General features: G+C 68.5%; 41 protein-coding genes. 25 read left to right on the top strand and 16 right to left on the bottom strand.

Going from position 1 to position 43,929, the window contains the following annotated elements:
• A partial coding sequence (locus HWY37_RS33980) for a DNA mismatch repair MutL family protein (protein ID WP_484456030.1) occupies positions 1 to 925 on the top strand: 925 nt, incomplete at its 5' end.
• Between the two features lie 2 nt (positions 926 to 927).
• Entirely contained in the window at positions 928 to 1,902 is a 975-nt protein-coding gene (gene miaA, locus HWY37_RS33975; protein ID WP_175210497.1) for a tRNA (adenosine(37)-N6)-dimethylallyltransferase MiaA, read from the top strand.
• A gap of 157 nt (positions 1,903 to 2,059) precedes the next feature.
• Here the strand turns inward: miaA and purM are convergent, their stop codons facing one another.
• Positions 2,060 to 3,109 carry a phosphoribosylformylglycinamidine cyclo-ligase gene (gene purM, locus HWY37_RS33970; protein ID WP_175210495.1) on the bottom strand — a complete coding sequence of 350 codons (1,050 nt, stop codon included), beginning with the start codon at positions 3,107 to 3,109 and terminating at the stop codon, positions 2,060 to 2,062.
• Positions 3,110 to 3,489: 380 nt separating this feature from the next.
• Between purM and hda the strand changes: the two genes are divergently transcribed.
• Genes hda through HWY37_RS33950 form a run of 4 tightly spaced genes read left to right on the top strand, consistent with a single transcriptional unit; the run spans position 3,490 to position 6,740 of the window.
• A complete protein-coding gene (gene hda, locus HWY37_RS33965) occupies positions 3,490 to 4,191 on the top strand; it encodes a DnaA regulatory inactivator Hda (protein WP_175210493.1) in 702 nt (233 codons plus the stop codon).
• Entirely contained in the window at positions 4,188 to 4,886 is a 699-nt protein-coding gene (locus tag HWY37_RS33960; RefSeq protein WP_175210491.1) for an HAD family hydrolase, read from the top strand. Before hda ends, HWY37_RS33960 begins: the two co-directional genes overlap by 4 nt.
• Positions 4,887 to 6,248: a polynucleotide adenylyltransferase PcnB gene (gene pcnB, locus HWY37_RS33955; RefSeq protein ID WP_175210489.1), complete on the top strand. Its 1,362-nt coding sequence runs from the start codon at positions 4,887 to 4,889 to the stop codon at positions 6,246 to 6,248.
• Positions 6,249 to 6,251: 3 nt separating this feature from the next.
• Positions 6,252 to 6,740 (top strand): 2-amino-4-hydroxy-6-hydroxymethyldihydropteridine diphosphokinase, encoded by a 489-nt coding sequence (locus HWY37_RS33950; RefSeq protein ID WP_176090876.1) that lies wholly within the window; start codon positions 6,252 to 6,254, stop codon positions 6,738 to 6,740.
• Between the two features lie 7 nt (positions 6,741 to 6,747).
• On the opposite strand, the gene HWY37_RS33945 is transcribed toward HWY37_RS33950, so the two are convergent.
• From HWY37_RS33945 to HWY37_RS33930, 4 genes are all read right to left on the bottom strand, one after another.
• Positions 6,748 to 7,644, bottom strand: a complete 897-nt coding sequence (locus HWY37_RS33945; protein WP_176090875.1) for a sugar kinase — start codon at positions 7,642 to 7,644, stop codon at positions 6,748 to 6,750.
• Between the two features lie 64 nt (positions 7,645 to 7,708).
• Positions 7,709 to 8,542, bottom strand: coding sequence for an HpcH/HpaI aldolase/citrate lyase family protein (locus HWY37_RS33940; protein ID WP_175210483.1), 834 nt, complete (start codon positions 8,540 to 8,542; stop codon positions 7,709 to 7,711).
• On the bottom strand, positions 8,539 to 9,732 hold the full coding sequence (locus HWY37_RS33935) for a CaiB/BaiF CoA transferase family protein (protein ID WP_175210481.1): 1,194 nt from the start codon (positions 9,730 to 9,732) through the stop codon (positions 8,539 to 8,541). The genes HWY37_RS33940 and HWY37_RS33935 overlap by 4 nt, the downstream gene beginning before the upstream one ends.
• Positions 9,729 to 10,559 carry an HTD2 family dehydratase gene (locus HWY37_RS33930; protein ID WP_175210479.1) on the bottom strand — a complete coding sequence of 277 codons (831 nt, stop codon included), beginning with the start codon at positions 10,557 to 10,559 and terminating at the stop codon, positions 9,729 to 9,731. Before HWY37_RS33930 ends, HWY37_RS33935 begins: the two co-directional genes overlap by 4 nt.
• Before the next feature lie 151 nt (positions 10,560 to 10,710).
• Between HWY37_RS33930 and HWY37_RS33925 the strand changes: the two genes are divergently transcribed.
• Positions 10,711 to 11,604 carry a LysR family transcriptional regulator gene (locus tag HWY37_RS33925; protein WP_176090874.1) on the top strand — a complete coding sequence of 298 codons (894 nt, stop codon included), beginning with the start codon at positions 10,711 to 10,713 and terminating at the stop codon, positions 11,602 to 11,604.
• A gap of 16 nt (positions 11,605 to 11,620) precedes the next feature.
• Here HWY37_RS33925 and paaG read toward each other — a convergent pair whose 3' ends face one another.
• Genes paaG through HWY37_RS33910 form a run of 3 tightly spaced genes read right to left on the bottom strand, consistent with a single transcriptional unit; the run spans position 11,621 to position 14,774 of the window.
• Positions 11,621 to 12,439 carry a 2-(1,2-epoxy-1,2-dihydrophenyl)acetyl-CoA isomerase PaaG gene (gene paaG, locus HWY37_RS33920; RefSeq protein WP_176090873.1) on the bottom strand — a complete coding sequence of 273 codons (819 nt, stop codon included), beginning with the start codon at positions 12,437 to 12,439 and terminating at the stop codon, positions 11,621 to 11,623.
• Positions 12,436 to 13,548 carry an acyl-CoA dehydrogenase family protein gene (locus HWY37_RS33915; RefSeq protein WP_176090872.1) on the bottom strand — a complete coding sequence of 371 codons (1,113 nt, stop codon included), beginning with the start codon at positions 13,546 to 13,548 and terminating at the stop codon, positions 12,436 to 12,438. Before HWY37_RS33915 ends, paaG begins: the two co-directional genes overlap by 4 nt.
• Before the next feature lie 35 nt (positions 13,549 to 13,583).
• Positions 13,584 to 14,774 (bottom strand): acyl-CoA dehydrogenase family protein, encoded by a 1,191-nt coding sequence (locus HWY37_RS33910; RefSeq protein ID WP_176090871.1) that lies wholly within the window; start codon positions 14,772 to 14,774, stop codon positions 13,584 to 13,586.
• A 195-nt stretch (positions 14,775 to 14,969) separates the two neighbouring features.
• On the opposite strand from HWY37_RS33910, the gene HWY37_RS33905 reads away from it, so the two are divergent.
• Genes HWY37_RS33905 through HWY37_RS33885 form a run of 5 tightly spaced genes read left to right on the top strand, consistent with a single transcriptional unit; the run spans position 14,970 to position 20,095 of the window.
• The gene (locus HWY37_RS33905; protein WP_176090870.1) at positions 14,970 to 15,374 is read left to right on the top strand and encodes a Zn-ribbon domain-containing OB-fold protein; all 405 of its coding nucleotides are present in this window, start codon (positions 14,970 to 14,972) and stop codon (positions 15,372 to 15,374) included.
• A complete protein-coding gene (locus HWY37_RS33900; RefSeq protein ID WP_176090869.1) occupies positions 15,371 to 16,543 on the top strand; it encodes a thiolase in 1,173 nt (390 codons plus the stop codon). Before HWY37_RS33905 ends, HWY37_RS33900 begins: the two co-directional genes overlap by 4 nt.
• 17 nt (positions 16,544 to 16,560) lie before the next feature.
• Positions 16,561 to 18,081 carry a class I adenylate-forming enzyme family protein gene (locus HWY37_RS33895; RefSeq protein WP_176090868.1) on the top strand — a complete coding sequence of 507 codons (1,521 nt, stop codon included), beginning with the start codon at positions 16,561 to 16,563 and terminating at the stop codon, positions 18,079 to 18,081.
• A gap of 57 nt (positions 18,082 to 18,138) precedes the next feature.
• Complete coding sequence (locus HWY37_RS33890) at positions 18,139 to 19,113, top strand: Bug family tripartite tricarboxylate transporter substrate binding protein (protein WP_175210463.1); 975 nt, start codon at positions 18,139 to 18,141, stop codon at positions 19,111 to 19,113.
• Between the two features lie 19 nt (positions 19,114 to 19,132).
• A complete protein-coding gene (locus tag HWY37_RS33885; RefSeq protein WP_175210461.1) occupies positions 19,133 to 20,095 on the top strand; it encodes an NAD(P)H-dependent flavin oxidoreductase in 963 nt (320 codons plus the stop codon).
• A gap of 52 nt (positions 20,096 to 20,147) precedes the next feature.
• Here HWY37_RS33885 and HWY37_RS33880 read toward each other — a convergent pair whose 3' ends face one another.
• Together HWY37_RS33880 and HWY37_RS33875 are read right to left on the bottom strand one after the other, a co-directional pair.
• Positions 20,148 to 21,143, bottom strand: a complete 996-nt coding sequence (locus HWY37_RS33880; RefSeq protein ID WP_176090867.1) for a tripartite tricarboxylate transporter substrate binding protein — start codon at positions 21,141 to 21,143, stop codon at positions 20,148 to 20,150.
• Positions 21,144 to 21,310: 167 nt separating this feature from the next.
• Positions 21,311 to 22,210, bottom strand: coding sequence for a LysR family transcriptional regulator (locus tag HWY37_RS33875; protein ID WP_175210457.1), 900 nt, complete (start codon positions 22,208 to 22,210; stop codon positions 21,311 to 21,313).
• Between the two features lie 149 nt (positions 22,211 to 22,359).
• Between HWY37_RS33875 and HWY37_RS33870 the strand changes: the two genes are divergently transcribed.
• The 3 genes from HWY37_RS33870 to HWY37_RS33860 are packed head-to-tail and all read left to right on the top strand — an operon-like array spanning position 22,360 to position 25,389.
• The gene (locus HWY37_RS33870; protein ID WP_175210454.1) at positions 22,360 to 23,274 is read left to right on the top strand and encodes an SDR family NAD(P)-dependent oxidoreductase; all 915 of its coding nucleotides are present in this window, start codon (positions 22,360 to 22,362) and stop codon (positions 23,272 to 23,274) included.
• 7 nt (positions 23,275 to 23,281) lie between these two features.
• On the top strand, positions 23,282 to 24,142 hold the full coding sequence (locus HWY37_RS33865) for a MaoC/PaaZ C-terminal domain-containing protein (protein ID WP_176090866.1): 861 nt from the start codon (positions 23,282 to 23,284) through the stop codon (positions 24,140 to 24,142).
• Positions 24,139 to 25,389 (top strand): CaiB/BaiF CoA transferase family protein, encoded by a 1,251-nt coding sequence (locus tag HWY37_RS33860; RefSeq protein WP_176090865.1) that lies wholly within the window; start codon positions 24,139 to 24,141, stop codon positions 25,387 to 25,389. Before HWY37_RS33865 ends, HWY37_RS33860 begins: the two co-directional genes overlap by 4 nt.
• Before the next feature lie 493 nt (positions 25,390 to 25,882).
• Here the strand turns inward: HWY37_RS33860 and HWY37_RS33855 are convergent, their stop codons facing one another.
• Positions 25,883 to 27,406, bottom strand: a complete 1,524-nt coding sequence (locus HWY37_RS33855; protein WP_013391620.1) for a fumarate hydratase — start codon at positions 27,404 to 27,406, stop codon at positions 25,883 to 25,885.
• A 77-nt stretch (positions 27,407 to 27,483) separates the two neighbouring features.
• Positions 27,484 to 28,251 (bottom strand): crotonase/enoyl-CoA hydratase family protein, encoded by a 768-nt coding sequence (locus HWY37_RS33850; protein WP_175210451.1) that lies wholly within the window; start codon positions 28,249 to 28,251, stop codon positions 27,484 to 27,486.
• A gap of 277 nt (positions 28,252 to 28,528) precedes the next feature.
• Here HWY37_RS33850 and glyQ point away from each other — a divergent pair, with 277 nt between their 5' ends.
• Genes glyQ through def form a run of 8 tightly spaced genes read left to right on the top strand, consistent with a single transcriptional unit; the run spans position 28,529 to position 36,057 of the window.
• The gene (gene glyQ, locus HWY37_RS33845) at positions 28,529 to 29,440 is read left to right on the top strand and encodes a glycine--tRNA ligase subunit alpha (RefSeq protein WP_025136700.1); all 912 of its coding nucleotides are present in this window, start codon (positions 28,529 to 28,531) and stop codon (positions 29,438 to 29,440) included.
• Entirely contained in the window at positions 29,441 to 31,579 is a 2,139-nt protein-coding gene (gene glyS, locus HWY37_RS33840; protein WP_176090864.1) for a glycine--tRNA ligase subunit beta, read from the top strand.
• Positions 31,576 to 32,115, top strand: a complete 540-nt coding sequence (gene gmhB, locus HWY37_RS33835; protein WP_175210449.1) for a D-glycero-beta-D-manno-heptose 1,7-bisphosphate 7-phosphatase — start codon at positions 31,576 to 31,578, stop codon at positions 32,113 to 32,115. Before glyS ends, gmhB begins: the two co-directional genes overlap by 4 nt.
• Before the next feature lie 4 nt (positions 32,116 to 32,119).
• Positions 32,120 to 32,848 (top strand): lysophospholipid acyltransferase family protein, encoded by a 729-nt coding sequence (locus HWY37_RS33830; protein ID WP_175210448.1) that lies wholly within the window; start codon positions 32,120 to 32,122, stop codon positions 32,846 to 32,848.
• Entirely contained in the window at positions 32,835 to 33,902 is a 1,068-nt protein-coding gene (locus HWY37_RS33825; protein WP_176090863.1) for a M48 family metallopeptidase, read from the top strand. The genes HWY37_RS33830 and HWY37_RS33825 overlap by 14 nt, the downstream gene beginning before the upstream one ends.
• 20 nt (positions 33,903 to 33,922) lie before the next feature.
• Entirely contained in the window at positions 33,923 to 35,065 is a 1,143-nt protein-coding gene (locus tag HWY37_RS33820; RefSeq protein ID WP_176090862.1) for a 2-aminoethylphosphonate--pyruvate transaminase, read from the top strand.
• Positions 35,066 to 35,077: 12 nt separating this feature from the next.
• Complete coding sequence (gloA, locus tag HWY37_RS33815; protein WP_175211581.1) at positions 35,078 to 35,473, top strand: lactoylglutathione lyase; 396 nt, start codon at positions 35,078 to 35,080, stop codon at positions 35,471 to 35,473.
• 50 nt (positions 35,474 to 35,523) lie between these two features.
• Complete coding sequence (gene def, locus HWY37_RS33810; RefSeq protein ID WP_176090861.1) at positions 35,524 to 36,057, top strand: peptide deformylase; 534 nt, start codon at positions 35,524 to 35,526, stop codon at positions 36,055 to 36,057.
• 66 nt (positions 36,058 to 36,123) lie between these two features.
• On the opposite strand, the gene HWY37_RS33805 is transcribed toward def, so the two are convergent.
• Complete coding sequence (locus HWY37_RS33805) at positions 36,124 to 38,382, bottom strand: acyl-CoA dehydrogenase (protein ID WP_175211585.1); 2,259 nt, start codon at positions 38,380 to 38,382, stop codon at positions 36,124 to 36,126.
• A 173-nt stretch (positions 38,383 to 38,555) separates the two neighbouring features.
• On the opposite strand from HWY37_RS33805, the gene HWY37_RS33800 reads away from it, so the two are divergent.
• Entirely contained in the window at positions 38,556 to 39,785 is a 1,230-nt protein-coding gene (locus tag HWY37_RS33800) for a nucleoside recognition domain-containing protein (RefSeq protein WP_176090860.1), read from the top strand.
• Positions 39,786 to 39,840: 55 nt separating this feature from the next.
• Here the strand turns inward: HWY37_RS33800 and pyk are convergent, their stop codons facing one another.
• A complete protein-coding gene (pyk, locus tag HWY37_RS33795; RefSeq protein ID WP_175211589.1) occupies positions 39,841 to 41,283 on the bottom strand; it encodes a pyruvate kinase in 1,443 nt (480 codons plus the stop codon).
• Between the two features lie 106 nt (positions 41,284 to 41,389).
• Between pyk and HWY37_RS33790 the strand changes: the two genes are divergently transcribed.
• Positions 41,390 to 42,532, top strand: a complete 1,143-nt coding sequence (locus tag HWY37_RS33790) for a glycerate kinase (RefSeq protein WP_175211591.1) — start codon at positions 41,390 to 41,392, stop codon at positions 42,530 to 42,532.
• 58 nt (positions 42,533 to 42,590) lie between these two features.
• Here the strand turns inward: HWY37_RS33790 and rsmA are convergent, their stop codons facing one another.
• Complete coding sequence (rsmA, locus tag HWY37_RS33785) at positions 42,591 to 43,382, bottom strand: 16S rRNA (adenine(1518)-N(6)/adenine(1519)-N(6))-dimethyltransferase RsmA (protein ID WP_176090859.1); 792 nt, start codon at positions 43,380 to 43,382, stop codon at positions 42,591 to 42,593.
• Between the two features lie 18 nt (positions 43,383 to 43,400).
• Positions 43,401 to 43,929 (bottom strand): peptidylprolyl isomerase (locus HWY37_RS33780; protein WP_175211595.1); only part of this gene is annotated, 529 nt, incomplete at its 5' end.

The raw sequence follows: 43,929 nt of genomic DNA, 5'->3' as shown, positions 1-43,929 counted from the left end.
CCCGTCCGCCGGCGCCGCGCCGCAGGCGGCGCCCGCCGACCCCATCGCCAGCCCCCGGCCGGCGATGGACGCGCCCCGGCCCGCCTACGGCGGCAGCGCCGGCGGTTCGTCCTCCTACGGCGGTAGCGGCGGAAGCTCGTCCTCCTATGGCTTGCGTCCCTCGCCCGCCCCGCAGCGCCCGCACACCCAGGTCCCGTTCCGGCTGCACGCCGAGCCCGCCGGAATTCCCGCAGCGGACTGGCAATCGCTCTACCGTCCGCTGGACGACGACTCGGCGGCCAAGACCGCGCCGCTGCGCGAGCCCGCCCCCGCGCCCACCGCGGCCCTGCCCGCGGACGAAGAGCATCCGCTGGGCATGGCGCTGGCGCAGCTGCATGGCATCTACATCCTGGCGCAGACCCGCCGCGGCATCGTGCTGGTGGACATGCACGCCGCCCACGAACGGGTGGTCTACGAACAGCTCAAGCAGGCGCTGGACGCGCGCAGCCTGCCGCGCCAGGACCTGCTGGTGCCGGTGGTGTTCCACGCCCAGGAAAAGGACGTGGCCCTGGTCGAGGAATACGAAGAACAATTGAACGAGCTGGGCTTCGAGATGCGTCCTTCGGGCCCCACCTCGATCGCCGTGCGCTCCGTGCCGGCCATCCTGGCCCGCGGCGACATCGAAACCCTGGCCCGCGCCGTGCTGCGCGACCTCGGCGCGGTGGGTGTGTCGCGCCTGCTGACCGAACAGCGCAACGAACTGCTGTCCACCATGGCCTGCCACGGCTCCGTGCGCGCCAACCGCAAGCTCACCATCGAAGAGATGAACGGCCTGCTGCGCCAGATGGAAGCCACCGAACGCGCCGACCAGTGCAACCACGGCCGGCCCACCTGGATCCAGTGGTCGGTGTCCGACCTGGACAAGCTCTTCCTGCGCGGGCAATAAGCTTGTCGCCGTCCACCTCCCCCAACGCGGCGCCGCTGGTCATCTGCCTGGCCGGCCCCACCGCGGCCGGCAAGAGCGCCTCGACCCTGGCGCTGGCCGAGCGCTGGCCGCTGGAAATCGTCAACGTCGATTCAGCCACCATCTACCGCGGCATGGACATCGGCACCGCCAAGCCTTCGCCCGAGGAACAGGCGCGCGTGCCGCAGCACCTGCTGGACATCCTGGACCCGGTCCAGTCGTACTCCGCCGCCGAATTCGTCGCCGACGCGCTGCGCCTGATCGACGAGATCCGCGCGCGCGGCCGCATTCCGCTGCTGGCGGGCGGCACCATGATGTATTACAAGGCGCTGCGCGACGGCCTGGACGACTTGCCCCAGGCCGACCCGGCGCTGCGCGCCGAACTGGAAGCGCGCGCCGCCGACCAGGGCTGGCCCGCGCTGCATGCCGAACTGGCGCGGCTCGACCCCGTCACCGCCGCGCGCCTGGCGCCCAACGACAGCCAGCGCATCCAGCGCGCGCTGGAAATCTGCATGCTGTCCGGCCAGCCCATGTCGGCCCTGCTGCTGCGCGACCAGCGCCAGCGGGACGACACGGGCAACCGGTACCTCACGATCAGCCTGGAGCCCTCCGACCGCGCCGCGCTGCATGCCCGCATCGAGCAGCGCTTCGACGCCATGCTGGCGCGCGGCTTCCTGGACGAAGTGCGTACCCTGCGCGCCCGCGGCGACCTGCACACCGGCCTGCCTTCCGTGCGCTGCGTGGGCTACCGGCAGCTGTGGGCGCACCTGGACGGCGAGGTCGATCTGGCCACCGCGCGCGAGCAAGGCATCGCTGCCACGCGCCAGCTGGCCAAGCGCCAGATCACCTGGCTGCGCGCGCAGCCCGAACGCGTCATCGTGGACTGCCTGGCGGCGGACGCGGTGGCGCAGACCATAGACGCCATGGCGCTGGCGATGGCGGGACAGGCCCAGGCCTGATGCCGCGCGGCAAGCGCCCGGCACACCACCAATCCGCGCGCCGCAAGCACCAGGCACAACGCCTGCTGCAAACGCTGCGCACAAACGCCAGGCACAAACGCCAGGCACAAAAAAACCGCCCTACAGGGCGGTTTTTTGATTGCGCGGAACGCCAGGCTCAGACCACGAAAGTCTGCGCCATGCCTTCCTTCTGCTCGACGATTTCGCCCAGCGTGCTGACGGTCTCGCCCTGCTCGCGCAGCGTGGCGGCAATGGCTTCGGCCTGGGCCGGATCCACCACCAGCACCATGCCGATGCCGCAGTTGAAGACGCGGTACATCTCGGTGTCCTCGACCTGGCCCTGTTCCTGCAGCCACTGGAACAGCTTGGGCATTTCCCAGTTGGCGCGGTGCAACTTGGCCGACAGGCCGGGTTGCAGGATGCGCGGCACGTTGTCCAGCAGGCCGCCGCCCGTGATGTGGGCCAGGCCCTTGATGCTGGTGCCGTGCTTGGCCAGCGCGGCCAGCACCTGCTTCACGTAGATGCGCGTCGGCGCCATGACCACGTCGACCATGGGCTGGCCATGGAAATCGTCGTCGGGCTTGGCGTTGGCGCGTTCCAGGATCTTGCGCAGCAGCGAGTAGCCGTTGGAGTGCGCGCCGCTGGAAGCCAGGCCCAGCACCACGTCGCCCGTCTTGATCGACTGGCCGGTGATGATGGCGGACTTTTCGACCGCGCCCACGGCGAAACCGGCCAGATCGTATTCGCCGTCCGGGTACATGCCCGGCATTTCGGCGGTTTCACCGCCGATCAGCGCGCAGCCCGACAGCTCGCAGCCCTTCGCGATGCCGCCCACCACCGCCGCCGCCGTATCCACCGAAAGCTTGCCGCAGCCGAAATAATCCAGGAAGAACAGCGGTTCCGCGCCCTGCACCAGGATGTCGTTGACGCTCATGGCGACCAGGTCGATGCCCACGGTGTCGTGGCGGTTCCAGTCGAACGCCAGGCGCAGCTTGGTGCCCACGCCGTCGGTGCCCGAGACCAGCACGGGCTCCTTGTACGACTTCGGCACTTCGAACAGACCGCCAAAGCCGCCGATACCGGCCAGCACCCCGGCACGCATGGTGCGCGCCGCAAGCGGTTTGATACGGTCGACCAGGGCGTCGCCTGCGTCGATATCGACACCGGCATCGCGGTAGGTCATGGGGGCGGTAGGTTGATTCGTCATGAGAAATGCCGTGGGGTATGTAACAATTGCTGGGATTTTGGTGGAACGCCCTGCATTTTACGATGTTGCGGGGACAAGCAGGGATCGGCGCCGCCAAAGCGGTCCGGACGGGGACTGCGCCGGCACGCGCGGCCAGGACGGGCAAGGGGCGCCGGATCGGCGCAAACCCAAGCCAGCCCAGGCCCATCGACGCGACACCCTGGCCCCAGGTGGTTTAAAGTGTAGGGTTGGCCGGTATTGATTTTGTCGGCTCCCGTGGTGCAAACCCCGGGGTCTCGGTGGTGCAAACCCCGGGGCCTGCGCCGTTTTGACCTGTTGTATTGACCTGTTGCTGTATTGACCCGTACTACCCGCCTCGTTTCGGCACCCTGTAAGCTCCCATGAACCGCCAGCTGCTGCTTGACGTTCTCCCCGCGCCAGCGCCATCGCTGAACAACTATATCGCCGGCCCCAACGGGGAAGCGCTGGCGGCAGTGCGCGCGCTGCTTCCTGGCCGCGCCCTGTACATATGGGGCGCCGCGGGCTGCGGCCGCAGCCACTTGCTGCGCGCGCTGACCGCCCGCCCCGACGCCGTCTATATCGACGCCGAAACGGGCGAAAACATGCTGCGCCGCCTGGCCGAAGCCGATTCCAAGTCGCCCATGCCCAAGTTCGTGGCGGTCGACGACGTGCACCGCATGAACGACAGCCGCCAGGCCGCCCTATTCGCGCTCTACAACCGCTGGCGCGAATCCGCCGCCACCGGCCGCGCCTTCGCGCTGGCCCTGGCGGGCGACCGCGCCCCGCTGTCGATGCCGCTGCGCGAAGACCTGCGCACTCGCCTGGGCTGGGACCTGGTGTTCCGCCTGGACCCGCTGTCCGACGCCGACAAGCTGGCCGCCCTGTCGGCCCAGGCGGCCGACCGCGGCATGCACCTGGCGCCCGAAATCATCAACTGGATGCTCACGCACCATGAGCGCGACATCCGCAAGCTGGCGGCGCTGATCGACGCGCTGGACCGATACTCCCTGGCCACCGGCCGTCCCATCACCCTGCCTCTGCTGCGCGCCATGCTCGCAGACCCTGATTCGCAACGCACATGACCTCCCGACGTCTCGCCCTGTTCGACCTGGATCACACCCTGTTGCCGCTGGATAGCGACTACCAATGGGCCGACTATCTGGCACGCACGGGCCGCGCGGGGGATCCCGTCGAGGCCCGCCGCCGGAACGACGACCTGATGGACCGCTACAACCGCGGTGAACTCACCGCCGAACAGGCCGCCGAGTTCATGCTCGGCCTGCTGGCCGCGCACACGCCCTACGACCTGGCGGCCTGGCATGAAGACTTCATGGAAGAAGTGATCCGCCCGTCCATGACGCCCGCCGCCCGCGACCTGGTGCAATCGCACCTCGAAGCCGGCGACCTGTGCGCCGTGGTCACGGCCACCAACAGCTTCGTCACCGCCCCCATCGCGCGCGCCTTCGGCATTCCGCACCTGGTGGCGACCGACGCCGAATACCTGCGCGGCCGCTACACCGGCCGCATCCTGGGCACCCCCAGCTTCAAGGAAGGCAAAGTGGTGCGCGTCAACGATTGGCTGGCCGGCATGGGAATGGGACTTGCGGATTTCCCGGAATCGTTTTTCTATAGCGATTCGGTCAACGATGTTCCCCTGCTGGAGAAAGTGACCCGTCCGATCGCGGCCAACCCCAGCCCCACCCTGCGCGGCATCGCCCAGGAACGCGGCTGGCAAGTGATCGACTTGTTCGACCACATGGAAGATTCGAAGTCCTAAATGATCACTGAAACCATAAAAAAATTCGTCGGCCGCTTGTTCGCGCCGGCAGCCCGGGGGCCGTTGCGCATCGAGCGCGACAAGCACGGCATCGACCGCCGCAACGTATCGCGCCATGCGATCAAGGTCTGCGAGGTGCTGCGCCAGCACGGCTATGACGCCTACATCGTCGGCGGCGCCGTGCGCGACCTGATCGTGGGCCTGGAGCCCAAGGACTTCGACGTGGCCACCAACGCCACGCCCGAGCAGATCCGCCCGCTGTTCCGCCGCGCCCGCATCATCGGCCGCCGCTTCCAGCTGGTGCATGTGGTGTTTGGCCAGGAAATCATCGAAACCTCCACCTTCCGCGCGCCCGCCTCGGAAGACCAGGAAACCGACGAGCACGGCCGCATCCTGCGCGACAACGTGTTCGGCTCGCACGAAGAAGACGCGGCGCGCCGCGACTTCACCATGAACGCGCTCTACTACGACCCGCACAACGAGGAAGTCATCGACTTCCACAATGGCGTGGCCGACCTGAAGAAACGCCAGGTCCGCATCATCGGCGACCCGGCCAGGCGCTACCGTGAAGACCCGGTGCGCATGCTGCGCGCCGTGCGCTTCGCCGCCAAGCTCAACGGCACCATCGACCCGGCCACCCGCCAGCCCATCAGCACCATGGCCGAGCTGATCGAGAACGTGCCGGCTTCGCGCCTGTTCGACGAAATGCTCAAGCTGCTGACCTGCGGCCACGCCATGGACTGCCTGCGCCAACTGCGCGCGGACGGCCTGCACAAGGGCCTCCTGCCCCTGCTGGACGTGGTGCTGGAACAGCCCGGCGGCGAACACTTCGTGGAACTGGCGCTGGAACGCACCGATGCGCGCGTGCGCTCCGGCAAGACCATCAGCCCCAGCTTCCTGTTCGCCGCGCTGCTGTGGCAGCAGGTGGAAGCGCGCTGGAAGCAGCTGCGCGCCCAGGGCGAGCACACCATCCCCGCGCTGTCGCAGGCCGCCGACTCGGTGCTGGACGAGCAGACCGAAAAGCTCGCCATCCAGCGCCGCTTCTCGTCGGACATGCGCGAGATCTGGTTCATGCAGCCGCGCTTCGAGCGCCGCATGGGCAAGACCATCTACCGCATGATCGAACAGCCGCGCTTCCGCGCCGCCTGCGACTTCCTGCAGCTGCGCGCGGCCGCCGGCGAGTTCGACAGCGTGCTGGCGCAATGGTGGATGGACCTGGCCAACGCGGACGACGTCACCCGCAGCGAAATGATCGAAGAAGTGGCGCGCCAGCCGCGCGATGCCGGCGATGCGCCGTCCGCCCCGCGCAAGCGCCGCCGTCCGCGCCGCTCGCCGTCGCGCGGCACGCCCAGCGCCGAATAAGCCATGCTTGCCGCTCCCGTCAGCGCCTACGTCGGCCTGGGCGCCAACCTGGGCGACGGCGCCGCCACGCTGCGCCGCGTCCTGGTTGAACTGCAGGAAACCGATGGCATCCTCGCGGTAACGGCGTCGCCGTTCTATCGCACCGCCCCCGTGGAAGCCTCCGGCCCGGATTTCACCAATGCGGTGGCCGCGCTGGACACGCGCCTGGCGCCGCTGGCCCTGCTGGACGCGCTGCAGGCGCTGGAAAACCGGCATGGCCGCCAGCGCCCCTACAAGAACGCGCCGCGCACCCTGGACCTGGATCTGCTGCTGTATGGCGACACCGCGCTGGCCCATGAACGGCTGGTCCTGCCGCATCCCCGCATGCATCTGCGCGCCTTCGTGCTGATGCCCCTGCGCGACCTGGCTCCCGGGCTGGCGCTGCAAGGCAAGCCCATCGACGACTGGATCGGCGCGATCCGCGACCAGCCGATAGAACGCCTCGCGGACTGAGCGCCCGCTACGCCTTCGGCGCGAAGGCCATCATCGCGCGCTCCACGTCCTCGACCTGCGGCAGGCCCGCTTCATTGCCCAGGTGCTGGATCTTGTGGGCCGAAGCCGCCCGCGCGAACGTGAAGTGCTCCGCCCAGGGCAGGTCCGGCCGGTTCAGGTAGGACCAGACGTAAGCGCCGTGGAACACGTCGCCGGCGCCCGAGGTATCGACGATGCTGGCTGCCGGCACCTCCAGCGCGGGCAGCACGTCCACCGTCCCCGCCTCGTCGTACCAGAGCATGCCGCGTTCGCCCATGGTCACGGCGCCTATGCGGCAGCCGCGAGCCTTCAGCAGGTCCAGCAGGCCCTGCGGCGTCAATCCCAGCTGCTCGCACATGCGCTCGGCGCAGACCGCCACGTCAATGTGGCGCAGCAATTCGTCGGTGTTCTCGCGCACGCCTCCGCCGTCCAGCGAAGTCAGCACGCCCGCCTGCCGGCAGGCCCGCGCGTAATGCAGGGCGGCGTCCGGCTGATGACCATCCAGGTGCAGGGCGCGGTAGCCGCCGATGTCCAGCCGGGGAAAATCGTTCAGGTACTCCACGTCGCGCGCGCGCAGGATGGCGCGCTTGCCATGGTTGGGCATGATGAAGGACAGCGACGAGCGCGCCACCTTGCGCGCATGCAGCGAAACGCCGTGCGCAGCCGCCATGTCCGTGTACATATGGCCAAGCCAGTCCGAGGCCAGCGAGCAGATCAGCTCGGGCGGCGTACCCAGCCGCGCGCAGGCGAACGCGGCGGTGACCGCATTGCCGCCGAAGGACACGGCGTAATCGCGAGCCACGCTCTTCTCGTCGCCGGTGGGCCATTCGTCGGCCAGCACGGTGACGTCGATATAGGTGTGTCCGATGAAGAGCGCTTCGCCCATAGACCTGCCTGAAAGAAGAAATCCGATGACAGCGCCCGGATGACGGGCGCCAGATGGCGTCCGTCTAGGCGCCGGCGGATTCGCCCGCCTGCGCCAGCACCAGCCGCGCGCGCGCGATGACCGGCGCATCGACCATCTTGCCGTCCAGCATGAAGGTGCCGGCGGAGGTGTCGCGGTGCGTGGCGATGACGCGGCGCGCCCAGGCCAGTTCCTGCGGCGCGGGCACGAAGGCCGCGTGGATCACCGGAACCTGCGTGGGATGGATGCACAGCATGCCGCCGAAACCCATCTGCTGCGCGCGGCCGGCGGCCTGCGCCAGCCCGGCCTGCTCCTGGACGCCGGGAAACACGCCGTCCAGCGCGGGCGCCAGGCCGGCGGCGCGGCTATGCAGCAGCACCTGCACGCGGGCCTGGTCCAGCACCGTTTCCGCGCCCGGCGTGTCGGGCGTCAGCCCCATGTCCAGGCCGTAATCCAGGCTGCCGAAGGCCAGGCGTTCCACGCCGGGCGTGGCGGCCACTTCGGCGATGTTGAGGATGCCCTGGGCGGTCTCCAGCAGAGGGATCACGCGCAGGCCCGCCTGGACCACATGGCGCACCTGCGCCAGACTTTCGGCCTTGGGCAGCAGCACGCCGGCGACGCCGGGCTTGCCGCGGCAGGCCTTGAGATCGTCGTCATGCCAGGAAGTGGAGGCATCGTTGATCCGCACCCACAGCCGGACGCCGGGATTCGTCCCCAGGAAGTCGCACAGCGCTTCCCGGGCCGACGCCTTGGCCAGATGCTCGACCGCGTCTTCCAGATCGACGATGACCGCGTCTGCGCCCGCGGCCAGCGCCTTGGGAATGCGCTCGGGGCGCGACGCCGGCACGAACAGCGCGCTACGGACCACGGGATGCGTCACACGACCTCCGATGCATGGAATTGCGCCACCTGATCGGGCGCGTATCCCAACGATGCTAGCACCGCATCCGTGTTTTGGCCCACTGCGGGCACCGCCGCCATGCGCGGCGCGAAGGCGTTGCTGCTGGCCGGAGGCAGCAGCGCGGGCAACTCCCCTGCCGGACTGTCCACCTGGCTCCAGCGGCCACGGGCCTGCAACTGCGGATGCGCCCAGACGCCGGCCATGTCGTTGACCCGGGCGTTGGCGATCTGGGCGTCCTCCAGCCGTTGCGTCACCTGATCGATGGACAGGTCGGCGAACGCGGCCACGATCAACGCGCGCAGATCGTCGCGGTTGGCGGTGCGCAGCGAATTGGAGATGAAGCGCGGATCCTCCGCCAGTTCCGCCTGGCGCAGCACCTGGGCGCAGAACACGCGCCATTCGCGCTCGTTCTGCAGGCCCAGCATGATGGTGGCGCCGTCGCCCACGGGGAACGGGCCGTAGGGGTAGATGGAGGCGTGTGCCGCGCCCGCGCGCACCGGCGGCGTGCCGCCCTCGAACGCGTAGTACATGGGAAAGCCCATCCACTCGACCATGCTTTCCAGCATGGAAACGTCCAGGCGGCTGCCCAGGCCCGTTTTCTGGCGCAGCAGCAAGGCGTTCAGGATGGCGGAATAGGCGTACATGCCGGCGGCGATATCGGCGATGGAACAGCCGGCCTTGACCGGATCGTCCTTGGTGCCGGTCACCGACAGAAAGCCGCTCTCGCTCTGTATCAGCAGATCGTAGGCCTTCTTGTCCTGGTAGGGGCCGCCCTCGCCATAGCCCGAAATGTCGCAGACGATCAGGCGCGGGTACTTCTGGTGCAGGGCCTCGAACGACAGGCCCAGGCGTGCGGCAGCGCCGGGGGCCAGGTTCTGCACCAGCACGTCGGCCGTTTCCAGCAGCCGCTCCATGATGCCACCCGCCTCCTCGCGCTTGAGGTCCAGGGTCAGGCTTTCCTTGGAACGGTTGGTCCAGACGAAATGCGAGGACAGGCCGCGCACGCGCTCGTCGTAGCCGCGGGCGAAGTCGCCGCCGCCGGGACGTTCGATCTTGATGACGCGCGCGCCCATGTCCGCCAGCTGGCGGGTGCAGAAGGGCGCGGCGATGGCGTGTTCCAGGCTGACGACGGTGATGCCGTCCAGGGGACGGGGTGCAGCTGTGCTCATTCGGTAAACCTCAGTTCTGCTTGGTGGGCCAGCGTGCCGTCCTGCTCGGCCCAGAGCTGGGCCACGCCCGGCTCGGTCAAGCGGCCGGCCACCTGGAAAGGCGTGGGCGAAATCAGCGGGCGCAGGCCGCGATACGACAGATGGGTCAGGCGCGCCGCGGGATGGGCGCGGGTAAAGGCGGCGACCATCTCGGTGGCGATGAGAGGACCATGCACCACCAGGCCCGGATAGCCCTCGACGCCGGTCACGTAGGGATGGTCGTAATGGATGCGGTGGCCGTTGAAGGTCACGGCCGAATAGCGGAACAGCAGCACCGGCGACGGCTCGACGGTATCGCGCCACTGCGCCTGCGGCGCGGGCTCGCTGCCGCTGAGCTTGGGCGGGGACGGCTGGCGGTAGACAATGTCCTGCTCTTCGTGGATAGCCACTTCGCCTTCCTGGCGGTATTCGTGGCGCACCGTCACAAACAGCAGCGCGCCGGTGCGGCCGGCCTTCTCCTTGACGTCGATCACGGTGGACTCGCGCTCCGCGGGCACGCCAACCTTCAGCGGCCGGCGGAACTCCACGCGGCCGCCGGCCCACATGCGGTTGCGGTCCTGCGCCGGCGGCAGGAAGCCGCCGCGCGCCGGATGGCCATCCGTCCCCAGCCCGTCCATGTCCACCGTGGAGATGAAGAAGGCCCATTGCCACAGCGGCGGCAAGGCATCGCCCGCGGCTGGCGCCGGGCCGCCCAGGGTGGCCGCGATGCGCGCGGCATGGCCGGGATCCATGGCGTCCGCCTTGCGCTCGCCGCTGCCGATCCACGCGGCCGGATCTGTAGATGTCATGCCCATATCCTCTGGTGGGGTTTTTACAGCCTGAAGCATGCCCGCAAGCCGTCCCCCTTGTGAATTCGTTTTTGCTCAAGGCGGGGTTTGCGGCGCCTGAATCGGCCGCCCACTCCCCCTGCCCGCCGCCTCGCGCCGTAATATATGGCCCATGCACTTCGACCTCGCCGACCTACGCCTGTTCATCCACATCGCCGAATCCCCCAGCCTGACCCAGGCCGCCAAACGCGCGCACCTGTCCCTGGCGGCGGTGAGCGTGCGCATCAAGGCGCTGGAGAACCAGCTCAATACGCGCCTGCTGTACCGCGACAGCCGCGGCGTGGAAATCACGCCCGCGGGCCAGAAGCTGCTGCAGCACGCCCGGGTCATCATGCGCCAGGTGGACCACCTGAAACATGACTTCCAGGAGCAGGCCGACGGCGACGCCGGCCATATCCGCATCTTCGCCAACACCACCGCGGTCACGGAGTTCATGCCGGACATCCTGGCGCAATTCCTGTCCGGCCACCCCGGCGTCACCGTGGACCTGCAGGAACGCCTGACCCGCGACATCGTGCGCGGCGTGCTGGACGGCACCACCGACCTGGGCATCGTGGCCGGCCCGGTGGACGCGCCCGAACTGCAGACCATCCACTTCAGCACCGACAGGCTGGTGCTGGTGGTCCCCAACGGCCATCCGCTGCAAGACCAGGAAAAGATCAAGCTGGCGGAAGCGGTACGCTATCCCTTCATCACCATGCATGAAGGCTCCACCCTGGTCGCCTTCCTGCGCGACCAGCTGGAACAGGTGGGACAGCGCCTGCCCCAGCGCATCCAGCTCTACAGCTTCGACTCGATCTGCCGGATGGTGCAGGCGGGCGTGGGCGTAGGCGTCATCCCCGACTCCGCGGCGCGGCGCTACGGTTCCGACATGAAGCTGCGCGTGGTCGAGCTGGACGAACCCTGGGTGGTGCGCGAACGCAAGCTGCTGGTGCGCGATGTCGACGCCCTGCCGGGCTGCGCGCGCGAACTCATCGAACAGATCCAGGCGACACGGACGCCCTGACGGCCGTCCGCAATTCCTACTTGCCCGTGAAGGCCGGCGCGCGCTTCTGCGCGAACGCCCGCATTCCTTCCAGGTAGTCGTCGGTGTAGCCCAGCTCACGCTGCAGGCGGCATTCCAGGTCGAACTGCTGCGCCAGCGTATTGCCACTGGAAGCGTGCAGAGCAGCCTTGGTCGCGGCATAGGCGCGGGTCGGGCCGGCCGCCAGCGTTTCGGTGACTTCCACCAGCGTGTCCGCCAGCGCGGCATCCGGGACCACGCGCCAGATCAGCCCCCACGCTTCCGCCTGCCTGGCGCTGACGGCCTCGCCGAACAGCGCCGCCCCCATCGCGCGGGCGGATCCCACCAGCCGCGGCAGGAACCAGGTGCCGCCGGCATCGGGCAGCAGGCCGATCTTGCTGAAAGCCTGGATGAAGCGCGCGGACTCCACCGCGAACACCACGTCACAGGCCAGCACCAGGCTGGCGCCCGCGCCGGCCGCGACGCCGTTCATCACACACACCACCGGCACCGGCAAGGCGCGCAGCCGCGTGATCAGGGGCCGGTAGCACTTTTCCAGGATCAGGCTCAGGTCGCGCCGCGAGCCGTCTTCCGAGGGCTTGCGCTCGCCCAGGTCCTGGCCCGCGCAGAAACCGCGTCCCGCCCCCGTGATGATCAGGCCGCGCAAGCCGCCGTCGGCCTCCATCACGTCCAGCGCGCGCGCCAGTTCGGCGTGCATGACTTCCGTGAAGCTGTTGAGCCGGTCGGGCCGGTTCAGCGTGATGACGCCCACGCCGCGCTCCAGCGTGAAGCGGATCTGGGTGTAGTCGCCGCCCGTCTGCGTCGCCGCCGCGTTCATGCCAGCTCCTCCAGCACCGCCAGCTGTTCGGCGGTATCGCCCAGCAGCTGGTCGATGACCGTGAGCCGCTTGAAGTAGTCGCCCACGTCCAGTTCGTCGGTCATGCCCATGCCGCCATGCAGCTGCACCGCCATCTGCGCCACCAGGCGCCCGGCGCGGGCGGCTTCCAGCTTGGCCGACGCGATCATGCGGCGGCGTTGCGCGGCATCGGTTTCGGTCAGCGCCGCCACCGCCACGTAGGCCATGGACAAGGCCAGCTCCTTGGCCACCAGCATCTCCGCCAGGCGATGCTGCAAGGGCTGGAACGAGGCCAGCGGCTGGCCGAACTGCTTGCGCGCCTTCAGGTAGTCAACCGTGATTTCAAGCAGCCGCTCCATCGCTCCCGCCGCATGCGCACACAGCGCGGCCGTGCCCCATTGCAGGGCCTGCGCCAGGGCCTCATCCGCCAGGGCCCCTTGCGCCAGCAAGGCCTCGGGCGGCAGGCTGACCGCGTCCAGCTCCAGCCGGGCGCAACGCGCGCCGTCCAGCGTGGGCGTGTCGATGATCCGCGCGCCCGCCGTATCGGCCGGCACCGCCAGCAGCAGGGTCTGGCCTTCCGCGCCGCGCGCGCTGACCAGCCACGCCGTGGCCGCCGCGCCGTGCCACACCAGATGCTTGACGCCGTCCAGCCGCCAGCCTTCGGCGGTCCTGGCGGCGCGGCAATCCCGCGGATCGGCGTCGTAACGGCGGCCGGGCTCCTGGTAGGCCACGCTGACGATGGCCTCGCCCGAGGCGATGGCCGGCAGCCACAGGCCGCGCGCCTCGCCGCCGCAGGCGTCGATCAGCGCCGCGCCCATGACCGCGCTGGGGATGACCGGCTCGGACACCAGGCCTCGGCCCAGCTCCACATGCACCGGCAGCAGGCTGGCGGGCACTTCGCCAAAGCCGCCGAAATCCTGCGCAATGTTCAGCCCCAGCACGCCCAGTTCGGCCAGCGCCGCCCAGGCGTCGGCGTCCAGCCTGCCCGCGGCCTGGCGCGCGCGCCGGCGCGGATGCGTCCATGCCTGGTCCAGCAGGCGGCGCAGGCTGTCGGCCAGCATGCGCTGTTCTTCGGTATAGATGAAATCCATGCGTCGTCTTCCTGTCGGATTGCGCGTGGCCGGGCCTAAAGGCCCAGCACCAGGCGGGCGATGATGCCCTTTTGCACTTCGGTGGTGCCGCCGTAGATCGAGGTCTTGCGCATGTCGGCGTAGCCCGCGCCGGCCGCTGCCGCCAGCTCCGGTCCGGGTCCGTGGCAGTCGTTGCCGGCCTGCAGCCAATCGGGGTCATACGGCCAGGCGTCCGGCCCCGCCACCTCCATCTGCAGCATGGCCAGGTCCTGCTGGATCTCGGAGCCGCGTATCTTCAGCACCGAGGCCTCCGGACCAGGCGTGCCGTCGTTGCTGGAAGCCACGCGCAGCAGCAGCATTTCCAGCGCCATGATGTCCACCTCGATGCGCGAGATGCGGTCGCGGTACCGGCTGTCCGCCAACAAGGGCTTGCCGCGGGCGCTCGCTTGCGCGGCCATGCTCTTCAATACGCCCAGTTCCCGGTGGCAATGCCCCAGACCGGCGATGCCGGTGCGCTCATGGCCCAGCAGGTACTTGGCGTAGGTCCAGCCCTGGTTCTCCACGCCCACCAGATTGGCCACCGGCACGCGCACGTTCTCCAGCCAGACCTCGTTCACATCGTGCCCGCCATCGAGCGTGCGGATGGGACGCACGGTCACGCCCGGCGAACGCATGTCCAGCAGCAGCATCGAAATGCCGCGCTGCGCGCGCGCCTCGGGGTCGGTGCGCACCAGGCAGAACATCCAGTCGGCGTATTGCGCCAGCGTGGTCCAGGTCTTCTGGCCATTGACGACGTACTCGCCGCCGTCGCACACCGCGCGCGTCGACAGCGACGCCAGGTCGGAGCCGGAGCCCGGTTCGGAATAGCCCTGGCACCACCAGTCCTCCACGCGGATGATGCGGGGCAGGAGCCGCGCCTGCTGCTCGGCGCTGCCGTACTTCATCAGCACCGGGCCGATCATGGACAGGCCGAACGGCAACAGCCGCGGCGCGCCAGCCTTGAAGCATTCGACCTCGAAAATCAGGCGCTGCAGCGCGTTCCAGCCGGTGCCGCCGTGTTCGACGGGCCAGTTGGGCGCGCCCCAGCCCTGGTCGGCCAGGATGTTGTGCCAGCGCACATAGTCATCGCGTTCCAGGCGCTGGTGCCGCAGCACCTTGTCGCGGATGTCCTGCGGCAGCTTGTCCGTGGCGAAGGCGCGGACTTCTTCGCGGAATTGGCGCTCTTGCGGCGTCCAGGTCAGGTTCATGGTCGGGCTCCTTTTCCGGTATCTAGCCACGGCCCGGCCCGCCGGACAATCTGCCTCTTCCGAAGACGGGCTTCGCGCTGGACATAGGGCGCCCCACTACGGACGGGCGGAAGACCTGCTTCGGCAATGAAGAATGGCCGAACCCGGCGCCAGTGCCGACACTTGCAAGCGTCAACCACTGGAACCCCACGCATCATGACTGTTCCCGACATCCAGGAAACCGCGCCGCAAGGCGTCGAGGCGCAATACCGCCAGGCGCTGGACCAAGGCCGTTTCCTCATCCAGCGTTGCGCCGCCTGCGAACGCGCCATCTTTTACCCTCGCATGATCTGCCCGCATTGCGGCGCCAGCGAGCTGGCCTGGAACGCGCCCGACGGCCGCGGCGAGGTCTATTCCACCACCGTGGTGCGGCGCAAGCCCGAGGCCGGCGGCGACTACAACGTGGCCCTGATCGACCTGCGGGAAGGCGTCAGGCTGATGAGCCGCGTGGAAGGCGTGGCGCCGGACGCCGTGCATATCGGCATGGCGGTGCGCGCGCAGGTCGCGCAGCAGGACGGCCGCGGCCTGCTGGTCTTCATCCCCAACAAGGAGGCGCCATGACGCTGAACGATCTGCGCGGCGCCGTGGCGATTGCCGGCGTGGGCCATGCGGGCCTGGGCCAGGCCACGGGCCATACCGAAATGGAAATCCTGGTGCAGGCCGCGCAGCGCGCGGTGGCGGACGCCGGCCTCAGCATGCGCGACATCGACGGCATCTGCACCGCCAGCGTGGCCGCGCCGATGTGGGCCATGCCGGTGATAGAACATCTGGGCATACGCCCGGCCTTCATCGACAGCACCATGCTGGGCGGCTCCAGCTTCGTCGCGCATCTGCTGCCCGCGCTGCATGCGCTGGCCTCCGGACAGTGCAACGCGGTGCTGGTCTGCTACGGCAGCACGCAGCGCACGTCCACGCTCAGCCGCGCCGAGATCGGCCGGGTCCGCAGGCAGTTCGATCCGCAGCCCTACGAAACGCCGTACGAGCCGCTGAGCCCCCTGTCGTCCTATGCGCTGGCGGCCGCGCGCCACATGCACCAGTACGGCACGCGGCGCGAACACCTGGCGCAGGTGGCGCTGGCCGCCAACCAGTGGGCCCAGCTGAATCCGGAGGCTCAGCTGCGCGAACCCGCAACGCTGGAACAGATACTTTCGTCGCGCATGGTGTCCGATCCCCTGAGCGTGCGCGACTGCTGCCTGGTCACCGACGGCGCGGGCGCCTACGTGCTGGTGCGCGCCGAACGCGCCCGCGACCTGCCGCGTCCGCCGGTCTATGTGCTGGGCAACGCCACGGCGGTCTGGAACCGCCAGATCTCGTCCATGGAAGACCTGACCGTGACCGCCGCCGCCGAATCCGGCAAGCGCGCGTTCGACATGGCCGGCGTGACGCCGAAGGACATCGACGTGGTGGAGCTGTACGACGCCTTCACCATCAATACCCTGCTGTTCCTGGAAGACCTGGGCTTTTGCGCCAAGGGTGAAAGCAAGGACTTCATCGCCAACGGCGCCATCGCCCCGGGCGGCAGGCTGCCGGTCAACACCAACGGCGGCGGACTGTGCTGCGTGCATCCCGGCATGTACGGCGTCTTCATCATGATCGAAGCCGTGCGGCAACTGCGTGGGGAATGCGGCGCGCGCCAGGTCGTGGACGCCAGCCTGGCCCTGGTGCACGGCAACGGCGGCACGCTGTCCAGCCAGTCCACCGCCATCCTCGGCACCCAGGCCATGCTTTGAACGACGCGACCGCAACCATGTCCCAGGCAGAACCGCTTACCCGCATCCATCAACTGCTGGCCTTGCAAGCCAGCCAACGGCCCGACGCCACCTTCCTGTACGAGGAAGGCGGCGGCACCTCGACCTACGCGCAATTCTGGCGGCGCGTGCAGCGCGCCGCCGCCTGGCTCGACAGCCAGGGCGTGCGGCCCGGCCACCGCGTCCTGATCGCCGGCGAGAACTGCGCGGCGATGATCGTGGCGCTGTACGCCTGCAGCATGGCGGGCGCCTGGCCGGTGGGCGTGAACGCGCGTCTGTCGGCGCGCGAGGTCGACGCCATCCGCGACCACGCGCAGCCCCAGCTGCTGCTCTACACCAGCGGCATCTCCGTGGCCGCCGCCGCCCACGCCGAGCGCGCCGGCGCGGCGGATGCCGATCCAGAGGCCTGGGGGCCGGGTGTGCAGGCTGCAAGCGCCAGCACGCCCACGCAACCGGAAACGGACGCATCCGCCGCCGAGGTGGCCACCGTGATCTACACGTCCGGCACCACGGGCGCGCCCAAGGGCGTGCTGGTGCCGCACCGCGGCCTGCTGCATTTCGCGCGCGTGTCCGCGGCGTCGCGCCGCCTGACTCCGCAGGACATCAGCTATGCGGCGCTGCCCATGTCGCACATCTTCGGCATCGCCACGGTGCTGATGGCCACCGTGCACGCCGGCGCCAGCCTGGTGCTGCGCAGCCGCTTCGACGCCGCGGACGCCTTCAAGGCCCTGGCGCACCCCGGCGTCAGCATCCTGCAAGGGGTGCCGACCATGTTCAGCCGCATGATGGCCGTGGCGCTGCCGCGCGCGGAACTGCGCGCGCCGGCCCTGCGCTATCTGTACACCGGCGGAGCCGCGCTGGATCCCACGCTCAAGCGCGACGCCGAACGCTATTTCGGCGTGTCCATGCACCACGGCTACGGCATCACCGAATATGCCGGCTCGATGTTCGTCACCCGCATCGACGCGCCGCGCGAGGACTGCTCGGCCGGCTACGCGGTGGAAGGCGTGGAGATGCGCATCGGCAACCCGGACAACGGCCAACCCGCGCCCGGCGAGCGCGGCGACATCCTGATCCGCGGCCCCGGCGTCATGCTGGGCTACTACCGCAATCCCGAGCAGACCGCGCAGGCGCTGCTGCCCGGCGGCTGGCTCAACACGGGTGACATCGGCTACGTCGACGAGCATGGCGCGCTGTTCATCGCGGGACGCTCGAAGGACCTGATCATCCGCTCCGGCTTCAACGTCTACCCGCTGGAAGTCGAATCGGTCATCAACGCCTTTCCCGGCGTGCGCCTGTCCGCCGTAGTGGGCCGCGCCACCGCCGACCAGAACGAGGAAGTCATCGCCTTCGTGGAGCCGCTGCCCGGCGCCACGGTCGACACCAACCTGCTGATGCTGCACCTGCGCGCGCAGCTGACGCCGTACAAGCGGCCCGCCCGCATCATCCCCATCGACACCATTCCCACCACCGTCAGCGGCAAGATCCTCAAGCAGCCGCTGAAAGAAAGGCTGGCGTAGCCGCGGCCCTGCTGTTCCGCTGCGCGACCCGCCGTTTATCCACAAGGAGACAACAGCGTGAACATCAAGACTCTGCTCGCCGCGGCCGCCGCCGCGGCGGCGCTCGCCACGGCGTCCAGCGCCCGTGCTGACGCCTACCCCGAACGTCCGATCCGGCTGCTGGTGGGCTATGCCCCCGGCGGCCCCGTGGACACCACCGCCCGCGTCTTCGCCAAGTACCTGGGCGACAAGCTGGGCCAGTCCGTGGTGGTGGAAAACCGCGCCGGCGCCAGCGGCATGATCGCCTCGGACGCCACCGCCAAGGCGCCGCCGGACGGCTACATGCTGGGCTTCGCCGCCAGCCCCACCCTCACCATGTCGCCGCTGGTCCAGCGCAGCACGCTGTTCGATCCGCGCAAGGACTTCTCGCTGATAGGGCTGGTGGTCGACTATGCCAATGTGCTGCTGATCGGGCCGCAGATCCCCGCGAAGAACGTCAGCGAACTGGTCAACTACGCGCGCGCCCATCCGGACGCCGTGTCCTTCGGTTCCGCCGGCATCGGCGCCTCCAACCACCTGTCGGCCGAGCTGCTGAAAAAGCAGGCGGACGCGCCCATGCTGCACGTGCCCTACCGCGGCAACTCGCCGGCCATGGTGGACGTGATCAGCGGCAAGATCACCTTCATGTTCGACATCACCAGCACCGCCATCCCCTTCGTCAAGAGCGGCAAGGCGCGCGCCCTGGCCGTCACGTCCAAGACCCGCAACCCGGAATTGCCGGACGTGCCCACCATGATCGAGGCCGGCATGAAGGACTATGAGGTGGTGGGCTGGTACGCGCTGGTGGGCCCGAAAAAGCTACCCGACGCGGTGGCCGCCCGCCTGACCCGCGCGCTGAAGGAAGTCTCCAGCGATCCGGCCTTCCGCCAGGCCATGACCGACGGCGGCTACACCATCAACACAGGCGACTCCAAGGCCCTGCAATCGCGCATCGACCGCGAATACGCCTTGTGGTCCGACGTCATCCAAAGCGCCAACATCCAGGCCAATTGAGACCTCCCGGAGCATCCAGATGAATCCCCCGCTCGCGCTGCACACCCAGACCCGCCTGCCCGTCATAGGCGCCCCCATGTTCCTGGTCTCCGGACCGGCGCTGGTGGTGGCGCAATGCGCGGCGGGGATCATCGGCACCTTTCCCTCGCTCAACGCGCGTCCGCAGGAACAGCTGCATGAGTGGATCAGCAGCATCGAGGCGGGCCTGGACGCCAGACGCCGGGCCGCGCCAGACGCCAAGGTGGCGCCCTACGGCGTCAACCTCATCGTCCATCCCAGCAATCCGCGCTGGCAAGGCGACCTGGCCATCTGCGCCGAACGGCGCGTACCGTTCATCATCACTTCGCTGCACGCGCCGGAGGCCGTGGTGCAAGCCGCGCACCGCTACGGCGGCGTGGTGTTCCACGACGTCACCAACGTGCGGCACGCCAAGCGCGCGCTGGACGCCGGGGTCGACGGCCTGATCCTGGTAGCGGCCGGCGCCGGCGGCCATGCGGGGCAGATCAATCCGATCGCGCTGGTCAACGAAATACGCGCCTTCTACGACGGCCCCTTGGCGCTGTCCGGCTGCATCAGCCACGGCAAGGACATCCTGGCGGCGCAGGTGCTGGGCTGCGATTTCGCCTACATGGGCACGCGCTTCATCGCCACGCAGGAATCGCTGGCCGGCGAAAGCTATCGCGAAATGGTGCTGCAGGCGCAAGCCGCCGACGTCACCTACACGCCATACTTCTCAGGCGTGCCGGCGAACTACCTGTCCGCCAGCATCCAGGCGGCCGGACTGGATCCGCTGGAACTGGCCAGGCACGGCGTGGCGCCGCCGCCCAACATGGACAAGAGTTCGCGGCCCAAGGCCTGGAAGGACGTGTGGAGCGCCGGCCAGGGCGTGGGCGCGGCGCAGGAAGTGCTGCCCACGGCCACGCTGGTGGAACAGCTGGAAGCCGAGTACCGGACGGCGCGTGCGGCCTTGATGGCGGCTTGATGGCGGCGTGGGCAGAGTCCTGTCCATGCGGGCCGGGAGTCCCGCCCCGGCCTCAGTCCAGCTTGATATTGGCCGTCTTGATGACGTCGCGCCATTTCGCGATTTCGTCGCGCACGAACTCGCCGAACTGCTCGGGCGTACCGGGCTTGGGTTCGGCGCCCGCCGCGATCATGCCCTGGGCCGTGGCCGGGTCCGACAGCACCTTCACCAGGTCCGCGTTCACGCGCGCGAGGATGGCCGGCGGCGTGCCCTTGGGCGCCATCACGCCGCTCCAGGAATAGGCCTCGTAGCCCGGCAGGCCGGACTCGGCAATGGTCGGCACGTCCGGCAACATGCTGGAACGCGCGGGATTGCCCACACCCAGCGCCCGCACCTTGCCGCCCTTCAGATGCGGCACGGCCGAAGGGCCGTCCGCGAACATCAGCTGCACCTGTCCGCCCAGCAGGTCCTGCATGGCCGGCGCGCTGCCTCGATAGGGCACGTGCTGGATGCGCACGCCGGCCATGGCGTTGAACAGCTCGCCGGCCAGATGCGTGCCGCCGCCCGTGCCCGAGGAGCTGAACGACAGCTTGCCGGGATTCGCCTTGGCATAGGCGATCAGTTCGCTCACCGAATTCACGGGCAACGACGCGTTCACCACCAGCACGATGGGAAACACCGCCGCCATGCCTACCGGCACGAAGTCCCGCGTGATGTCGTAGCTGAGGTTGCCGCGCAGGCTGGGCAGCACCGCGTGGTGAATGGAGGCGAAGAAATAGTTGTAGCCGTCGGGCTCGGCCTTGGCCGCGAACTGCGCGCCCACGATGCCGCCCGCGCCCGACTTGTTGTCCACCACCGTGGGCACCGACCACAGCTGGCCCAGCGGCTGCGTGGTGAAGCGCGCAGTCGTATCCACCGGCCCGCCGGCGGGGAACGGCACGATGAAGTTCACGGCATGCGCCGGCCAGGCGGCGGCGCGGGCAAGAGAGGGGAACAACACGGGCAGCGCGGCGGCGGCGCACGCGGCGCCCAGCCCCGCGACAGCGCGGCGGCGTAGCAGATCGGTCACGGCAGTCTCCTGGTTCTCGGTTTTATCGGCGGCCAGGCTGGATGACTGCTGCCCAGCGCCCTTATTTATTATTTTCCGAACTCGCGGAACCGCCGCTACATATTTGCAAAAGCCCCTCTTCGGGGCTCGCTACTGGGTTCGCTAAAGAGCTTGCTATGGGGCTTGTGCTACAGGCCGCGCGCCGCGCGCTGCACGTGTTCGATGAAGCATTCCGCGAAACTGGGCAGATCGCGTCCGCGCTGGCGGCACAGCAGGCGGTCGCGCAGCGCCCAGGGGTCTTCCAGCTTGAGCACGTGCAGCGAATCCGGACGGCTGTAGCGTGCGGCGCAAGCGCGCGGCACCACCGCGATGCCCGCCCCGGCCTCGACCATGCGGCATACGGCTTCGAAACTGCCCACGTGCACGCGCTGGCAGATGCGCTTGCCCAGGCCGCTGGCGATGTCTTCCAGAAAGGTCTGGATGGCGCTGTCGGGATGGATGCCGACAAACTGATAGGCATCCAGCAGATCGGCAAAGTGCGCGGACTCGGATGCGGCCAGGGGATGGTCGAGCGAGGTCACCACGGTGAGCTCGTCGCGGAACAGCGGCGTGACGTCCAGGCCCGACACGTCGATATTGCCCGCCACCAGCCCCAGATCGCCCGCGCCTGCGCGTATCGCGATCACGATATCGCCGGATATTTTTTCTTCGAGCTCCACGTCCACGTCCGGGTTTTCCGCAAGAAACGTGGACAGCGCGTCGGCCAGGAAAGAGTTGGTCGCGGTGGTGTTGGCCAGCAGGCGCAAGCGGCCCTTCAGGCCGCTGGCATAGGGCTGCAGGTCCGCGTTCAGGCATTCCAGCTGGCGGAAGACGGCGTTCGCATGCTTGAGCAGCACCTCGCCCGCGGGCGTCAGCGCCACGCCCGTGGCCATGCGCACCAGCAGGCGGGCCTTGAAGGCCTCTTCCATGTTCTTCACCCGCGCGCTCGCTGCCGGCAAGGACAGGAAGGTGCGTTCAGCGGCCCGGGTCAGATTGAGTGTTTCCCCCACGTTCAAGAACAAACGCAGGTCGGTCAAGTCGTGTCTCATGTTCCACCACGCAGAAGGGGGGCATTTCTAATTTTGAATTCTTCGCATGCCTTATCGAATCTACCATGGTGCATCCCCTCGAACCAGAGCGTTTGATGCGGAACTGTTTTCCACCAGGCGCGCGCGCCGCAGCACAGGAGTCCGCAACGATGAGCGGCATGGTTTCCGGAAAAGTGGTGATCGTTACGGGCGCGGGCGGCGGCATCGGCCGCAGCATCGCACTGGCCATGGCGCAGGCCGGCGCCAAGGTGGTCGTGAATGACATCGGCGTGTCGCTCACCGGCGAAGGCGGCGCGGAAGGCCCCGCGCAAGCCGTCGTCAAGGAGATCGTCGCGGCCGGCGGCCAGGCAGTGGCCAACACCGATAGCGTGGCCGCCTACGACAGCGCCAGCCGCTGCGTGCAGACGGCCATCGACGCCTACGGCCGCATCGACGCCGTGGTCAACAACGCCGGCAATCTGCGCGACCGGGTTTTCCACAAGATGAGCGAAGAGGAATGGAGCCAGGTGCTGGGCGTGCACCTGAACGGCTCCTTCTTCATGAGCCGCGCGGCGGCGCCCTACTTCCGCGAACAGGAGTCCGGCGCGTTCGTGCACATGACCTCCACGTCCGGACTGATCGGAAATTTTGGCCAGGCCAACTATGCCGCGGCCAAGCTGGGCATCGTGGCCCTGTCGAAGTCCATCGCGCTGGACATGGCGCGCTACAACGTGCGCTCCAACTGCATCGCGCCGTTCGCCTGGAGCCGCATGACCAGCTCCATTCCCGCGGAAACGGACGAGGAAAAGGCCCGCGTCGAAAAGCTGAAGAAGATGGAAGCGGGCAAGGTCGCGCCCATGGCCGTCTACCTTGCCAGCGACGCCGCCAGCGCGGTCACGGCGCAGATCTTCGCGGTGCGCGCCAACGAGATCATGCTGATGAGCCAGCCGCGGCCGCTGCGCACCGTACACCACGGCGAAGGCTGGACGCCCGAGCGCATCGCCGACATCGCGGTGCCCGCCATGCGCAAGCACTTCTACGCGCTGGAGCGCTCGCCCGACGTGATCGACTGGGACCCCATCTGAGGCCGCCATGCCCCTGGACTACGCAACCGTGAAGAACTGGCGCTTCGACGACGTGCGCCAGCGCTACGACGAAAAAGACACCATGCTGTACGCGCTGGGCATAGGCCTGGGACAGGATCCCGAAGATGCCGGCCAGCTGCGCTACGTGTATGAAAAGGACCTGCAGGCCTTCCCCACCATGAGCGTGGTACTGGGCTACCCCGGCTTCTGGGTGCGCGACGCGCGCGCCGGCATAGACTGGGTGCGCGTGGTCCACGGCGAACAGCGCCTGACCATGCACGCGCCCTTGCCGGCATCCGGCGTCGTCATCGGCAAAAGCCGCAATACGCACGTCATCGACAAGGGCGCGGACAAGGGCGCCATCGTCATCACCGAACGCGCCCTGCACGACGGGACCGGCGCCCGCCTCGCCACCTTGCAGCAAAGCACCTTCTGCCGCGGCGACGGCGGCTTCGGCCAGGGCGACAGCGGCCCCGAGCCCCTGCCCGCCGCGCCCGCAGGCGAACCGGACCTGCGCTGCGAACTCCGCATTCCGCCCGATGCCGCGCTGCTGTACCGCCTGAACGCGGACCGCAATCCGCTGCATGCCGACCCCGAGGTGGCGCGCCAGGCCGGCTACCCCAGGCCCATCCTGCACGGCCTATGCTCCTACGGCGTCGTGGCGCACGCCATCGTCAAAAGCTGCTGCGACTACAACGCCTCGCGCCTGGCCAGCCTGAACACGCGCTTCTCCGCCCCGGTCTATCCCGGCGAAACCTTGCAATGCGACATCTGGCGCATGCCCGGCGGCCAACTCCGCTTCCAGGCCCGCGCGCAGGAACGCAACGTGGTGGTGCTGAGCCACGGCACCGCGGAGCTGCGGCCATGACGCGCCCGCCCGCACTCAACGGCATCCGCGTGCTGGACCTGTCGCGCATCCTGGCCGGCCCCTGGTGCACCCAGAACCTCGCCGACCTGGGCGCCGACGTCATCAAGATCGAACGCCCCGGCGTCGGCGACGACACGCGCGCCTGGGGCCCGCCGTTCCTCAAGGACGGCGACGGCCGCGACACCGAGGAATCCGCCTACTACCTCAGCGCCAACCGCAACAAGCGCTCGGTCGAAGCCGACATGGCCACGGCGGCAGGCGCCGCCCTGATCCGCGAACTGGCGGCCGTCAGCGACATCCTGATCGAAAACTTCAAGGTGGGCGGCCTGGCCAAATACGGCCTGGACTACGACAGCCTCAAGCAGATCAATCCGCGCCTGATCTACTGCTCGATCACCGGCTTCGGCCAGGACGGCCCCTACGCGCAGCGGCCCGGCTACGACTTCATGATCCAGGGCATGGGCGGCCTGATGAGCATCACCGGCGAACGCGACGACCTGCCCGGCGGCGGCCCCCAGAAGGCCGGCGTAGCCGTGACCGACATCGTCACCGGCATGTACGCCACCGTGGCCATCCTGGCGGCCCTGCAGGAACGCCACAACAGCGGCCTGGGCCAGCACCTGGACATCGCCCTGCTCGACAGCCACGTCGCCATGCTGGCCAACCAGAACTCCAACTACTTCAACTCCGGCGTGGCGCCGCAACGCGCCGGCAACGCGCACCAGAACGTAGTGCCCTACCAGGTATTCGCCGCCAGCGACGGCCACCTGATCGTCGCCACCGGCAACGAATCGCAGTACCGCGCCTATTGCCGCGCCATCGGCGCCCCCGAACTGGGCGACGACCCGCGCTTCGCCACCAACCGCATGCGCCTCGCCAACCGCGAACTGCTGGTCGGCCTGCTGACGGAGATCATGCGCCAGGGCAAGCGCGACGACTGGATCGCCAAGCTGGAAGCCGTGGGCGTGCCCTGCGGCCCCATCAACGACATCGCGCAAGCCCAGGCGCATCCGCAGTCACAGGCGCGCCAGCTGCGCCGCGACCTGCCGCATCCGGCGGGCGGGGTCGCGGCGGTGACGGCCAGTCCGTTAAGGCTGTCCGACTCGCCAGTCACGTACCGCCGTGCACCGCCGCTGCTTGGGGAGCATACGGAGGAAGTGTTGCGGGAGGTGTTGGGGAAGACGCCGGAAGAGATCGCCGTGTTTCGCGAGGGATTGAAGACGCGAACTGACAAGGCAACAAGCTGACATGGCGACGCCCACAGCGCAGACTCCAGTCACGAAAGACATGATGACGAGCCCCCACGCGCAACTCACCGCATGCGCGCAAGCGACCACCACAGCAATCAAATAAATCACGTATGTCATTATCGGCCGCCCGGGCGGCCGATAATGACGGGCAAACCAAGACTCTCCCCCGACCACGGCTCCAGCAGCGCGACAGACCGAGACTCTCGTAGCTCGTCGGCGCGGGGGCCTGGGTGGCGAGCAACCTCGATGCGCCCGACGGAATCCGAAGGCAGCCGCCGCAGGCGGCAACGAGGATGAGGCAGGGGAAGTCCGGAGCGAAGGCTCCGGACCGCAATCGTGGGCGCTCGCCACCCAGGCCCCCGCGCCGACGGGCGGCCTACGAAACGACGACCTACGAAACAACCACCTACCCACAAAAAAAAACGGCCACCGTAAACCGGCAGCCGTCTTTCTCAAGGCCCATCAAACCAGGCCAAGCCAACCAACAGAATCAAGCCACAGCAACAGGAATCTTCCCGATCTTGGCCTGCCACTCCTTCGGCCCGGTCGTGTGAACCGAAGTGCCCTGAGCGTCAACCGCCACCGTCACCGGCATGTCCTTCACGTCGAACTCATAGATGGCTTCCATGCCCAGGTCCGCAAAACCCAGCACCTTGGCGCCACGGATAGCCTTGGACACCAGATAGGCAGCCCCACCCACGGCCATCAGATAAGCCGAGTTGTGCTTCTTGATCGACTCGATCGCCACCGGACCGCGCTCCGACTTGCCGATCATCGCGATCAGGCCCGTCTGCTCCAGCATCATGTCCGTGAACTTGTCCATGCGCGTAGCGGTAGTGGGACCCGCCGGGCCGACCACTTCGTCGCGCACCGGATCCACCGGCCCCACGTAATAGATCACCCGATTCTTGAAATCCACCGGCAGCGGCTCGCCCTTGGCCAGCATGTCCTGGATACGCTTGTGCGCCGCATCGCGGCCCGTCAGCATCTTGCCCGACAGCAACAAAGTCTGGCCCGGCTTCCAGCTGGCCACTTCTTCCTTGGTCAGCGTGTTCAGGTCCACCTGCTTGGACTTGTTGTAGTCCGGCGCCCAGTGCACTTCCGGCCACTCCGACAGCGACGGCGGATCCAGGCGCGCCGGGCCCGAGCCGTCCAGCTCGAAATGCGCGTGGCGCGTCGCCGCGCAGTTCGGGATCATCGCCACCGGCTTGGAGGCCGCATGCGTCGGGAACGTGCTGATCTTGACGTCCAGCACCGTCGTCAGGCCGCCCAGGCCCTGCGCGCCGATACCCAGCGCGTTGACCTTTTCGTACAGCTCGATGCGCAGCTCTTCCAGCTTGCTCTGCGGGCCACGGGCCAGCAGCTCGTACATGTCGATGTCTTCCATCAACGACTGTTTAGCCATCAGCATGGCCTTCTCGGCCGTGCCACCGACGCCGATGCCCAGCATGCCCGGCGGGCACCAGCCGGCGCCCATCGTCGGCACCGTCTTCAACACCCAGTCCACCAGCGAATCGCTGGGATTCAGCATCGCGAACTTCGACTTGTTTTCCGAACCGCCGCCCTTCGAAGCGACTTGCACGTCGACCTTGTCGCCCGGGACAAGCTCGACGTGCAGGATACAGGGCGTGTTGTCGCGCGTGTTCTTGCGCGCGAACAGCGGATCGTCCAGCACCGAGGCGCGCAGGGGATTGTCCGGGTTCAGGTAACCGCGGCGCACGCCTTCATCACAGAGTTCCTGCAGGGTGCGCTTGGTCTCGAAACGCACGCCCATGCCGACCTTCAGGAAGACGTTGACGATGCCGGTGTCCTGGCACAGCGGACGCTTGCCCTCGGCGCACATGCGCGAGTTGGTCAGGATCTGGGCCATCGCGTCGCGCGCGGCGGGGCTTTCCTCGCGCTCGTAGGCGCGGGCCAGGTGACGGATGTAGTCGACCGGGTGGTAGTAGCTGATGAACTGGATGCCATCGGCTATCGACTGGATGAAGTCTTCTTCTTTAATGATGACTGACATGGCGATATGCGGGTGTAGATGGGTAACGTGAAAGCGCGGCCGGCATGCCGGCCGCGCGCTGGTGCTTGAAGCTTATTTTATTTGCCTTGCCAGACCGGCTTGCGCTTCTCGGCGAAAGCGGTCGCGCCTTCCTTGGCGTCGGCGGACGAAAAGATGTGCGCGATCAGCGGGCGCTGCTGATCGAACATGCTGGCCTGGTCCCAGTCGCCCGACTGCGCCACGATGCTCTTGGCGGTCTGCACCGCCAGCGGGCCGTTCTCGACGATGGCGCGGGCCAGTTCCAGCGCGCCGGCCAGGGCGGCGCCCGGCTCGGTGATGCGGTTGACCAGCCCGAAGGAGTAAGCGCGCTCGGCGGCCAGCATTTCGCCGGTCAGGATCACTTCCATGGCGATGTGGTACGGCAGGCGGCGCGGCAGGCGCAGCATGCCGCCGGCGCCGGCCACCAGGCCTCGCTTGACTTCCGGCAGGCCGAACTTGGCGTTGCTGGCGGCCACGATCAGGTCGGAAGCCAGCGCCATTTCGCAGCCGCCGGCCAGGGCATAGCCCTCCACCGCCGCGATCAGCGGCTTCTTGGGCGGACGCTCGTTCAGGCCGGCGAAGCCGCGGCCTTCCACGTAGGGACGCTGCCCGGACTTGGCGAAGGCCTTCAGGTCCATGCCCGACGAGAACGTGCCGCCGCCGCCCGTCAGGATGCCGATGCGGATATCGTCGCGGCTGTCCAGCTGGTCCAGCGCCGCGGCCAGGGCCTGCGCGGTTTCCAGGTTGATGGCGTTCTTGGCCTCGGGACGGTTGATCGTGATGATCTGGATGCCGTCGGTGACTTCTACCTTGATCAGGTCTGACATGGGACTGCTCCTTCCGGGAATTCTCGGAATCGGGTTCCGGGTTTTATATAAGACTTGGTGCGCAACCTGGAATCATACGATCATTGGTTTCCAGGCGCAGGGCAGGCCCGGGACAGTGTCCGCCAGCGGCACGCCCGCCCCGGGGAGAACCGCCCGGCGGGGCCAGATGTAACCGTCCGCCGGCCCTCGGGAAGCCGGGCCGCCCCGGGCCAGTTAAAATGCCGGGTTTCCCACGCCCAGGGCAAGCCTTGCCCGGCGGCCGAATTCCAAGAATCCTATGCTCACCTTTCAGCAAATCATCCTTACGCTCCAGGAATACTGGGACAAGCAGGGTTGCGCCCTGCTGCAGCCCTACGACATGGAAGTCGGCGCCGGTACCTCGCATACCGCCACGTTCCTGCGCGCGATCGGCCCGGAACCCTGGCGCGCCGCCTATGTGCAGCCCTCGCGCCGCCCCAAGGACGGCCGCTACGGCGAAAACCCCAACCGCCTGCAGCACTATTACCAATACCAGGTGGTGCTGAAGCCCGCCCCCCCGGAAATCCTGGACCTGTACATCGGTTCGCTCAAGGCGCTGGGCATCGATCCCACCCAGCACGACATCCGCTTCGTCGAGGACGACTGGGAAAACCCCACGCTCGGCGCCTGGGGCCTGGGCTGGGAGGTCTGGCTGAACGGCATGGAAGTCACCCAGTTCACCTACTTCCAGCAAGTGGGCGGCCTGGACTGCACCCCGACCACCGGCGAAATCACCTACGGCCTGGAACGCCTGGCCATGTACCTGCAGGACGTGCAAAGCGTGTACGACCTGGTCTGGACCGAAGGCGCCAACGGCAACCGCGTGCTTTACCGCGACGTGTTCCACCAGAACGAGGTCGAGCAATCCACCTACAACTTCGAGCATTCGTCGGCCGAGATGCTGTTCTCGCACTTCAATGACTACGAAGCCGAGGCCAAGCGCCTGATGGACGTGCCGCTGGCGCTGCCCGCCTACGAGGCCGCGCTGAAGGCCGCGCACACGTTCAACATGCTGGACGCGCGCGGCGCGATCAGCGTCACCGAGCGCGCCGCCTACATCGGCCGCATCCGCAACCTGTCGCGCGCCGTCGCGCAGGCCTATTACGATTCCCGCGAACGACTGGGCTTTCCCATGCTGGGCCGCGACAAGGCCGCCGGGGAGGCAGCATAAATGACGACGAACATCCGCCCGCTGCTGGTCGAACTGCTGACCGAAGAACTTCCGCCCAAGGCCCTGCAGAAGCTGGGCCAGGCCTTTGCCGAAGGCGTGCACGCCACGCTGGAGCGCCACGGCCTGCTGGCCGCCGGCTGCGCCGCGACCGCGTATTCCACGCCGCGCCGCCTGGCCGTGCACCTGTCCGCCGTGCTGGCGCAGGCGCCCGACCAGCCCTACGCCGAAAAGCTGATGCCGGTGAAGATCGGCCTGACCGATGACGGCCAGGCCACGCCCGCGCTGCAGAAGAAGCTGGCCGCCAAGGGCCTGGAAAACATCGACCTGTCCACGCTGGAACGCGAATCCGACGGCAAGCAGGACTACCTGGTCGCGCGCGGCACCGCCCCCGGCGCCCAGCTGGCCGCCGGCCTGCAGGAAGGCATCGACGCCGCCATCAACGGCCTGCCCATTCCCAAGGTCATGCGCTACCAGCTGGCCGACGGCGTCACCACCGTCAAGTTCGTGCGCCCGGCGCACGGGCTGGTCGCGCTGTTCGGCGCAGACGTGGTGCCGGTGTCCGCGCTGGGCCTGGCCGCCGGCCGCGACACGCTGGGCCACCGCTTCATGAGCGCGGGCCCGGTGTCCTTCGCCGACGCCGACGCCTACGCCGCCACCCTGGCCGAAAAGGGCCGCGTGGTGGCCTCGTTCGAGGGCCGCCGCGACGAGATCCAGCGCCAGCTGCTGGACCATGCCGGGCGCCTCAACGCCACCCTGGGCGACGATCCCGAAGTGGCTGCGCTGCTGGACGAAGTCACCGCCCTGGTCGAACACCCCACCGTCTACGTGGGCCAGTTCGAAGAGCAGTTCCTGCAAGTGCCGCAGGAATGCCTGATCCTGACCATGCGGCTGAACCAGAAGTACTTCCCGCTGTTCGATCCGGCCACCGGCCGCCTGACGCACCGCTTCCTGATCGTCAGCAACATGCACACCGACAATCCGGTGAACATCGTCGAAGGGAATCAGCGCGTGGTGCGTCCGCGCCTGGCCGATGCGCAGTTCTTCTTCGAGACCGACCGCAAGGTCCCGCTGGCGGCCCGCGTCGAACAGCTGGGCAGCATCGTCTACCACAACAAGCTGGGCACCCAGCTGGAACGCGTGGAGCGCGTGCGCGCCATCGCCCGCGGCGTGGCCGAACAGCTGGGCGGCGACGTCTCCGCCGCCGACCGCGCGGCCATGCTGGCCAAGGCCGACCTGGGCTCCAACATGGTGGGCGAATTCCCTGAGCTGCAAGGCGTCATGGGCGCCTACTACGCGGCCGGCGACGGCGAGCCCGACAGCGTGGTGCAGGCCCTGCGCACCCAGTACCGCAACCGCTACGACGCGCCGGTCGCCGCCGACACGCTGACCGCCGCCACCCTGTTCATCGCCGAGCGCGTGGAAACCATGGTCGGCATCTGGGCCATCGGCCTGGCGCCCACCGGCGAACGCGATCCCTTCGGCCTGCGCCGCGCCGCGCTGGGCCTGATCAGCGCGTTCGAACAGCTGGCCGCGGGCGGCTGGCTCAAGATCAGCCAGGCCGGCCCCCTGTCCCTGGATGGCCTGCTGGAACTGGCCGCGGGCACCTTCCCCGCCGGCAAGATCCCGGCCGACACGCTGGCCGAGGTCCGCGCCTTCATCTATGAACGCTACCGCAACCAGCTGATCAACGACTTCGACCGCAACGCCATGGAAGCCGTGATCGCGCTGACGCCGCCGCTGCACCAGGTGGCCGAGCGCGTGCGCGCCGCCGCCGCCTTCGCGCAGTTGCCGGAAGCCGCCAGCCTGGCCGCCGCCAACAAGCGCATCGGCAACCTGCTCAAGAAGGCCGAAGGCGAGATCGGCGCCGTGAACGACGCGGCGCTGGTGGAACCGGCCGAAAAGGCCTTGGCCGCCGCCGTGTCCGCGCTGCGCCCGAAGGCCGAGGCGCAACTGGCCGCGGGCGACTTCGCCGGCAGCCTGAGCACCCTGGCCCAGGTGCGCGAACCCGTGGACGCCTTCTTTGCCGACGTCATGGTCATGGCCGAAGACCCGGCCGTGCGCGCCAACCGGCTGGCCCTGCTGGGCCAGTTGCACGGCCTGATGAACCAGGTCGCTGACATTTCCAGGCTGGCACAGTGAAACTCATCATCCTAGACCGCGACGGCGTCATCAACCAGGACAGCGACTCCTTCGTCAAGAATCCGGACGAATGGATCGCCCTGCCCGGCAGCCTGCAGGCCATCGCCCGGCTGACGCAGGCCGGCTGGAAAGTGGTGGTCGCAACCAACCAGTCAGGTTTGGCGCGCGGCCTGTTCGACATGGACACGCTGACCGCCATCCACGCCAAGATGCGGCGCGAGCTGGCCGCCGCGGGTGGCAGCATCGACGCCGTCTTCATGTGCCCGCATGGTCCGGACGACAACTGCACCTGCCGCAAGCCCAAGCCCGGCATGTTCGAGCAGATCGGCCACCGCTACGACGTCGACCTGGCCGGCGTGCCGGCGGTGGGCGATTCGCTGCGCGACCTGCAGGCTTCGTCCTCGGTCGGCTGCTCGCCCTGGCTGGTGCAGACCGGCAACGGCAAGAAGACCCTGGCCAAGGGCGGCCTGCCGGACAACACCCGCGTGTGCGACGACCTGTCGGCCGTGGTCGACGCCCTGCTGCAGGACAACTGATCCGATGGCCCGGCTACGTTCGCTGCTGTACTTCCTGTTCCTGGCCGTCACGGTCATCCCCTACGCGTTCGCCTGCGTCCTGTGGGCGCCGCTGCCGCTGCACTGGCGCTACAAGCTGACCGTGGGCTGGCCGCGCCTGGCCATCTGGGGCGCGCGCTTCTTCTGCGGCATCCGCTGGCAGGTCAAGGGCTGGGAAAATCTGCCCGACGGCCCCGCGGTGCTGCTGTCCAAGCACCAGTCCGCCTGGGAAACGCTGTTCTTCCCGGCCTACATGCCGCGCGAGGTCTGCTTCGTCTACAAGAAGGAACTGCACATGGTGCCGTTCTTCGGCTGGGGCCTGGCGCTGCTGCGCATGATCGCGATCGACCGCTCGAAAGGCCGCGACGCCTTCGAGCAGGTGGTCAAGCAAGGCCAGACCCGCCTGGACGAAGGCCGCTGGCCGCTGCTGTTCCCGGAAGGCACCCGCGTGCCGCCCGGCAAGGCCGGCCGCTTCAAGATGGGCGGCGCGCTGTTGGCATCGCGCACCGGCGCGGTCGTCATCCCGGTGGCGCACAACGCCGGCGAATGCTGGCGGCGCAACGCCTTCGTGAAATATCCGGGCCTGGTCACCGTGTCCATCGGACCCGCGATAGAATCCAAGGGACTCTCCCCCGACGAACTGAACCAGAAGGTTCAGGAATGGATCGAAGGGGAAATGCGGCGTCTCAATCCAGAAAGGTATGGCCAGCACTGATCAGCTCGAACTCCTGTTCGACGAACAGCAGCACGACGCGCCCCCGGGCGCGCCGCTGAGCGCCGCGTCCGAGCCGCAAGCTCAGCCCCGGACAACTCCGCCCCAGGCGGCCCAGCCCAGGGCGGGCGCCCCTGACGCGGCCCCACCCAAGCCGGCCGCGCCTAAGGCGGCCCCGCCCAAGCCGGCCGCGCCTAAGCCCCTCTTCCCCGATCTGCCTCCCGCCGCCGCCCCCGCGGGCGAGCCGCTGCTGACGCTGTCGCCCAACGCGGCGGCGCGCGTCCCCACGCCCTGCCCCGACCCGCTGCCGCCCGGCGCGCGTTGGCGCGAGGTGTCGACCGAGCAGCAGCCCATCGGCTTCGTGCTGCTGCGCTCGCGCCGCCGCAGCATCGGCTTCGTGATCACCGACGACGGCCTGCGCGTCACGGCGCCAAGCTGGGTCACACTGACCCAGGTCGACGACGCCGTGCGCGAGAAGGCGCGTTGGATCCTGGCCAAGCTGCGCGAATGGCACGCCCGCAAGCAGCAGCTGGCCATGTCGCACACGCGCTGGCAGGCCGGTGGCGAACTGCCTTACCTGGGCAAGCGCATCGTCATCGGCGTGGGCGGCGACAGCCGCCAGGCCAACTTGTCCGGCGACGCCGACGCTCCGCAGGACGGCGACACCCTGTGGCTGGCGCTGCCGTCCTCGGCGGACCAGGGCCGCATCCGCGACTCGGCCCAAGCCTGGCTGCAGCAGCGCGCCGGCGCCTGGTTCGGCGCGCGCCTGGCCCACTTCCTGCAAATCAGCGGGCTGAAGATCCAGCGCTGGCGCCTGTCGTCGGCCGCCACGCGCTGGGGCTCCTGCACCAGCGACGGCAACATCATGCTGAACTGGCGCCTGATCCATTTCGCGCCGGCCATCATCGACTACGTCATCGCGCATGAGCTTGCCCATTTGCGCGAAATGAACCACAGTCAGGACTTCTGGCGCGAAGTGGGGCAGATCCTGCCCGACTTCGAAGACGCCAAGAACATCCTGCGGCGTCACGACCCCGCTTCCTTGCCTCAATTCTGAGGCGTCTTGGAGACAAGAAAATGTTGCTGCTGATTCCGGGCCCGGTCACGACCGACGCGCGGGTGAAGGCCGCCATGGCGCAGGACTACGCGCCCTGGGACAACGATTTCCGCCAGACCTACCGGCAGGTCTGCGAAGGCGTGCTGCGCGCGGCGCAGGCATCCCCCGAGGAACATGCCGCCCTGGCGCTGCCGGGCTGCGGACACTTCGCGGTGGAAGCCGCGATCCGCAGCTTCATCCCCGCCGGCGGGCGCCTGCTGGCGCCGTCCACCGGCGCCTACGCCGCCCGCCTGCAGAAGCTGGCCGGCGAAGCCGGGCGGGTCGCCGTGCCGCTGCCCGTGGGGCCGACGGAACGGGTGGACCCGCAGGCCGTCGCCACGGCGCTGGAACAGGACCCCACGCTCACGCATCTGGCGCTGGTCTACAACGAGACCGGCAGCGGCATCTGCCACGACGTGCCCGAACTCGCGCGCATCGCGCACGCGCTGGGCCGCCGCGTCATCGTCGACGCCGTGTCCGCCTTCGGCGCGCTGCCGCTGGACCTGAGCGCCCTGCCCGCCGTGGAAGCGGTGGTGCTGACCGCCAACAAATGCCTGGAAGGCGCGCCCGGCGCGGCCTTCGTGGTGGCCCGGCGCGACAGCCTGGAAGCGGCGCGCGGCGTCGCCGGCAGCTGGTCGCTGGACCTGGCCGACATCTACCAGCAAAGCCTGCAGCCCAACGCCGGCCCGCGCTTCACGCCGCCCGCGCCCACGCTGGCCGCGCTGGCCGTGGCGCTGGAACTGCACCGCCAGGAAGGCCGCGAGGCCCGCCTGGCGCGCTACACGGCGAACATGCGCACGCTTTATGATGGCGTCAGGGAGCTGGGCCTCACGCCCTGCCTGCCGCCCGCGCTGCAAGGCCCCATCGTCGTCAACGTCCAGGCTCCGGACGCGCCGACCTGGAACCTGCAGCTGTTCGTGGACGCCCTCAAGCGCCGCGGCTACGTGCTCAGCAACTTCTACAACACCGAACAACCTTCGTTCCGGGTCGGCTGCATCGGCGCCTTCGGGCCAGACCAGATGCGGCAGGCAGTCGACGCCATGGGCGGCGCGCTGCGCGACATCGGCATCACCCGGGAAGCCGCCGGCAACGGCGGGTTCTTCCCGCTTCCCCTCACCGCTTAAGGAAACCATCCCATGCGTATGCTCCACACCATGCTGCGAGTCGGCAACCTAGACAAGTCCATCGACTTCTACACCAACGTGCTCGGCATGCGCGTCCTGCGCCGCAACGACTATCCCGACGGCAAGTTCACGCTGGCCTTCGTCGGCTACCAGGACGAATCCGAAGGCGCCGTCATCGAACTGACCCACAACTGGGACACGGACAAGTACGACCTGGGCACCGGCTACGGCCACATCGCCCTGGAAGTGGACGACGCCTACGACGCCTGTGCCAAGGTCAAGGAAAAGGGCGGCAAGGTCACGCGCGAGGCCGGCCCGATGAAGCACGGCAAGACGGTCATCGCCTTTGTCGAGGACCCGGACGGCTACAAGATCGAATTCATCCAGAAGAAGGGCCGCCAGGACTGAGTCCAGGCCGCCCGGAACCTCGCGCGGCCACAGGCAGGAAGACACATCCCATGATCCACACCATCCTGAAAATGGGCGATCCCCGGCTGCTGCGCGTGGCGGCGCCCGTGGAACGCTACGACACGCCCGAGCTGCACGCGCTGATCGACGACATGTTCGAGACCATGGCCGCCGCGCAAGGGGTCGGCCTGGCCGCGCCGCAGATCGGCGTGGATCTGCAGCTGGTGATCTTCGGCTTCGACCGCAACGAGCGCTATCCCGACGCGCCGGCCGTGCCGCAAACCATCCTGTGCAATCCCGTCATCACGCCGCTGTCGGACGAGATGGAAGACGGCTGGGAAGGCTGCCTGTCGGTGCCAGGCCTGCGCGGCGTAGTGCCGCGCTACCGCCGCATCCGCTATAGCGGGCGCGACCCCTACGGCCAGCTCATCCAGCGCGAGGCCGAGGGTTTCCACGCCCGCGTGGTGCAGCACGAGTGCGACCACCTGATCGGCCGCCTCTATCCGTCGCGCATCCAGGACTTCACCAAGTTCGGCTACACGGAAATCCTGTTTCCGGGCATGGACCCGAACCAGGACGACTGAAGCCCCCTCGGTCCCGTTTCCAGGGACCTGCCGCGGCCCTGGGCGGCCGCGGAATCCCGTGCGTCCCTAGACCGCTCCTCCGGCATCCGCCGCGCCCGCCTTCGCGGCCTGCGGCGACAATTCCTCCGGCGCGAAATCGTCCACCTGCAACACCCTCGACACCAGGGCCTCGGCCTCTTCCAGTTGCGCCGCCTGGGCGTCGGTGATGGCGCCGCGCTGATGGGCCTCGCGCCAATCGCGCACGCCCGACTGGCGCAGGCGGTCTCGTAGCGGCTGCACGGCGTCCGCGAGCGTGAAGGCGCGGGTCAGGAGACTCACCGGGTCGTCGCCGGCGGCGCCGGCCTCGCGGTGCAGGTCGGCGGCCAGCCGGATGTGCGTGGGCGTGGGCTTGAGTAGCAGCTCCGCGCATTCCCGCGTCAGCGTGTCGTTCGGCCCCTTGGCCAGGCGCAGCGGCAGGATGGCCGCGCGCAGCCCCCAGGACAATACGCGGCCCGGCAGGTTGCGCAGCACCTGGTCCATGCTTTTCTCGATGCTGGCATAGCCCTGCTCCATGCACCAATGCACCAGCGGCAGGTCGTCGTGCTTGCGGCCCTCGTCCTCCCAGCGCTTGAGCACGGCCGACAGCAGATAGAGCTCGGACAGGACGTCTCCCAGCCGCGCGGAAATCATCTCGCGGCGCTTCAGGCCGCCGCCCAGCTGCGCCAGCGTGGCGTCGGCCAGCAGCGCGAATCCCGACGCGTAGCGGCCCAGCCGCCGGTAGTGTCCGGCCACGGGGCCGGACCCGGGCGCGGGCGCCAGCGCGCCGCCCGTCCAGGCGCGGCCGGTGGCGCGCAGCGCATTGATCCCCGTGTGGCGCAGATGGCGCCAGAACACGTCGTGGAAGACTTCCATGCCGCGGTCTTCGTCGGGATTGCCCAGCGCCAGGATTTCCGGCATCAGGTAGGGATGGGCGCGGATCGCGCCCTGCCCGAAGATGATCAGGTTGCGCGTCAGGATGTTGGCGCCCTCGACCGTGATGGCGATGGGCACGGCGCGGTACAGCGCGCCCAGGTAGTTGCTGGGGCCGTCGATGACGGCGCGACCCGCATGGATGTCCATCGCGTCGTTGACCGAGCCGCGCATGCGCTCGGTGGCGTGGTACTTCATGATGCCCGAGACCACGGCCGGCTTGACGCCCTGGTTCAGCGCGGCGCAGGTCAGGCGCCTGGCCGCCTCGACCAGATAGGCATTGCCCGCCAGTCGCGCCAGTCCTTCCTGCACGCCTTCGAACTTGCCGACGGGGATGCCGAATTGTTCGCGCACGCGCGCGTACATGCCCGTGGTGTGCGCGCACATCGCGGCGGCGGCGGCCGACAGCGAAGGCAGGGAAATGCCCCGCCCCGCCGCCAGCGCGCTCATCAGCATCTGCCAGCCATGGCCGGCGCGTTCGGCGCCGCCGATCAGCGCGTCCAGCGGCACGAACACGTCGCGCCCGCGGTTCGGGCCGTTCTGGAACACCTGCATGGCGGGCAGATGGCGGCGCCCGATCTCCACGCCGGGCGCTTCGGTGGGCACCAGCGCAACCGAAATGCCGATGTCCTTGGGGCCGCCCAGGATGCCGTCGGGGTCCGACAGTTTGAAGGCCAGGCCCAGCACCGTCGCCACCGGCCCCAGCGTGATGTAGCGCTTGTGCCAGTTGAGACGGATGCCTATCAGTTCGCGGCCGTCCACCACCTGCCTGCAAACCACGCCCGTATCCACCATGGACGCGGCGTCGGATCCGGCCTCGGGACTCGTCAGGCCGAAGCACGGCACCTCGCGGCCGTCCGCCAGCCGCGGCAGCCAGTAGTCGCGCTGTGCCGGCGTGCCGAACTGCATCAGCAGTTCGCCGGGCCCCAGCGAGTTCGGCACCATCACGGTGACGCCGGCGGTAATCGAATAGGCCGAGATGCGGCGCACCACTTCGGAATGCGCGTAGGGAGAAAAGCCCAGGCCGCCGTAGCGCCGGGGAATGATCATGCCGAAGAAGCGTTCGGCCTTCAGGAAGGCCCAGACTTCCGGCGGCAGGTCGCGCCGGTTCCAGGTGATGTCCCATTCGTCCAGCATGGCGCAGAGCCGCGCCAGCGGACCGTCGATGAAGCGCTGCTCTTCGGCGGTGAGCGTGGCGGGCGGCACGTCCAGCAGCTTGCGCCAATTGGGATTGCCGGTGAACAGGTCCGCGTCCCACCAGGTGTCTCCGGCCTCGATGGCTTCGCGCTCCGTCGCCGACATGGCGGGCAAGGCGTTGCGCGCCCAGCGGTAAGCGGGTTCCGAGATGCGGCGGCGGCGCCAGGCATTGAAGTCCATGAGTGTTCCTCACTGTTATGGCCGATGGACCTGCGGACACCAGCAGACCCCGGGGCGTATCAGGTCAAAGTACCAGAATTGGCGCCCCCGGGCCAAGCTGCGGCCTGCCGACTCTGCGACAATGGGCGTCGGCGCAAAGGCGCGCGAACAATCGCTATCCGGGCAGTTTCCGCATGCTGAACAAACTCTGGCTGGGCTTTTTCCTTACCGCGGCAGCCGCCGCGCTGTACCGGTGGCTGTTCATCGGAGACCCCGAAGTCTTCCGCCTGATGGTGGCCAGCCTGTTCGACATGGCCCGCGTGTCGGTGGAAGTGATGGTGCTGCTGTTCGGCACGCTAACGCTGTGGCTGGGCTTTCTGCGCATCGCCGAAGGCGCGGGCCTGGTGGAAAAGCTGGCGCGCGTGCTGGGCCCGCTGTTCGCGCGCCTGATGCCCGAAGTGCCGCGCAACCATCCGGCCATCGGCCTGATCACGCTGAACTTCGCCGCCAACGGCCTGGGGTTGGACAACGCGGCCACGCCCATCGGGCTGCGCGCCATGCGCGAACTGCAATCGCTGAACCCCACGCCGGAAACCGCCAGCAACGCACAGATCCTGTTCCTGGTGCTGAACGCCTCGTCGCTGACGCTGCTGCCGGTCACCCTGTTCATGTTCCGCGCGCAGCAGGGCGCGGCGGATCCGACGCTGGTGTTCCTGCCCATCCTGCTGGCCACCAGCGCCTCGACCCTGGCGGGCTTCCTGGCCGTGGCGGCCTGCCAGCGTCTGCGCCTGATCGATCCCGTGGTCATGCTGTGGCTGGGCGGCGCCGCGCTGCTGATGGGCGGATTCATGGCGCTGCTGGCCAGCATGTCGGCCGCCGCCATCGCCTCGCTGTCCTCGCTGCTGGGCAACCTGACCCTGTTCGGCATCCTGCTGGCCTTCCTGATCGCGGGCGCCTGGAAGAAGGTGCCGGTCTACGAGGCCTTCATCGAAGGCGCCAAGGAAGGCTTCGACATCGCCAAGAGCCTGCTGCCCTACCTGGTCGCGATGCTGTGCGCGGTGGGCGTGCTGCGCGCATCGGGCGCGCTGGATTTCCTGCTCGACGGCATCCGCTGGCTGGCCGTGCAGGCGGGCTGGGACACGCGCTTCGTGGACGCCCTGCCCACCGCCCTGGTCAAGCCCTTCTCGGGCAGCGCGGCGCGCGCCATGATGCTGGAAACCATGACGCATTTCGGCGTGGACAGTTTCCCCGCGCTGCTGGCGGCGGTGGTGCAAGGCAGCACCGAGACCACCTTCTACGTGCTGGCGGTGTACTTCGGATCGGTAGGTATTCTGCGGGCGCGTCACGCGGTGGGCTGCGCCCTGATCGCCGACCTGGCCGGCGTGCTGGCCGCGATCGGCGTGTGCTACTGGTTCTTCGGCTGAACCGGGCCGGGCGGCAGGGAGCGCCAGCCTGGCGCGGCGCCCCCGCCCCGCCGCATCAATCCACCAGCAGGATCTTCATGCCGTTGGTGCCGCCGCTGTCGCGGTAGAAGTCGCCCTTGGTCAGGATCACCCAATCGCCGGTCTGCACCAGGTTGCGCTTGCGCAATTCGTCGATGGCGGCGTTGCTGAGGTCGGCCGGTTCATATTCCGACGGCGCGAACGGAATGGTGTAGACGCCACGGAACATGGCCACGCGGTTCTGCGTGGCGCTGTGCGGGCTGTAGCAGTAGATCGGCACGCCCGAGCGGATGCGCGACATGATCAGCGGCGTGTGGCCGCTTTCCGTCAGCGAGATGATGGCCTTCACGCCCGGGAAGTGGTTGGCCGCGTACATGGCGGCCAGCGCGATGGTCTCATCGCAGCGTGTGAAGGTCTCGCCCAGGCGGTGATGCGACTTGGTCGAGGTGGGGTGCTTTTCCGCGCCCAGGCAGACGCGGGCCATGGCCTGCACCGTTTCCACCGGATACTGGCCCGAGGCGCTTTCGGCGGACAGCATGACGGCGTCGGTGTAGTCCAGCACCGCGTTGGCCACGTCCGACACTTCGGCGCGCGTGGGCATGGGGCTGGAGATCATCGACTCCATCATCTGCGTGGCGGTGATGACGACCTTGTTCAAGGTGCGCGCGTGCTGGATGATGCGCTTCTGGATGCCCACCAGCTCGGCGTCGCCCACTTCCACGCCCAGGTCGCCGCGCGCCACCATCACGCCGTCGCTGGCGCGGATCAGCGAGTCCAGTGCCTCGTCGTCGGCCACCGCTTCGGCCCGCTCGATCTTGGCGATGATCCAGGCCTGGCTGCCGGCGGCCGTCAGCAGCGTACGCGCCTCGTCGATGTCGCTGCCATAGCGCGGGAACGACACCGCCACATATTCCAGGTTCATTTCCGCGGCGAGCTTGATGTCGACGCGATCCTTGTCGGTGAGGCTGGGCGCGGACAAGCCGCCGCCGCGGCGGTTGATGCCCTTGTTGTTCGACAGCGGGCCGCCCACGGTTACGGTGGTGTGGACCTCGTCGCCTTCGACGCTGTCCACCACCAGCACCACGCGGCCGTCGTCCAGCAGCAGCTCATCGCCGACGCGGCAATCCTGCACCAGCTCGGGATAATCGATGCCGACGATGCTGGCCGTGCCCTCTTCCTTGGGATGCACGCGCGACAGCGTGAAGGGCTGTCCGATCTGCAGCTGGACCAGCTTGTCCTTGAAGCGCGCGATGCGGATCTTGGGGCCTTGCAGATCGCCCATGATGGCGACGAAGCGGCCCTGCTTGGCGGCGATCTCGCGCACCATGCGGGCGCGCTCGCGGTGGTCGTCCGCGCTGCCGTGCGAGAAGTTCAGGCGGGCCACGTCCAGGCCCGCGCGGATCAGCGCTTCAATGCGTTCGGGCGTCGAAGTCGAGGGTCCCAGGGTGGCGACAATTTTGGTGCGGCGCAATACGGGCATGACGATCCACTCTCGCTAAAACAACAAAAACGCTATGGTACGCCGGCCGCGCGCGCGCAGGTATCATGGGCATCACCTCAACCGCAAAACCTATCCAGCCGAACCCGTGAAAATCGTCATCGCCCCCGACTCTTTCAAAGAAAGCGTGTCCGCGCCCGATGCGGCGGCAGCCATTGCGCGCGGCGTGAAGGCCGCCGTTCCCGGCGCCCACACGGTGTGCATTCCGATGGCCGATGGCGGCGAAGGCACGGTCGAGGCCGTGCTCGCCGCGACCGGCGGCAAGGAACGGCAGCTGACGGTGAACGACGCGCTGGGCTACAAGGTCGACGCCGTGTGGGGCCTGCTGGAAGACGGCACCGCGGTGATCGAAATGGCTGCGGCGGCGGGACTGGAACTCATCGCCCCTTCGAAGCGCGATCCGATGCGCGCCAGCAGCCACGGCGTGGGCGAACTGATGCTGGCCGCGCTGAACGCGGGCGCCAAGCGCATCATCCTGGGACTGGGCGGCTCGGCCACCAACGACGCAGGCGCCGGCATGCTGACGGCCCTGGGCGTGCGCCTGCTGGATGCCAGCGGCCAGAGCCTGCCGCCTGGAGGCGGCGCGCTGGGCAAGCTGGCCAGCATTGACACCCGCGGCCTGGATCCGCGCCTGGCGGACATCCGCATCGACATCGCTTCGGATGTGGACAATCCGCTGTGCGGCCCGCAAGGCGCCTCGCACGTGTTCGGCCCGCAAAAGGGCGCCACGCCGGAACAGGTGCTGGCCCTGGACCAGATGCTGACGAACTTCGCCGACGTGTGCGCGAAGCATCTGGGCGCCGACCACCGCGACCAGCCCGGCGCCGGCGCGGCGGGCGGCCTGGGCTTCGCCGCCAAGGCCTTCCTCAACGCCCAATTCCGGCCTGGCGTGGAGATCGTGGCGGAACTGGGCGGCCTGGCCCAGGCGGTCGAAGGCGCGACCCTGGTGTTCACCGGCGAAGGCCGCATGGACGCGCAAACCCTGCGCGGCAAGACCCCGGCCGGCGTGGCCAGGATCGCGCAGCGCGCGGGCGTGCCCGTGGTGGCGCTGGCCGGATCGCTGGGCGAAGGCTACGAAGCGCTGCACGCCTGCGGCATCAGCGCCGCATTCAGCCTGGCGCCCGGCCCCATCACGCTGCAGCAGGCGCTCACCGATGCCGAAAAACTGCTGGCCGACCGCGCGCGCGACGTCATGCAGCTATGGATGGCCGCGCAAAAGCGCATGCTGTAAACCTGAACCCCAATGAAAAAGCCCGCTGACGCGGGCTTTTTTTGCGGGATGCGGCGCTTCAATCAGCCGACAACACGCCCGCCGCCACCAGCGCATCCGCCAGGCGGATGTACCGGTCCACCGAGATATCCTCGGCGCGCGCCGTGGGCGCGATGTCCAGCGCTTCCCAGGGCACCTGCGCGGCCCAGTCGGCCAGCACCCGGCGCAGCATCTTGCGGCGCTGTGAAAACGCGCGCGCCACGACGGTCTCGAAGGCCCGCCCGCTGACCGGACGCAGGCGGTCCGCCGGCAGGGGCACCATGCGCACGATGGCCGACACCACCTTCGGCGGCGGGTCGAAAGCTTCCGGCGGCACGTCGAACAGCTTGTGCATGCGGTAGCGCGATTGCAGCATCACGGACAGGCGGCTGAAGTCGCCGGAGCCCGGCTGCGCGACCATGCGATCGATCACTTCCCGCTGCAGCATGAAATGCTGGTCGCGGACGTGGTCCGCCCAGGTCATCAGGTGGAACAGCAGCGGGCTGGAGATGTTGTAGGGCAGATTGCCCACCACGCGCAGCCCGCCGCCGAACTGCGAAAAATCCACCGTCAAGGCATCCGCCTCGACCACGGTCAGACGGGTGGCGTCGAACTGCTTGCGCAGGCGCGCCGCCAAGTCGCGGTCGATCTCGACCGCAGTCAGGTGATCCAGGCGCTCCAGCAGCGGCCGGGTCAGCGCGGACAAGCCCGGACCGATCTCGACCACGACATCGTCGCGGGCGGGCGCTACCGCCCGGACGATGGATTCGACCACGCTCTCGTCGGTCAGGAAGTTCTGGCCAAAGCGTTTGCGCGCCTGGTGCTGAGACATGTAAAGCCTGTAATGCGTTTAACGGTTGTTCTGCTGAATCTTCTGCTGCTTTTCCAGGCGATTGTCGATGTACGCCTGGGCGCGCAGCTGCTCCAGCCAATCCTCGAAAGCCGGCTGGGCGCGGCGTTCGAACAGGATCTGGCGGGCCTTCATGCGGGCCAGATCGTCCGTGGCGTCGTGCTGGCGGCGCTCTTCCACTTCGATCAGGTGCCAGCCGAAAGGCGACTGGATCGGCGGGCTGATTTCGCCCGGCTTCAAGGCATTCATGGCGGCCTCGAACGGCGGCACGGTTTCACCCGGGTTCAGCCAGCCCAGTTCGCCGCCCTGCGGCGCCGTCGCGTCCTGCGAATACTGACGCGCCATGTCCTCGAATTTGGCGCCGCCGCTCAACAGGCGCTGGCGCACCTGTTCCAGGCGCTGGCGAGCCTGCTCGTCGCTCATGACGGTGGAGGTCTTGATCAGGATGTGACGGGCGCGGGTCTGCATAACCTCGACCGGACCCTGGTGCGATTGCGCGGGCGCGGCGGCTGCGGGCTGCGGCGCCTGG

Source organism: Achromobacter anxifer, from assembly GCF_903652925.1.
GTDB lineage: Bacteria > Pseudomonadota > Gammaproteobacteria > Burkholderiales > Burkholderiaceae_B > Achromobacter > Achromobacter anxifer.
This window is presented reverse-complemented; position numbering and strand designations above follow the sequence as displayed.

Excerpts from the sequence above, each read along its gene's own strand:
- HWY37_RS33825 (WP_176090863.1), top strand. The coding sequence starts at position 32,835 with ATGGCCAGCACTGATCAGCTCGAACTCCTGTTCGACGAACAGCAGCAC.
- HWY37_RS33875 (WP_175210457.1), bottom strand. The coding sequence starts at position 22,210 with ATGAGACACGACTTGACCGACCTGCGTTTGTTCTTGAACGTGGGGGAA.
- HWY37_RS33910 (WP_176090871.1), bottom strand. The coding sequence starts at position 14,774 with ATGAACCTGACCTGGACGCCGCAAGAGCGCCAATTCCGCGAAGAAGTC.
- HWY37_RS33850 (WP_175210451.1), bottom strand. The coding sequence starts at position 28,251 with ATGTCAGACCTGATCAAGGTAGAAGTCACCGACGGCATCCAGATCATC.
- glyS (WP_176090864.1), top strand. The coding sequence starts at position 29,441 with ATGACGACGAACATCCGCCCGCTGCTGGTCGAACTGCTGACCGAAGAA.
- gloA (WP_175211581.1), top strand. The coding sequence starts at position 35,078 with ATGCGTATGCTCCACACCATGCTGCGAGTCGGCAACCTAGACAAGTCC.
- HWY37_RS33805 (WP_175211585.1), bottom strand. The coding sequence starts at position 38,382 with ATGGACTTCAATGCCTGGCGCCGCCGCCGCATCTCGGAACCCGCTTAC.
- pcnB (WP_175210489.1), top strand. The coding sequence starts at position 4,887 with ATGATCACTGAAACCATAAAAAAATTCGTCGGCCGCTTGTTCGCGCCG.
- rsmA (WP_176090859.1), bottom strand. The coding sequence starts at position 43,382 with ATGTCTCAGCACCAGGCGCGCAAACGCTTTGGCCAGAACTTCCTGACC.
- pyk (WP_175211589.1), bottom strand. The coding sequence starts at position 41,283 with ATGCCCGTATTGCGCCGCACCAAAATTGTCGCCACCCTGGGACCCTCG.
- HWY37_RS33830 (WP_175210448.1), top strand. The coding sequence starts at position 32,120 with ATGGCCCGGCTACGTTCGCTGCTGTACTTCCTGTTCCTGGCCGTCACG.
- HWY37_RS33865 (WP_176090866.1), top strand. The coding sequence starts at position 23,282 with ATGCCCCTGGACTACGCAACCGTGAAGAACTGGCGCTTCGACGACGTG.
- HWY37_RS33820 (WP_176090862.1), top strand. The coding sequence starts at position 33,923 with ATGTTGCTGCTGATTCCGGGCCCGGTCACGACCGACGCGCGGGTGAAG.
- HWY37_RS33925 (WP_176090874.1), top strand. The coding sequence starts at position 10,711 with ATGCACTTCGACCTCGCCGACCTACGCCTGTTCATCCACATCGCCGAA.
- HWY37_RS33930 (WP_175210479.1), bottom strand. The coding sequence starts at position 10,559 with ATGACATCTACAGATCCGGCCGCGTGGATCGGCAGCGGCGAGCGCAAG.
- HWY37_RS33905 (WP_176090870.1), top strand. The coding sequence starts at position 14,970 with ATGACTGTTCCCGACATCCAGGAAACCGCGCCGCAAGGCGTCGAGGCG.
- paaG (WP_176090873.1), bottom strand. The coding sequence starts at position 12,439 with ATGAACGCGGCGGCGACGCAGACGGGCGGCGACTACACCCAGATCCGC.
- HWY37_RS33870 (WP_175210454.1), top strand. The coding sequence starts at position 22,360 with ATGAGCGGCATGGTTTCCGGAAAAGTGGTGATCGTTACGGGCGCGGGC.
- HWY37_RS33885 (WP_175210461.1), top strand. The coding sequence starts at position 19,133 with ATGAATCCCCCGCTCGCGCTGCACACCCAGACCCGCCTGCCCGTCATA.
- HWY37_RS33945 (WP_176090875.1), bottom strand. The coding sequence starts at position 7,644 with ATGGGCGAAGCGCTCTTCATCGGACACACCTATATCGACGTCACCGTG.
- glyQ (WP_025136700.1), top strand. The coding sequence starts at position 28,529 with ATGCTCACCTTTCAGCAAATCATCCTTACGCTCCAGGAATACTGGGAC.
- HWY37_RS33860 (WP_176090865.1), top strand. The coding sequence starts at position 24,139 with ATGACGCGCCCGCCCGCACTCAACGGCATCCGCGTGCTGGACCTGTCG.
- HWY37_RS33950 (WP_176090876.1), top strand. The coding sequence starts at position 6,252 with ATGCTTGCCGCTCCCGTCAGCGCCTACGTCGGCCTGGGCGCCAACCTG.
- HWY37_RS33855 (WP_013391620.1), bottom strand. The coding sequence starts at position 27,406 with ATGTCAGTCATCATTAAAGAAGAAGACTTCATCCAGTCGATAGCCGAT.
- HWY37_RS33895 (WP_176090868.1), top strand. The coding sequence starts at position 16,561 with ATGTCCCAGGCAGAACCGCTTACCCGCATCCATCAACTGCTGGCCTTG.
- hda (WP_175210493.1), top strand. The coding sequence starts at position 3,490 with ATGAACCGCCAGCTGCTGCTTGACGTTCTCCCCGCGCCAGCGCCATCG.
- HWY37_RS33935 (WP_175210481.1), bottom strand. The coding sequence starts at position 9,732 with ATGAGCACAGCTGCACCCCGTCCCCTGGACGGCATCACCGTCGTCAGC.
- purM (WP_175210495.1), bottom strand. The coding sequence starts at position 3,109 with ATGACGAATCAACCTACCGCCCCCATGACCTACCGCGATGCCGGTGTC.
- HWY37_RS33800 (WP_176090860.1), top strand. The coding sequence starts at position 38,556 with ATGCTGAACAAACTCTGGCTGGGCTTTTTCCTTACCGCGGCAGCCGCC.
- HWY37_RS33915 (WP_176090872.1), bottom strand. The coding sequence starts at position 13,548 with ATGGATTTCATCTATACCGAAGAACAGCGCATGCTGGCCGACAGCCTG.
- def (WP_176090861.1), top strand. The coding sequence starts at position 35,524 with ATGATCCACACCATCCTGAAAATGGGCGATCCCCGGCTGCTGCGCGTG.
- HWY37_RS33960 (WP_175210491.1), top strand. The coding sequence starts at position 4,188 with ATGACCTCCCGACGTCTCGCCCTGTTCGACCTGGATCACACCCTGTTG.
- HWY37_RS33900 (WP_176090869.1), top strand. The coding sequence starts at position 15,371 with ATGACGCTGAACGATCTGCGCGGCGCCGTGGCGATTGCCGGCGTGGGC.